The sequence below is a fragment of the Streptomyces sp. NPDC006739 genome (assembly GCF_042869815.1).
In the GTDB taxonomy this organism is placed as follows: Bacteria; Actinomycetota; Actinomycetes; order Streptomycetales; family Streptomycetaceae; genus Streptomyces.
The window spans coordinates 55,918-112,702 of the sequence record NZ_JBIAGM010000001.1 but is presented as its reverse complement, the minus strand read 5'-3'; the positions used below and the strand labels follow the sequence as shown (position 1 = coordinate 112,702).

The 56,785-nt window shown below is 72.0% G+C and carries 49 protein-coding genes (2 of these 49 running past the window's edge); 24 read left to right on the top strand and 25 right to left on the bottom strand.

Translation table 11 applies throughout. The features are described from left to right. From ACFYMM_RS00515 to ACFYMM_RS00500, 4 genes are all read left to right on the top strand, one after another. Window positions 1-629, top strand: partial view of an extracellular solute-binding protein gene (locus ACFYMM_RS00515; protein ID WP_388382312.1) — the 3' portion only. It extends 652 nt beyond the left edge of the window; only the last 629 of its 1,281 coding nucleotides appear in the window; its start codon lies beyond the left edge, outside the window; the stop codon is at window positions 627-629. A gap of 89 nt (window positions 630-718) precedes the next feature. Continuing rightward, window positions 719-1,705, top strand: a complete 987-nt coding sequence (locus ACFYMM_RS00510) for a carbohydrate ABC transporter permease (protein ID WP_388382310.1) — start codon at window positions 719-721, stop codon at window positions 1,703-1,705. Continuing rightward, window positions 1,702-2,544 carry a carbohydrate ABC transporter permease gene (locus ACFYMM_RS00505; protein WP_388382308.1) on the top strand — a complete coding sequence of 281 codons (843 nt, stop codon included), beginning with the start codon at window positions 1,702-1,704 and terminating at the stop codon, window positions 2,542-2,544. Before ACFYMM_RS00510 ends, ACFYMM_RS00505 begins: the two co-directional genes overlap by 4 nt. 9 nt (window positions 2,545-2,553) lie before the next feature. Continuing rightward, window positions 2,554-4,035 (top strand): glycoside hydrolase family 3 protein, encoded by a 1,482-nt coding sequence (locus ACFYMM_RS00500; protein WP_388382306.1) that lies wholly within the window; start codon window positions 2,554-2,556, stop codon window positions 4,033-4,035. Window positions 4,036-4,362: 327 nt separating this feature from the next. On the opposite strand, the gene nagB is transcribed toward ACFYMM_RS00500, so the two are convergent. After that, complete coding sequence (gene nagB, locus ACFYMM_RS00495; protein WP_388382304.1) at window positions 4,363-5,148, bottom strand: glucosamine-6-phosphate deaminase; 786 nt, start codon at window positions 5,146-5,148, stop codon at window positions 4,363-4,365. 444 nt (window positions 5,149-5,592) lie between these two features. Between nagB and ACFYMM_RS00490 the strand changes: the two genes are divergently transcribed. Then, the gene (locus ACFYMM_RS00490) at window positions 5,593-7,059 is read left to right on the top strand and encodes a sensor histidine kinase (RefSeq protein ID WP_388383275.1); all 1,467 of its coding nucleotides are present in this window, start codon (window positions 5,593-5,595) and stop codon (window positions 7,057-7,059) included. A gap of 200 nt (window positions 7,060-7,259) precedes the next feature. On the opposite strand, the gene ACFYMM_RS00485 is transcribed toward ACFYMM_RS00490, so the two are convergent. Together ACFYMM_RS00485 and ACFYMM_RS00480 are read right to left on the bottom strand one after the other, a co-directional pair. After that, window positions 7,260-7,517, bottom strand: a complete 258-nt coding sequence (locus ACFYMM_RS00485) for a WhiB family transcriptional regulator (RefSeq protein ID WP_006142322.1) — start codon at window positions 7,515-7,517, stop codon at window positions 7,260-7,262. 318 nt (window positions 7,518-7,835) lie between these two features. After that, complete coding sequence (locus tag ACFYMM_RS00480; RefSeq protein WP_388382301.1) at window positions 7,836-8,804, bottom strand: diacylglycerol/lipid kinase family protein; 969 nt, start codon at window positions 8,802-8,804, stop codon at window positions 7,836-7,838. Window positions 8,805-8,988: 184 nt separating this feature from the next. Between ACFYMM_RS00480 and ACFYMM_RS00475 the strand changes: the two genes are divergently transcribed. Continuing rightward, window positions 8,989-9,444 (top strand): hypothetical protein, encoded by a 456-nt coding sequence (locus tag ACFYMM_RS00475; protein WP_388382299.1) that lies wholly within the window; start codon window positions 8,989-8,991, stop codon window positions 9,442-9,444. A gap of 52 nt (window positions 9,445-9,496) precedes the next feature. Here ACFYMM_RS00475 and ACFYMM_RS00470 read toward each other — a convergent pair whose 3' ends face one another. The 3 genes from ACFYMM_RS00470 to ACFYMM_RS00460 all read right to left on the bottom strand — a co-directional run bounded on the left by ACFYMM_RS00470 (window position 9,497) and on the right by ACFYMM_RS00460 (window position 11,548). Next, on the bottom strand, window positions 9,497-10,594 hold the full coding sequence (locus tag ACFYMM_RS00470; RefSeq protein WP_388383273.1) for an RNA polymerase sigma factor SigF: 1,098 nt from the start codon (window positions 10,592-10,594) through the stop codon (window positions 9,497-9,499). A 17-nt stretch (window positions 10,595-10,611) separates the two neighbouring features. Next, window positions 10,612-11,025: an anti-sigma regulatory factor gene (locus tag ACFYMM_RS00465; protein WP_004925829.1), complete on the bottom strand. Its 414-nt coding sequence runs from the start codon at window positions 11,023-11,025 to the stop codon at window positions 10,612-10,614. Between the two features lie 262 nt (window positions 11,026-11,287). Further along, a complete protein-coding gene (locus tag ACFYMM_RS00460; protein WP_388382297.1) occupies window positions 11,288-11,548 on the bottom strand; it encodes a UBP-type zinc finger domain-containing protein in 261 nt (86 codons plus the stop codon). A gap of 61 nt (window positions 11,549-11,609) precedes the next feature. Between ACFYMM_RS00460 and ACFYMM_RS00455 the strand changes: the two genes are divergently transcribed. Then, complete coding sequence (locus ACFYMM_RS00455; protein ID WP_388382296.1) at window positions 11,610-13,205, top strand: Na+/H+ antiporter; 1,596 nt, start codon at window positions 11,610-11,612, stop codon at window positions 13,203-13,205. Between the two features lie 220 nt (window positions 13,206-13,425). Here the strand turns inward: ACFYMM_RS00455 and ACFYMM_RS00450 are convergent, their stop codons facing one another. After that, a complete protein-coding gene (locus tag ACFYMM_RS00450) occupies window positions 13,426-14,337 on the bottom strand; it encodes a 1-aminocyclopropane-1-carboxylate deaminase/D-cysteine desulfhydrase (protein WP_388382294.1) in 912 nt (303 codons plus the stop codon). A 14-nt stretch (window positions 14,338-14,351) separates the two neighbouring features. After that, a complete protein-coding gene (locus ACFYMM_RS00445) occupies window positions 14,352-14,945 on the bottom strand; it encodes an N-acetylmuramoyl-L-alanine amidase (RefSeq protein WP_388382292.1) in 594 nt (197 codons plus the stop codon). Between the two features lie 294 nt (window positions 14,946-15,239). Here ACFYMM_RS00445 and ACFYMM_RS00440 point away from each other — a divergent pair, with 294 nt between their 5' ends. After that, complete coding sequence (locus ACFYMM_RS00440; RefSeq protein ID WP_388382290.1) at window positions 15,240-16,646, top strand: family 2B encapsulin nanocompartment shell protein; 1,407 nt, start codon at window positions 15,240-15,242, stop codon at window positions 16,644-16,646. Between the two features lie 112 nt (window positions 16,647-16,758). Further along, entirely contained in the window at window positions 16,759-17,865 is a 1,107-nt protein-coding gene (locus ACFYMM_RS00435; RefSeq protein ID WP_388382289.1) for a family 2 encapsulin nanocompartment cargo protein polyprenyl transferase, read from the top strand. Between the two features lie 140 nt (window positions 17,866-18,005). Here the strand turns inward: ACFYMM_RS00435 and ACFYMM_RS00430 are convergent, their stop codons facing one another. From ACFYMM_RS00430 to ACFYMM_RS00410, 5 genes are all read right to left on the bottom strand, one after another. Further along, complete coding sequence (locus ACFYMM_RS00430) at window positions 18,006-18,419, bottom strand: VOC family protein (protein ID WP_388382287.1); 414 nt, start codon at window positions 18,417-18,419, stop codon at window positions 18,006-18,008. 277 nt (window positions 18,420-18,696) lie between these two features. Beyond that, a complete protein-coding gene (locus tag ACFYMM_RS00425) occupies window positions 18,697-20,031 on the bottom strand; it encodes a Clp protease N-terminal domain-containing protein (RefSeq protein WP_388382285.1) in 1,335 nt (444 codons plus the stop codon). Beyond that, entirely contained in the window at window positions 20,012-21,328 is a 1,317-nt protein-coding gene (locus tag ACFYMM_RS00420; RefSeq protein ID WP_388382283.1) for a tetratricopeptide repeat protein, read from the bottom strand. The genes ACFYMM_RS00425 and ACFYMM_RS00420 overlap by 20 nt, the downstream gene beginning before the upstream one ends. Window position 21,329: 1 nt before the next feature. After that, window positions 21,330-21,707 (bottom strand): hypothetical protein, encoded by a 378-nt coding sequence (locus ACFYMM_RS00415; protein WP_388382281.1) that lies wholly within the window; start codon window positions 21,705-21,707, stop codon window positions 21,330-21,332. Between the two features lie 85 nt (window positions 21,708-21,792). Then, window positions 21,793-22,191 (bottom strand): helix-turn-helix domain-containing protein, encoded by a 399-nt coding sequence (locus ACFYMM_RS00410; RefSeq protein ID WP_388382279.1) that lies wholly within the window; start codon window positions 22,189-22,191, stop codon window positions 21,793-21,795. A gap of 176 nt (window positions 22,192-22,367) precedes the next feature. Between ACFYMM_RS00410 and ACFYMM_RS00405 the strand changes: the two genes are divergently transcribed. Further along, the gene (locus ACFYMM_RS00405) at window positions 22,368-23,186 is read left to right on the top strand and encodes a class I SAM-dependent methyltransferase (protein WP_388382277.1); all 819 of its coding nucleotides are present in this window, start codon (window positions 22,368-22,370) and stop codon (window positions 23,184-23,186) included. Window positions 23,187-23,412: 226 nt separating this feature from the next. Here ACFYMM_RS00405 and sodN read toward each other — a convergent pair whose 3' ends face one another. After that, window positions 23,413-23,808: a superoxide dismutase, Ni gene (gene sodN / locus ACFYMM_RS00400; RefSeq protein WP_388382275.1), complete on the bottom strand. Its 396-nt coding sequence runs from the start codon at window positions 23,806-23,808 to the stop codon at window positions 23,413-23,415. Between the two features lie 145 nt (window positions 23,809-23,953). Between sodN and sodX the strand changes: the two genes are divergently transcribed. Then, window positions 23,954-24,388 (top strand): nickel-type superoxide dismutase maturation protease, encoded by a 435-nt coding sequence (gene sodX, locus ACFYMM_RS00395; RefSeq protein WP_388383272.1) that lies wholly within the window; start codon window positions 23,954-23,956, stop codon window positions 24,386-24,388. On the opposite strand, the gene ACFYMM_RS00390 is transcribed toward sodX, so the two are convergent. Then, complete coding sequence (locus ACFYMM_RS00390) at window positions 24,292-24,921, bottom strand: CGNR zinc finger domain-containing protein (RefSeq protein ID WP_388382273.1); 630 nt, start codon at window positions 24,919-24,921, stop codon at window positions 24,292-24,294. The two genes, sodX and ACFYMM_RS00390, sit on opposite strands and share 97 nt — an antisense overlap. Before the next feature lie 100 nt (window positions 24,922-25,021). On the opposite strand from ACFYMM_RS00390, the gene ACFYMM_RS00385 reads away from it, so the two are divergent. Next, on the top strand, window positions 25,022-25,831 hold the full coding sequence (locus ACFYMM_RS00385; protein ID WP_388382271.1) for a class I SAM-dependent methyltransferase: 810 nt from the start codon (window positions 25,022-25,024) through the stop codon (window positions 25,829-25,831). A gap of 88 nt (window positions 25,832-25,919) precedes the next feature. On the opposite strand, the gene ACFYMM_RS00380 is transcribed toward ACFYMM_RS00385, so the two are convergent. From ACFYMM_RS00380 to ACFYMM_RS00370, 3 genes are read right to left on the bottom strand one after another with little or no spacing between them, the layout of a single operon-like run. Continuing rightward, window positions 25,920-26,723 (bottom strand): amino acid ABC transporter ATP-binding protein, encoded by an 804-nt coding sequence (locus tag ACFYMM_RS00380; RefSeq protein WP_388382268.1) that lies wholly within the window; start codon window positions 26,721-26,723, stop codon window positions 25,920-25,922. Next, window positions 26,720-27,658 carry an amino acid ABC transporter permease gene (locus ACFYMM_RS00375; protein WP_388382266.1) on the bottom strand — a complete coding sequence of 313 codons (939 nt, stop codon included), beginning with the start codon at window positions 27,656-27,658 and terminating at the stop codon, window positions 26,720-26,722. Before ACFYMM_RS00375 ends, ACFYMM_RS00380 begins: the two co-directional genes overlap by 4 nt. Before the next feature lie 36 nt (window positions 27,659-27,694). After that, window positions 27,695-28,651: an ABC transporter substrate-binding protein gene (locus ACFYMM_RS00370; RefSeq protein WP_388382263.1), complete on the bottom strand. Its 957-nt coding sequence runs from the start codon at window positions 28,649-28,651 to the stop codon at window positions 27,695-27,697. A gap of 498 nt (window positions 28,652-29,149) precedes the next feature. On the opposite strand from ACFYMM_RS00370, the gene ACFYMM_RS00365 reads away from it, so the two are divergent. Continuing rightward, window positions 29,150-30,373, top strand: coding sequence for an NADP-dependent malic enzyme (locus ACFYMM_RS00365; protein WP_388382261.1), 1,224 nt, complete (start codon window positions 29,150-29,152; stop codon window positions 30,371-30,373). Between the two features lie 172 nt (window positions 30,374-30,545). Then, window positions 30,546-31,517: a zinc-binding dehydrogenase gene (locus ACFYMM_RS00360; RefSeq protein WP_388382259.1), complete on the top strand. Its 972-nt coding sequence runs from the start codon at window positions 30,546-30,548 to the stop codon at window positions 31,515-31,517. 1 nt (window position 31,518) lies between these two features. Here the strand turns inward: ACFYMM_RS00360 and ACFYMM_RS00355 are convergent, their stop codons facing one another. Beyond that, a complete protein-coding gene (locus ACFYMM_RS00355) occupies window positions 31,519-32,601 on the bottom strand; it encodes a PadR family transcriptional regulator (RefSeq protein WP_388382257.1) in 1,083 nt (360 codons plus the stop codon). Window position 32,602: 1 nt separating this feature from the next. Further along, the gene (locus ACFYMM_RS00350; protein ID WP_388382255.1) at window positions 32,603-33,550 is read right to left on the bottom strand and encodes a DUF4097 domain-containing protein; all 948 of its coding nucleotides are present in this window, start codon (window positions 33,548-33,550) and stop codon (window positions 32,603-32,605) included. Between the two features lie 199 nt (window positions 33,551-33,749). On the opposite strand from ACFYMM_RS00350, the gene ACFYMM_RS00345 reads away from it, so the two are divergent. From ACFYMM_RS00345 to fxsT, 8 genes are all read left to right on the top strand, one after another. Next, complete coding sequence (locus tag ACFYMM_RS00345; RefSeq protein WP_003992906.1) at window positions 33,750-33,929, top strand: DUF6104 family protein; 180 nt, start codon at window positions 33,750-33,752, stop codon at window positions 33,927-33,929. A 102-nt stretch (window positions 33,930-34,031) separates the two neighbouring features. Continuing rightward, window positions 34,032-34,442 (top strand): CU044_2847 family protein, encoded by a 411-nt coding sequence (locus tag ACFYMM_RS00340; protein WP_388382252.1) that lies wholly within the window; start codon window positions 34,032-34,034, stop codon window positions 34,440-34,442. After that, window positions 34,439-36,970 (top strand): trypsin-like peptidase domain-containing protein, encoded by a 2,532-nt coding sequence (locus ACFYMM_RS00335; protein ID WP_388382250.1) that lies wholly within the window; start codon window positions 34,439-34,441, stop codon window positions 36,968-36,970. The genes ACFYMM_RS00340 and ACFYMM_RS00335 overlap by 4 nt, the downstream gene beginning before the upstream one ends. Window positions 36,971-37,146: 176 nt before the next feature. Next, window positions 37,147-38,166, top strand: coding sequence for an AAA family ATPase (locus tag ACFYMM_RS00330; protein ID WP_388382247.1), 1,020 nt, complete (start codon window positions 37,147-37,149; stop codon window positions 38,164-38,166). 7 nt (window positions 38,167-38,173) lie between these two features. Beyond that, window positions 38,174-41,425 (top strand): SAV_2336 N-terminal domain-related protein, encoded by a 3,252-nt coding sequence (locus ACFYMM_RS00325; RefSeq protein WP_388382246.1) that lies wholly within the window; start codon window positions 38,174-38,176, stop codon window positions 41,423-41,425. Window positions 41,426-41,516: 91 nt separating this feature from the next. Next, a complete protein-coding gene (locus ACFYMM_RS00320; RefSeq protein ID WP_388382244.1) occupies window positions 41,517-41,795 on the top strand; it encodes a hypothetical protein in 279 nt (92 codons plus the stop codon). Continuing rightward, window positions 41,792-43,069 (top strand): aKG-HExxH-type peptide beta-hydroxylase, encoded by a 1,278-nt coding sequence (locus ACFYMM_RS00315; RefSeq protein ID WP_388382243.1) that lies wholly within the window; start codon window positions 41,792-41,794, stop codon window positions 43,067-43,069. The genes ACFYMM_RS00320 and ACFYMM_RS00315 overlap by 4 nt, the downstream gene beginning before the upstream one ends. A gap of 77 nt (window positions 43,070-43,146) precedes the next feature. Further along, window positions 43,147-46,149: an FxSxx-COOH system tetratricopeptide repeat protein gene (gene fxsT, locus ACFYMM_RS00310; RefSeq protein WP_388382241.1), complete on the top strand. Its 3,003-nt coding sequence runs from the start codon at window positions 43,147-43,149 to the stop codon at window positions 46,147-46,149. A gap of 106 nt (window positions 46,150-46,255) precedes the next feature. On the opposite strand, the gene ACFYMM_RS00305 is transcribed toward fxsT, so the two are convergent. The 4 genes from ACFYMM_RS00305 to ACFYMM_RS00290 all read right to left on the bottom strand — a co-directional run bounded on the left by ACFYMM_RS00305 (window position 46,256) and on the right by ACFYMM_RS00290 (window position 53,013). Continuing rightward, window positions 46,256-50,071 carry a multifunctional oxoglutarate decarboxylase/oxoglutarate dehydrogenase thiamine pyrophosphate-binding subunit/dihydrolipoyllysine-residue succinyltransferase subunit gene (locus ACFYMM_RS00305; protein ID WP_388382239.1) on the bottom strand — a complete coding sequence of 1,272 codons (3,816 nt, stop codon included), beginning with the start codon at window positions 50,069-50,071 and terminating at the stop codon, window positions 46,256-46,258. Between the two features lie 291 nt (window positions 50,072-50,362). Next, on the bottom strand, window positions 50,363-51,475 hold the full coding sequence (locus ACFYMM_RS00300) for an ATP-binding protein (RefSeq protein WP_388382237.1): 1,113 nt from the start codon (window positions 51,473-51,475) through the stop codon (window positions 50,363-50,365). Then, entirely contained in the window at window positions 51,472-52,212 is a 741-nt protein-coding gene (locus ACFYMM_RS00295) for a response regulator transcription factor (RefSeq protein WP_388382235.1), read from the bottom strand. Before ACFYMM_RS00295 ends, ACFYMM_RS00300 begins: the two co-directional genes overlap by 4 nt. Before the next feature lie 123 nt (window positions 52,213-52,335). Next, entirely contained in the window at window positions 52,336-53,013 is a 678-nt protein-coding gene (locus ACFYMM_RS00290) for a spermidine synthase (RefSeq protein WP_388382233.1), read from the bottom strand. 197 nt (window positions 53,014-53,210) lie between these two features. Here ACFYMM_RS00290 and ACFYMM_RS00285 point away from each other — a divergent pair, with 197 nt between their 5' ends. After that, entirely contained in the window at window positions 53,211-54,014 is an 804-nt protein-coding gene (locus ACFYMM_RS00285; RefSeq protein ID WP_388382231.1) for a rhomboid-like protein, read from the top strand. 6 nt (window positions 54,015-54,020) lie between these two features. Here the strand turns inward: ACFYMM_RS00285 and ACFYMM_RS00280 are convergent, their stop codons facing one another. Beyond that, the gene (locus ACFYMM_RS00280) at window positions 54,021-54,818 is read right to left on the bottom strand and encodes a GNAT family N-acetyltransferase (RefSeq protein WP_388383270.1); all 798 of its coding nucleotides are present in this window, start codon (window positions 54,816-54,818) and stop codon (window positions 54,021-54,023) included. 233 nt (window positions 54,819-55,051) lie between these two features. Here ACFYMM_RS00280 and lon point away from each other — a divergent pair, with 233 nt between their 5' ends. Beyond that, window positions 55,052-56,785, top strand: the 5' portion of a protein-coding gene (gene lon / locus ACFYMM_RS00275) for an endopeptidase La (protein WP_388382229.1). 693 nt of this gene lie beyond the right edge of the window; 1,734 of the gene's 2,427 nt are visible here — the first part of the coding sequence; it begins with the start codon at window positions 55,052-55,054; the stop codon falls past the right edge of the window.

Sequence of the window (56,785 nt, the reverse complement as noted above, 5' to 3'; positions counted from 1 at the left end):
AGGGCGGCCAGTGGAAGGCCAACCTCTCCTCGCCCGAGTCGATCAAGGGCCTGACCGAGTTCAAGGACATCGTCGACAAGTACATGCACGGCGACAAGACCAAGGACGAGTCGGACCGTTACATCGTCTACGGCCAGGGCAAGTCCGCCATGATCTTCGGCGCCGCCTGGGAGGGCGCGACCGCCGCCGACCCGAAGAACGACAAGACCGGCAAGCTGAAGGACAACCTCGAGAACTTCGTGATGCCCGGCCCCTCCGGCAAGAACATGCCGGTCTTCCTGGGCGGTTCCGACCTCGCCGTCCCGGTCAAGTCCAAGGCGCAGGCGCTCGCCGCCGAGTGGATCAACGCCTTCACCGGTCCGTCCGGGCAGAAGGGGCTGATCGCCAAGGGCAACCTGCCCAACAACAAGACCGACCTCGCCACTCTGAAGAACGACCCGGCGACCGCCGTGCCGGCCACCGCCGCCGAGTCCAACTGGTTCGTCCCGATGGCCCCCGGCTGGGGCCAGGTCGAGAAGGCCCAGGTCCTGCAGACCATGCTGCAGAACATCGGCACCGGCAAGCAGTCGGTCCAGGCCGCCGCGAAGGACGCGGACGCCGCGATCGACAAGGTCATCAACACCAAGTGACCTGAGAGCGGGGTCCCGCCGGCCCAGGGGGGTCCCGGCGGCGGGGCCCTGCTTCTCGTACCACCCGAGGGACCGCTGAGGAGCGCGCGATGAGTGCCGCAGACACGACCACCCCCGCCAAGGTGCCGCCGGTGCGGCCCGCACCCCCACCCCGGGCCACCCTGAGAAAGCCACCGGGCCGGCGTACGTCCTCTTCCGCCACCCCCTGGCTGCTGCTGGCCCCCTGCCTGCTGGTGCTCCTGCTGGTCATGGGCTATCCGCTGGTCCGTCTGGTCACGCTGTCCTTCCAGAAGTTCGGGCAGTCCCAGCTGTGGGGCTTCCAGCCGGCCGAGTCGGTCGGCTTCGGCAACTTCTCCCAGGTGCTCGGCGACAGCGAGTTCTGGCAGGTCACTCTGCGCACGGTGCTCTTCGCGGCCGGCGCGGTGATCTTCACGATGGTCGCCGGCATGCTGATCGCCCTGCTGCTCCAGCGGGTCTCCGGCTGGGTGAAGACCCTGGTCAACATCGCGCTGGTGGCCAGCTGGGGCATGCCGGTCGTGGTCGCCACCACCCTCTTCAAATGGCTCTTCGACGCCGACTACGGCATCCTCAACGCCCTGCTGAGCAAGCTGCCCGGCGTCGACCTGATCGGCCACAACTGGTTCGCCAGCGGCCCGCAGGGCCTGACGGTGATCATGCTGCTGGTGGTCTGGGGAGCGGTCCCCTTCGTGGTCATCACCCTCAGTGCCGGTCTCACCCAGGTCCCCCAGGAGCTGGAGGAGGCGGCCCGGCTGGACGGGGCGGGCTCCTGGAGCGTCTTCCGGTACGTCACCCTGCCCATCCTCAAGCCGGTCCTGGTGATGCTCACGACCCTGTCGGTCATCTGGGACATGGGCGTCTTCCCGCAGGTCTTCGTCATGCGCGGCGGCCACCCGGAGCCCGAGTTCCAGCTGCTGACCACCTACTCCTACGACCGCGCGTTCGTGGTCAACGACTACGGCCAGGGCTCGGCGATCGCCCTCATCACCGTCGTACTGCTGCTCGGTGTGGTCGCCGTCTACATGCGCCAGATGCTGAAGATCGGAGAGGTCGAATGACCACGCTCGCTCCCGCGCGGCGCCGCTCGTCGCGGCTCGGCTGGAACCTCCTCGGCCTCCTCGTCTTCGTCACCGTCGGCTTCCCCGTCTACTGGATGCTCGACACGGCGATCAAGCCCGCCAAGGACGCCATCGACCCGGACCCGAGCCTGCTGCCCACCGGCCTGACCCTGTCCAACTTCCGCCGGGCGCTGGACATCGCCGACTTCTGGGGGCCGGTCGGCCGCAGCCTGATCGTGTCGCTGTCGGTCGTGGCGATCGGCGTCGTCGTCGGCATGCTGGCCGCGCTCGCCATCTCCCGGTTCGCCTTCCGCGGCCGCAAGATCGTGATCGTGGGCATCCTGGCGGTCCAGATGGTCCCGCTGGTCTCCATGATCATTCCGGTCTTCCTGCTGCTGAACGACCTGAACCAGTACGACAAGCTCTCCGGGCTGATCATCACCTATCTGACCTTCATCCTCCCCTTCACGGTGTGGACGCTGCGCGGCTTCATCGTCAACATCCCCCGGGAGCTGGAGGAGGCCGCGATGGTCGACGGCTGCTCCCGCACGGGCGCCTTCGTCCGCGTCGTCTTCCCCCTGCTCGCCCCCGGCATGGTCGCCACCTCGGTGTACGCCTTCATCCAGGCGTGGAACGAGTACCTGTACGCCCTGATGCTGCTGAGCCAGGAGCACCAGACCGCGACCGTGTGGCTCGGCAACTTCACCACCAAGCACGGCACCGAGTACGCCCCGATGATGGCCGGATCCACCATGATGGCCGTGCCGATCGTCGTCCTCTTCCTCCTCGTCCAGCGCAAGATGGCCGCGGGACTGACCGCGGGCGCCGTGAAGGGATAACGCCACCCGATGACGACCATCGCCAGCGGCACGGACACACTGACGCGCGACGCGCTCACCGTCCTCCAGCCCGGCTTTCCGGGCACCACGGCCCCCGACTGGCTGCTGCGCCGGCTCGGCGAGGGGCTGGCCTCCGTCGGCCTCTTCGGCCGCAACATCGCCTCTCCCGAGCAACTGTCGGCCCTGACCGCCCAGTTGCGCGCAGAGCGGGACGACGTCCTCGTGGCGATCGACGAGGAGGGCGGTGACGTGACCCGCCTGGAGGTGCGCACCGGCTCCTCCTTCCCCGGCAACCACGCCCTCGGCGCGGTGGACGACGTGGAACTGACCAGGGAGGTGGCCGCCGAACTGGGCCGCCGCCTCGCGGCCTGCGGGGTGAACCTGAACTGGGCCCCCTCGGCCGACGTGAACTCGAACCCGGCGAACCCCGTGATCGGCGTGCGCTCCTTCGGCGCCGACCCCGATCTGGTGGCCCGGCACACCGCGGCCTACGTCACCGGCCTGCAGTCCGCCGCGGTGGCGGCCTGTACGAAGCACTTCCCGGGCCACGGTGACACGGCGGTCGACTCCCACCACGCGCTCCCGCGCATCGACGTGCCGGCCGAAGTGCTGTCGGAGCGCGAACTGGCGCCCTTCCGCGCGGCCATCGCCGCCGGCACCCGCGCCGTGATGAGCGCCCACATCCTGGTCCCGGCCCTGGACCCGGACCGCCCGGCGACGCTCTCGCCCGGCGCGTTGACGAAGCTGCTGCGCGGCGAACTCGGCTACGACGGCCTCATCGTCACCGACGGCATGGAGATGCAGGCCATCGCGGGCACGTACGGCATCGAGCGGGGCAGCGTCCTCGCGATCGCCGCCGGCGCCGACGCCATCTGCGTGGGCGGCGGCCTCGCCGACGACGAGACGGTACGGCGCCTGCGGGACGCCCTGGTCACGGCGGTGCGCTCCGGTGAACTGCCCGAGGAACGGCTCGCGGACGCGGCCCACCGGGTACGCCGGCTGGCCGGCTGGACCAGCACCGCGGCCACCGCCGAGACCGCACCCGACCCCGAGGTGGGCCTGCGCGCGGCCCGGCGCGCCCTGCGGGTGACGGGGGGAGCGTCCTTCACCCCGCTCGCCGAGGCGCCGTACGTCGCCGCGTTCACGCCGGTCGCGAACATCGCCGTCGGCGACGAGACGCCGTGGGGCGTGGCCGCGGAACTCTCCCGGCTCCTGCCCGGGACGGAGACCGGCGGCTTCGCCGGGGAGCGGGCCGGGCAGGAGGCGCTGGCCGCGGCGGGGGAGCGCCGCATCGTCGCCGTGGTCCGCGACGAGCACCGCCATCCCTGGATGACGGCGGCCCTCGACACCCTGCTCACGGCCCGCCCCGACACGGTCGTGGTCGAGATGGGCGTCCCCCGGGCCCCCGCCCGGGGTGCCCTGCACCTGGCCACCCACGGCGCGGCCCGAGTGTGCGGCCGCGCGGCGGCCGAGGTGATCGCGCGGGGGTAGGGGGTGCCGCGCGGAAAGGCGCCGGTCGCTCTTCGGCGAGCGGCCGGCCCTTCGCCGCCCGGTCCCGGCCCGGCCGTGAAGCAGGGGCTCCGGGACGAGGAAGGCGCCGGCCCCTGTTCCGGGGTGACCGGCGCCTCGCTGCTCGGGCGCCGGCCCGGTCGCATGCGGTGGCGGTGGTGCTGGAGACGGGTGTCCGGCCGACGCTTCACCGCCCGCTCGCCGGCTCGGTGGCGGTGGAGGCGGGCGTGCGTTCGTCCCGGGACGGCGGAGGTGCCGGACACCCGTTCCGGGTGGCCGGCACCTCGCTGCTGGGGGTGGGGGCGGGGGTCAGATGCCCTGCCAGTCCGGCTTGCTGGCGTAGGTGTACCGGAAGTAGTCCGCCAGCTTCAGCTTGGACGCGGCGGGCTCGTCGACGACGACCGTGGCGTGCGGGTGCAGTTGCAGCGCCGAGGCCGGGCACACGGCCGCGACCGGTCCCTCCACCGTCGCGGCGACCGCGTCCGCCTTGCCCTCGCCCGTCGCGAGCAGCACCAGGTGCCGGGCCTCCAGGATCGTGCCGATGCCCTGGGTGATGACATGGTGCGGCACCCGCGTGATGTCGCCGTCGAAGAACCGGGCGTTGTCGATCCGGGTCTGCTCGGTCAGGGTCTTGATCCGGGTGCGCGAGGCGAGCGAGGAGCACGGCTCGTTGAACCCGATGTGCCCGTCGGTCCCTATGCCCAGCAACTGCAGGTCCACCCCGCCGGCCTCGGTGAGCGCGCGGTCGTAGGCCCGGCAGGCCGCCGGTACGTCCTCGGCCGTGCCGTCCGGCCCCATGAACGCCTCCATCCCGAGTCCGAGCGGCTCCAGCACCTCCCGCCGCAGCACCGACCGGTAGGACTCGGGATGCTCGGCCGGCAGCCCCACGTATTCGTCGAGCTGCGCGATCCGCGCCCGGGAGGCGTCCACGGCACCGGCGCGCACCTTGGCCGTCAGCGCCTGGTAGACGGGCAGTGGGGTCGAGCCGGTGGCCACGCCGAGCAGCGCGTCGGGCCTGCGCCGCAGCAGCCGGGCCATGGCCTCGGCGATCAGCTCGCCGCCCGCGTCGGCGTCCGGAACGATGACAACTTCCACGCTGGGCCTGCCGTTCTGAAGAGGGCCGGGGAGGCTGGAGGGGGAGAGGAACAGAGCAAGATATGTGGTTTAGACCAATCTAGCATCCAGGCCGGAAATTGCCATGACCATCTGGCCCCGTACATGGCCCGGGCGGGCTAGGCTTCGAAGCGCCAAGTTGCTGCAACTTCGCACGCATGGACACAACTCGTGGTCCAGTCCACAATGCGTACGAACACAGTCCTCCGTCTTCCCCGCACAGGAAGGCGGACCGAGGAACCGGTGCTCTCTGCCCTGACTGCCCCGGCTCCTCGACCTTCGGCCGACTGGGACCGCACACCCCACGGCCGATTCTGCTCCGGGCTGCGGTGCCGGGAGGGTTGAGGGTCCCTCCCAGGCGCCGCGGCCCGCGGGTGTTTTTCAGCCACCCACAGCCGCCCGGGTACGCTCGCACATGTGCCCTCCATGAACGAACTCGTCCGCCAGCACACCGCCCTCGGGGACTCCGACCTCGAGTGGCTCCACCTGCTGGTCTCGGAGTGGCAGCTGCTCTCCGACCTCTCCTTCGCCGACCTGGTCCTGTGGGTCCCCACCCGCGACGGCACCCGGTACGTCTCGGTCGCCCAGATGCGTCCGAACACCGGCCCCACCTCCTACCAGGACGACATGGTCGGCCACCTCGTCCCGCGCGGCCGGCGCCCCATGCTGGACGCGGCGCTGGACGAGGGCCGGATCGTGCGCGAGGGCGACCCGGAGTGGCGCGAAGAGGTCCCCGTACGGGTCGAGTCGATCCCCGTACGACGTGAGGGCCGCGTCCTCGGCGTCATCGCCCGCAACACCAACCTGCTGACCGTGCGCACCCCGAGCCGCCTGGAGCTGACGTACCTCCAGAGCGCCTCCGACCTGGCGCAGATGATCGCGGCCGGTTCCTTCCCCTTCCCGGACCAGCAGGTCGACATGGACGCCTCGCCGCGCGTCGGCGACGGCCTGATCCGGCTGGACGCCGACGGCACCGTCCAGTACGCCTCCCCGAACGCCCTGTCCGCCTACCACCGCCTCGGTCTCGCCGCCGACCTGGTCGGCCACCACCTGGGCCGGACCACCGCCGAACTCGCCCCGACCCGGGGGCCGGTCGACGAGGCGCTGGCCAAGGTCGCCAGCGGGTGGGCGCCGCGCGAGTTCGAGATCGAGTCCGGCGACGGAGTGATCCAGTTCCGGGCGATCCCGCTCAAGCCCAAGGGCACCCGCATCGGCTCGCTGGTGCTGCTGCGGGACGTCACGGAACTGCGGCGCCGCGAACGCGAGTTGATCACCAAGGACGCGACCATCCGGGAGATCCACCACCGGGTGAAGAACAACCTCCAGACGGTCGCCGCCCTGTTGCGGCTGCAGGCCCGCCGTATCGAGTCCGACCGTGGCCGGGAGGCGCTGGAGGAGGCCGTCCGGAGGGTCGGCTCGATCGCCATCGTGCACGAGACGCTGTCCCAGAACCTGGACGAGCGGGTGGAGTTCGACGAGATCGCCGACCGCGTGCTCGCGATGGTCGCCGAGATCTCGCCGGGCAAGGTCACCGGCCGGCGCAGCGGACGCTTCGGCATACTCGACGCCGAGGTCGCCACCCCGCTGTCCATGGTGCTCACCGAGATCCTGCAGAACGCCCTCGAACACGGCTTCCGCGAGGGCGACACCGGCACCGTCGAGGTCTCGGCGGTGCGCGGCGGCACCGCCAAGGAGGCCCGGCTGCTGGTCACCGTCCAGGACGACGGTGTGGGCCTGCCCCCCGGCTTCGACCCGCACCGCTCGGGCAACCTCGGTCTGCAGATCGTGCGGACACTGGTGGAGGGCGAGTTGGGCGGCACCTTCGACATGGTCCCTGCACCCGGCCGGGGGACCCGGGTGATCCTGGACGTTCCGGTGCGGGCGCAGAAGTAGCCCTGATCCGGAGGCAGGGAGCCCCGGAAGGCGAAGAGCACGAGAAAGCAAAGAGCCCCGGACCTGAAGTGGTCCGGGGCTAGTCGCTCGTTGCTGCTTTGCTAAGCGCATCGGGGTACTGCGCGCTGCGGCTCGGGGGCGGGAGATGTGTACGTGCTGTACACGCCGCCAAGCTCAGGCTGTTCGCAGGGGTGGGAGTGTCAGGCGGATGCCTGACGGGCCCGGTTGCGGGCGGCGCGGCGCTTCATGGCGCGGCGCTCGTCCTCGCTGAGACCACCCCAGACGCCGGAGTCCTGGCCGGACTCGAGCGCCCACTGCAGACACTGATCCATAACGGGGCAGCGACGGCAGACGGCCTTGGCTTCCTCGATCTGCAGCAGCGCAGGACCGGTGTTGCCGATGGGGAAGAAGAGCTCGGGGTCTTCCTCGCGGCAAACGGCGTTGTGACGCCAGTCCATGGCTGCTACCTCTCCTTGGTATTACGTGCAAGTTGCTTGTGAATGTGAACGCTTTCACGAATCCCTCAACAAGTGAAGGGCCGACCACCGAGTCTCCCCGGCGTGGTCCTTGTGTGAAGAGGGGTTCTGGTGATCAGTGGAGGCTGGTGTTGCGGGCCGTCCCGATCGCCACGTAGAGACTCGCAAACCTCAGCGGCGGATACAACCCCTTCCGGAAAGTTTTTTTTGATTCCTCGGTGTCGACTGGGTCACAGCCGTACTTCCATGGGGTGGATCCTGGCCTAAACGTTCGAGTGAAAGGACTTTAGCCCGTTCCGCTCACACAATCACACGCAGTGCGCGGCGTACGCCTGTGAACGTCACGCTGGTACGCAGTCCGAGGTGGTCGCCGTCCATCTGGAGGGGCAGTGGGACCTTCGAATGCAAGGTGAACCGGTCCAGGTCGTGCAGGGACACCGCGTGCTTCCCCTGGGGTCCCCGCTCGGGGGACGAAGTGAGCAACTGCGTGCCATACCGGGCAGCGGTGACCGTCGACAGGCGGCTGAGACCGAGCACGTCGATGCCTTTATCGAACGAGGCCTTAGGTGACGTGTACATCGGGCGATTGCCGAGATAGGTCCAGGGCGACGTGTTCGAGATTATGGCGATGACGAGATCGGTGACCGGGTCCGCGTCCGGACGCTCCAGTGTGATCGGGCCGTGCCGGCGGTGCCGCTCGCCCAGGAACTGCCGGACCACCTGACGGACGTACAGCGCGTGGGTCGACTTCTTGCCGAGTTCACGCTGCTGCTCGACCCGGCCGACCACCCCGGCGTCGAAGCCGAGCCCCGCGTTGAAGGTGAACCAGCGGGCCGGGACCGCTTCGTCCTCCGTGCCCGGCGTGCCCGCGGTCAGGCCGAGGCCGACGACGCGCTCGCTGCCCTCGCGCAGGGCGTCCAGCAGGGCGCCGGTGGCCTCGACCGGGTCGTTGGGCAGGCCCAGGGCGCGGGCGAAGACGTTCGTGGAGCCACCGGGGACCACCGCGAGACCGGGCAGCCGTTCCGGGTCGGGCCCGGCGTGCAGCAGGCCGTTGACGACCTCGTTGACGGTGCCGTCGCCACCGAGGGCCACCACCAGGTCGATGTCGTCGCTCTCCGCCGCCTGCCGGCCCAGGTCGCGGGCGTGACCGCGGTACTCGGTGGTGACCGCCTCCAGCTTCATCTCGCTCGCCAGCGCGTGGATCAGGACATCGCGCCCACGTGCGCTTGTGGTGGTTGCCGCCGGATTGACCACGAGAAGTGCACGCATGGATTGCAGCGTACCTACTGGGTGGTACTCGTCCTACACCGAGTTAGGGATCCGGTAAGAGAGGGGGGCGTGAGCCCCGACACTCGGGGCCACTCGGGGCCACCCGGGGCCACTCGGGGCCACTCGGGGCCGGGCGGCGGGGACGGGCCCCGGGGCCACGGGGGCCGAGGGCTACCCTTTTGGGGTGAGCAGCGAGCAGAACCCCGCCCCGGACACCGCCGAAGCCGCCGGACCGCGCCCGCGCCGGCTGACGTACGCCGCCGCGCTGGCCGGGCTGGAGGGCCTGGCGCTGCTGGTCGGCGGCGTGTGGATGCTCGTCCTCGGGCTGACCGGGGACTCGGACCACCGTCAGCAGGCCGCGACCACGGCCGTCACCCTGATCGTCCTCGCCCTGCTGCCGCTGCTCGCCGCGCGTGGGCTCCTGCTCATGCGCGGCTGGAGCCGCGGGCCCGCCGTGATCACGCAGATCATGGCGCTTCCGGTCGCCTACAACCTGCTCAAGGCCGACAGCGTGGCCATCCCGGCCGGGATCGTCCTCGCCGCGGTCGCGCTGACCTCGCTCGTCCTGCTGGTGAACTCCGCGACGACCCGGGCCCTCGGTATCAGGGGTCCGGGCCGTGCGCAGGACGGGAAGTCCTAGGCGGTAGCCAGGACCGGGGGACACCGGGGGCCTTCCCGGGAAGGCCCTGGGGCTACTCCTCCACCAGCAGCTTCTCCCGCAGCTGGGCCAGGGTCCTGGCGAGCAGCCGGGAGACGTGCATCTGGGAGATGCCGACCTCCTGGGCGATCTGCGACTGGGTCATGTTGCCGAAGAAGCGCAGCAGCAGGATCCGCTTCTCCCGGGGCGGAAGATCCTCCAGCAGGGGCTTGAGGGACTCGCGGTACTCCACCCCCTCCAGCGCCTCGTCCTCCGCGCCGAGCGTGTCGGCGACCGCCGGGGACTCGTCGTCGGTGTCGGGGACGTCCAGGGACAGCGTGGAGTACGCGTTGGCGGACTCCAGGCCCTCCAGGACCTCCTCCTCCGAGATGGCGAGCTTCTCGGCCAGCTCATGGACGGTCGGGGAGCGGCCGTGCTGCTGGGACAGCTCGGCCGTGGCCGTGGTCAGCGACAGGCGCAGCTCCTGGAGGCGGCGCGGCACGCGGACCGCCCAGCCCTTGTCCCGGAAGTGCCGCTTGATCTCGCCGACGACCGTCGGGGTGGCGTACGTGGAGAACTCCACGCCGCGCTCCGGGTCGAAGCGGTCGACGGACTTGATCAGACCGATGGTGGCGACCTGGGTGAGGTCGTCCAGCGGCTCGCCGCGGTTGCGGAAGCGGCGCGCGAGGTGCTCGACGAGCGGCAGGTGCATGCGGACCAGCTGGTTGCGCAGCTCCGCGTACTCCGGGCTGCCGTCCCTCAGCTTGCGCAGCTCGACGAACATCGCCCGCGCCCCGCTGCGGTCGTGAGGATCATGCTGTTTCGTCTGCACGGGGTCGTGCTGTGTGGCCTGCACGTCCTCCGCGCCCAGCGTGTCGTCCTCGGCGTTCCGCTCGTGCTCGCTCATCGTCCCGCCCGTCGCCCTCCCCCGGGCCTTCGCCTCCGCGTGGCCTGGGGATGCGATCCCGTTCCGTCCCTTGGCGGGCGTGCTCCGCGCGGCATCGTCCCGGCCGGCCCGCGCGGAGTCGTCCTCCGGGTGCGGCCTGGCCTGGTCGGGGATGCCGTTGACACCGTCCGCCATGCGTCGGGAGCCGTCCGCGGGCTCCACGCCCCCGGTCGGCAGCTCCCGTGTGCCGAGTTCTTCGTCCCGCACCGGCCCGTCCCCGTTCCTCACGCCGGCCCGGGTCCCGCGCCGCGCTGTTTGTAGAGGCTGATCGACACGGTCTTGTCCTCGTCGACGGCGGACGAGACCTTGCCCGCGAGGGCCGACAGCACGGTCCAGGCGAAGGTGTCCCGCGAGGGGGCGTGGCCGTCCGTCGTCGGCGCTGACACCGTGACCTCCAGCGAGTCGTCGACGAGCCGGAAGACACAGCTGAGCACGGAGCCGGGCACGGCCTGCTGAAGCAGGATCGCGCAGGCCTCGTCCACCGCGATCCGCAGGTCCTCGATCTCGTCCAGGGTGAAGTCCAAGCGGGCCGCGAGACCGGCCGTGGCCGTCCGCAGCACCGACAGGTAGGCACCCGCAGCCGGCAGCCGGACTTCCACGAAGTCCTGGGTCGCGGGCTCGCCTGCGATCTGGGACACCCTCACCTCCATGGTGGTACAAGCTTTACGGGGCCGAGGGTCGCCCCTCGGGGTAACGCGATGAGTGGTTCAGCGGTGACGCTATCGCGCTCCGAACATTCCTGTCCCCGGGACCCCAACCCCCTGGCGTCACTCACAGTAAAGCTGTGGATACGCTCCGTGTCTAGAGGGTCCGGGGGCCCAATTGGGAAGAGCGCGCGCCGGGTTGACGTACCCACACGTCAGACGGTCGAACCGTCGGCTCCGGCGGTCCCTTGAAGTGTCACACGAGAACGTGGTCGACGAAGCACCAACGCCAGTCCTCGCCCGGTTCGAAGGTCCGCATCACGGGATGGCCCGACTTCTCATGATGCTCCGTCGCGTGCCGTCCCGGCGAGGAGTCGCAGCAGCCGACGTGGCCACAGGTCAGACAGATCCGCAGCTGCACCGGGTGCGTGCCGCGCGCGAGACACTCCGGGCAGGTCTCGTTCAGCGGCTCGGGTTCGGGGTGCGGCAGCGCGTCGGCATGCGTGCACTGTTTCATGATTGCCAGATTACGACGGTCGTGCGGGTGACCGCGCGGAAAAAGAGGGCGGGCGAGGACGATGGACGTGATGCCACTGCTTCTGCTGGTGGCGGGGAGCGCCGCGATCGCGGGGGCGGCCCGGCGCACCCCGGTGCCGGCGCCGCTGCTGCTGGTGGCCGCCGGCCTGGCCGTCTCGTACGTCCCCGGCGTCCCGGACTACACCCTCGACCCCGAGGTCGTCCTGCCGCTGCTCCTGCCCCCGCTGCTGTACACCTCGGCGAGCGACAGCTCCTACCTCGACCTGCGGGCGCAACTGCGACCGGTGGCGCTGCTCTCGGTCGGGTACGTGCTCTTCGCGACCTTCGTCGTCGGCTGGGCGGTCTACGGGATCGTGCCCGGGATGCCGCTGCCCGCCGCGCTGGTGCTGGGCGCGGTGGTGGCGCCGCCGGACGCGGTGGCCGCGACGGCGGTCGCGCGCCGGGTGGGCCTGCCCTCCAGGATCACCACGATCCTCCAGGGCGAGTCTCTGCTGAACGACGCCACCGCGATCACCGCCTACAAGGTCGCCCTCGCCGCCGCCGTCGGGGAGGGCGCCACCTGGGCCGGGGGGATCGGCGAGTTCCTGCTGGCGGCGGTCGGCGGGGTCGGCGTCGGACTCGTCCTGATGGCCCCCCTGCACTGGCTGCGCACGCGCCTGACGGAACCCCTCCTGCAGAACACGCTCTCCCTCCTCATCCCGTTCGTCGCCTACTCGGTCGCCGAGCAGGTGCACGCCTCCGGGGTCCTCGCGGTCGTGGTCGTCGCCCTGTACCTCGGCCACCGCGCGTGGGAGGTCGATTTCGCCACCCGCCTCCAGGAGGAGGCGGTGTGGAAGATGGTCGCCTTCGTCCTGGAGTCGGCCGTCTTCGCGCTGATCGGCCTGCAGCTGCCGGTCGTCCTCAAGGGCCTCGGCGCGTACAAGGGCATCGAGGCCGCCTGGTACGCGGTCGCCGTCTTCCTGGTGGTCGTCGCGGCCCGCTTCGTCTGGGTCTATCCGGCGACCTTCGTACCGCGCCGGTTCTCGGCGCGCATCAGGGAACGTGAGGACAATCCCACCTGGAGGGGCGCGATGGTGACGGGCTGGGCCGGGATGAGGGGCGTGGTGTCGCTGGCCATCGCCTTCTCGATCCCGTTGACCGTGCACGGCGGTGCCCCCTTCCCGCAGCGCAACCTGATCCTCTTCCTGACCTTCACGACGGTCATCGGGACACTGGTGGTGCAGGGGCTGACGCTGCCGCCGCTGATCCGCTTCCTGCGGTTTCCCGGCCGGGACGCCCAGACCGAGACGCTCGCCGAGGCCAACGCCCAGGCGCAGGCCTCCCGCGCCGCCGAGAGCCGCCTCGACGAACTCCTCTCCGACGAGCGCAACGCCCTGCCCCCACCGCTCGCCGACCGCCTGCGCAGCGTCCTGGAGCGCCGCCGCAACGCCGTCTGGGAGCGGCTGGGCCAGGTCAACCCGGTCAGCGGCGAGTCCGTCGACGACACCTACCGCAGGCTGTCCCGGGAGATGATCAGCGCCGAGCGCGAGGTCTTCGTCAAGCTCCGCGACCACCGCTACATCGACGACGAGATGCTCCGCGCGCTGCTGCGCCGACTGGACCTGGAGGAGGCGGCGGCCTACCGGGAGGCGGCCTAGTGCTGCGACCGGAAGGGGTCACCGGCTCGCGGCGTCCGGCACGGCACTCCCCCAGCCTTCGGCCGGGGTACCCCCACGCCGCGTTGTCGCATCACCCGAGTACATCCGGTACGCGGGCGACGCTCCGCCTTGCGAGGCTCCCCCACTGCCTGAACGGCGTGGGAGGTGCCCCCAGCACCGGACGCCGCGAGCTTCTCGGCAAACCTTTCCGGCCACAGCACTAGCGGTCGGCTCGGCCCCGGGGGAAGGGGCGGCCGGTGACGACCGCGGCCACGGTGGTCCCGCGCGCGAAGGCGCCCTCGTTCGCGAGGGTGAGGAGCCCGTGCAGCAACTTGGCGACATAGAGACGCTCGACGGGCAGGCCGTGCCGGTCCTCGAAGTCCTGTGCGAAGGCGTCGAGTTCGGGGGTGGTGCGGGCGTAGCCGCCGAAGTGGAAGCGGTCGTCCAGGGACCAGGTGCCGCGCCGGCCGCCGAAGGCCCGCTCCTGGAGGGCTGCCGTGTCGGCGGCCAGGAAACCGCCCTTGACGACGGGTATGCCGAGCGCGCGCTGACCGGGGGCCAGGCCCGCGGCGGTCCCGGCCAGCGTGCCACCGGTGCCGCAGGCGAGCGCGACGACGTCGGCGTGCCCGCGCAGTTCCTCGCCGAGGGCCCGGCAGCCGCGTACGGCTTCGGCGTTGCTGCCGCCCTCCGGGATCACGTAGGCGTCCCCGGCGCCGATGTCGCGCAGGATGCCGGCCAGCGTCCCGGGCTCGGCCTTCGCGCGGTACGTCGACCGGTCGACGAAGTGCAGTCGCATGCCGTCGGCCGCGCAGCGGGCCAGGGAGGCGTTGAGCGGGCGGTCGGCCAGTTCCTGGCCCCGGACCACGCCGACGGTGGTCCGGCCCAGGATGCGTCCCGCGGCGGCGGTGGCCCGCAGATGGTTGGAGTAGGCCCCGCCGAAGGTGACCAGCGCCCGGTCGCCCGCCGCCGCCAGGTTGGGCACCAGCTTGCGCCACTTGTTCCCGATCAGCTCCGGGTGGATCAGGTCGTCGCGCTTGAGGAGAAGCCGCACCCCGTGACGGGCGAACCGGTCGTCGGCCACTTCCCGCAGTGGGGAGGGCAGGCGCGGGGCGAGGGGGTCGGCGCTGGGCACGGCTTCATTGTCGGCTACGCCTTCAGACGTTCGCGCACGCGTTCGCGCAGCCAGTCCATAGTGAAGCCGCGGGGGTCCACCTTGCCGGGCTGCCACTCCAGGTGGCCGATCACCGAGCGTTCCGTCCAGCCGTGGTGCCGGCAGACGGCCGCCGAGGCCCTCTCGACCGCCTCCAGCTGGGCATCGGGCCACGGGTCCTCGCCGTCGCCCAGGTTCTCGCACTCGAAGCCGTAGAAGTACCGGTTGCCGTCGGTGTCGGCCTCGTCGTCCGGCGGCAGCCCCTTCTCGGCGATGACCGCGCGCAGGACGTCGCCGTCGCCCAGCCCGGCGTGGTTGGCGCGGCCGTAGCCGACCAGGTGGACCGTGCCGTCCTTGGTGATCACCCCGTGGCACAGCGGGCCGGGCAGCCCCGGGCGGCCGTCCCGGCAGAGGGCCACCGTGAGCGCGCTGCCCCGGGTCACCGTGTGATGGATCATCACCCCGTGCACGGGACCCCACGGGCCCTTGTGGTCACGGTTGTGGTGGGCCCAGTCGCCGACCTCGACGACCCTGACGCCCTCCGCTCTGAGAGCGTCCAGAAACCCGCTCGCGGACATGGGTGGGGCCATGACCGCCTCCTTCGCACTGTGCCGTACAGGCCGCCGGTCGCGGCCGTCTCGTGCCGACACTTCTACCGAAACCGGGCGTCCAGGACTACGTCGTTCGCACGCCGTGCGAGCCGATCCGGACAAGCCGCACGGCCGGGGCGCCCTGGACAGGGCCGCTCTTTCTGCCCAGCGAGGCGGTGATCCATTCCCGCTCTTTCGGGTAATGGCGGCAGCGCGCCCCGTGCTGGAACGCTGGTCGTGAGACCGGTGCCGGGCACGATTCCGAGCCGGGCATACATGGGAGGGCATTTCCTTATGTCGGTAGGCGATGAGGTCCGCACGGAACAGGGCAAGCCGCAGCAGTCCCTGGCCACAGCGGCCGCGCGGAACCTGGCCACCACGACCAAGTCCGCGCCCCAGATGCAGGAGATCAGCTCCCGCTGGCTGCTGCGGACCCTGCCCTGGGTGGACGTACAGGGCGGCACGTACCGGGTCAACCGGCGGTTGACGTACGCGCTCGGCGACGGCCGCATCACCTTCGTGAAGACCGGTGACCGCGTCGAGGTCGTCCCCGGCGAGCTGGGCGAGCTGCCGGCCCTGCGGTCCTTCGACGACGAGGAGGTGCTCGCCGAGCTGGCGCAGCGCTGCCGGCAGCGGGACTTCGCGCCGGGCGAGGTGATCGCCTCCTTCGGAAGCCAGACGGACGAGGTGTACCTGCTGGCCCACGGCCGCGTCGAGAAGGTCGGCACGGGACCCTACGGCGACGACGCCGTCCTCGGAGTCCTCGCCGACGGCGCCTACTTCGGCGAGCAGTCGCTGGTGGACCCGGACGCCATCTGGGAGTACACCGCCCGTGCGGACACCGCGTGCACGGTGCTGATCCTGTCCCGCCAGGACTTCGAGCAGGTCGCCGAGCGGGCCGACTCGCTGCGGGGCCACGTCCAGCAGCAGCGCTCGGTCCCCGAGCAGCGCACCAACAAGTACGGCGAGAAGGCCGTCGACCTGGCCGCGGGCCACACCGGCGAGCCGGACATCCCGCACACCTTCGTCGACTACGAGGCCAGCCCGCGCGAGTACGAGCTGAGCATCGCCCAGACCGTGCTGCGCATCCACACACGCGTGGCCGACCTCTACAACCAGCCGATGAACCAGACCGAGCACCAGCTCAGGCTCACGGTCGAGGCACTGAAGGAGCGCCAGGAACACGAACTGATCAACAACCGCGAGTTCGGCCTGCTCAACAACTGCCAGTACGAGCAGCGCCTCCAGCCGCACGACGGCGTGCCCAGCCCGGACGACATGGACGAGCTGCTCAGCCGCCGGCGCGGCACCAAGCTCTTCCTGGCCCACCCGCGCGCGATCTCCGCGTTCGGCCGTGAACTCAACAAGCGCGGACTGGTCCCGGAGACCGTGGAGATCGCGGGCAACCGGATCCCGACCTGGCGCGGAGTGCCGATCTACCCGTGCAACAAGATCCCGGTCACCGAGGCCCGCACCAGCTCGATCATCGCCCTGCGTACGGGCGAGGCGGAGCAGGGCGTCATCGGTCTGCGGCAGTCCGGTATCCCGGACGAGATCGAGCCGAGCCTGTCCGTCCGGTTCATGGGCATCAACGAGCAGTCCATCATCAAGTACCTGGTGACGGCCTACTACTCGGCGGCCGTCCTGGTGCCCGACGCGCTCGGCGTGCTGGAGAACGTCGAGATCGGCCGCTGGAGGTGATGTTTCCGCACTTCGCGGCCGTGTTCCCGCCCGCCGGGGAGGGTAGATCCTCGGGGTATGCGCCCAGTCGGGGTGGAAACGCCACCGTCCGTGCACGCCGCGAGGGGGACCCATGGCCGAGTTCATGACGGAGACGAAACAGCGTTCCAGGGAGGTGTCCGCCGGCGACGGCGGTGCCGGTCCGCCCGACGGACAGGAGGCCTCGGCGATCCTGGAGCGCTCCCGCGCCTTCGTCGACCCACAGCTGCGGTCGGCCGTCGAGTCGCTGCCGGGCTCGATGCGCCGGATCGCCGGCTACCACCTCGGCTGGGAACACGCTGACGGCACCCCGGCGACGGACAACGCGGGCAAGGCGATCCGGCCCGCGCTGGTGCTCGCCGCGGCCGCCGCGCTGGGCGGGCCGGGGGCGCGGGCGGCCGCCGTACGGGCGGCCGCGGCGGTGGAACTGGTCCACAACTTCACCCTGCTCCACGACGACGTGATGGACCGGGACACCTCCCGCAGGCACCGGCCCACCGCCTGGACGGTGTTCGGCGACACCGACGCCATCCTCGCCGGGGACGCCCTGCAGGCGCTCGCTCTCCAACTGCTCGCCGAGGATCCGCATCCGGCGTCCGGCCCGGCCGCCGCCCGCCTCGCGGCGTGCGTGGTCGAGCTGTGCGCCGGACAGCATGCCGACACCTCCTTGGAGGGCCGCGCCCCGGACGACGTCACCCTGGACGAGGTGCTCGTGATGGCAGAGGCGAAGACCGGCGCGCTGATCGGCTGCGCCTGTGCGCTCGGGGCGCTGTACGCGGGCGGCACCGATGAGGAGGTCGCGGCCCTCGACGGCTTCGGCCGGCAGGCCGGGCTCGCCTTCCAGCTGATCGACGACGTCATCGGGATATGGGGTGACCCGCAGCGCACCGGCAAGCCGGTCGGCGCCGACCTCGTGGCCCGCAAGAAGTCGCTGCCGGTGGTGGCGGCCCTCGTCTCCGGCACCCCGGCCTCGGCCGAACTGGCCGAGCTGTACGGGAAGCCGTACGTGGACGGGGACACCGCGGAGATCGCGCGGACGGCGCTGGCCGTGGAGCGGGCGGGCGGCCGTGACTGGGCGCAGGCCGAGGCGGCCGACCGGATGGCCCGGGCGATGCAGGAGCTGGCCCGCGTGGTCCCGGACCCCGATGGGGCGGGCGGTCTGCTCGCGCTGGCCGAGTTCGTGACCCGGCGCAGCGGCTGAGGCCGCCGGCGCCGGCCACCCGAGAACCCCGGAGCCACCGGGACCGTGCGGCTCCTGACCCCGCACGGCCACCGGCGGCTCCGGCCCGGCGGGTCCCGCGCATCCCCACGGTGAGCGGGGCCCGCCGCACAGCGGTCCGCTCACTCGGCCCGCTGGAGGAACCGCAGCATGTTGCCGGCCGGGTCCCGGAAGGCGCAGTCGCGGACCCCGTACGGCTGGTCGGTCGGCTCCTGGAGGACATCGGCGCCCGACTCCCGCACCCGCTCGTACAGCGCGTCGCAGTCGGTGGTGGTGAAGATGACCCCGCGCAGCATGCCCTTGGCGAGCAGTTCGGCCATGGCCTGCCGGTCGGCGGGGGAGGCGTCCGGATTCGCGCCGGGCGGCTCCAGCACGATCTCCACGTCCGGCTGGAGCGGTGACCCCACGGTCACCCATCGCATGCCCTCGAAACCGACGTCGTTGCGGACCTCCATACCGAGGACGTCCCGGTAGAAGGAGAGGGCCTTGTCGTGGTCGTCCACGGCGATGAAGCACTGTGCGAGTTTCAGGTCCATGCCTCAACGCTAGTGCTGTGGCCGGAAAGGTTTGCGGAGAAGCTCGCGGCGTCCGGTGCTGGGGGCACCTCCCACGCCGTTCAGGCAGTGGGGGGAACATCGCAAGGCGGAGCGTCGCCCGCGTACTGGATGTACTCGGGTGATGCGACAACGCGGCGTGGGGGTACCCCCGGCCGAAGGCTGGGGGAGTGCCGTGCCGGGCGTCGCGAGCCGGTGAACCTTTCCGGTCGCAGCACTAGCTAGCTAGAGCCGGCCGGGCGCGCGTGCCTCCGTCCGGTCAGCTCAGGGCCCAGACGGACGGGTCGTGCCCGACGGGTCCGATGATCCGGGGAGCCGTGGCCGGCCGGGACTCCGGGGGCCGGATCCCCGAGTAGGCGGCCAGGGCCCGTGCGACGTCCGGCTCGGTGACCTCCAGCGGCTGGTCGGACGGCGGGTCCGAGCGTGCCGCGCGCATCCGGGCCAGGGCCGCGGCCTCGTCGAGCAGACCGATCGCCGCACCCGGCAGGGCCTGGTCGGGGACGTGCTCGCGGGCCAGGGAGGCGGCTGCCGTCAACGCCTCTTCGGTGAGGGTGACGGTGTGGTGTCGCTCCAGGCGGTCCCGGACGGTGCCGAGGATGCGCAGTACGTCGGCGGCGGAGGGCTCCTCGACGGGCACCGGCTGCAGGAGGCGGTCGAGGCCGGGATCCGGGTCCCGGCGGTCGTACTCGGCCCGGCCGCAGTCGCCGAGGACGTAGACCTCCGGCGCTTCGAGCAGGGGGCGGAACAGCGCGAGCGGGGTGGTGGTGCCGCCCTCGGGCAGGTGGAGGGGGGTGAGGGCGCCGTCGAGGCAGAGGACCAGGCGGGCGTCCGCCTCGACGTCGCTCAGGAGGTCGGCGAGCAGCGCGGTGCCACGGGCCCGGTGCTGCGGGTCGGTGAGGACGGCGCCGAGGTCGAGGGCGCGGACGGTCCGGCCGCGCAGCGGCGCCGGTACCCGGCCCTCGGCGATCGCCAGGGCCACCCCCCTGACCACCGCCTCCTTGCCCACGCCGGGTTCGCCGACGAGCAGAGGGGTGTTGCGGTGGTGACGGGTGAGGACCTGGAGCACGCGGTCGATCTCGGACGCGCGGCCGACGACCGGGGTGCCGGAAGCGGAGAGGTCACGGGTGACGGTGGCGAGGAGGGCGGCCGGGGCGGCGGGTGGGGTCAGGCCCGTGATCAGGTGCAGGGTGTGGGCGAGATCCACTCCGCTCTCCCGCAGGGCACCGGCGGCGGTGGCGCTGTCCTGGGAGATCAGGCCGAGGACGATGTGCCAGCGATGCACCCACGCGTCACCGAGCGCCTGGGCTTCGCGCTCCGCGAGATCCAGCACGGCCGATGTCTCCGCGGTGAGGGGGGTTCCGCTGCCCGGTACGGCCGTCCCCCTGCCCAGAGCGCCCGTCACCGCCGCGCGGACCCGCGCGGCCGGAACGCCGAGGACGCCTTCCATCTCTTCGAGACCGCCGTTCACCTCGGCGTCCTCCAGCAGCCCCAGCAGGAGATGGCCCGGAGCGATGTGGTCGTGGCGGAGCTTCCGCGCCTGCTCGCCCGCCGCGTCGACCACGTGCCGCGCCCGCTCACCGAACCGCTCGGACATCCGCCACCCCCTCCAGGTCCTCCCGCGCCCGCCGGGTCAGCGCGTGCTCGCCGCCCAGCACCCTGTCCCGCTCCGCCACCAGCTGCCGCAGCAGCGCCACCGCCTCGTCCCGGGCACCGGTCAGGGCGAGGTTGCGGGCCAGCATGTGCCGGGTGCGCGAGGTGTCCTCGTGCTCGCCGCCCAGCACCCGGCCCCGGTCCGCGAGCAGCACCCGCAGCATCCCCACCGCCTCCTCCCGGTGCCCGGCCTCGCCGAGGTTCACCGCGAGGTACTGCCGGGTGCGCAGGGTGTCCTCGTGGTCGGGGCCGAGCAGCCGTATCTGCTCGGCGAGAAGGTGCCGGAGCAGCCCCGCGGCCTCCACCGGGGTGCCCGCCCCGCCCAGGCTGTGCGCGTAGGACTGCCGGGTGCGCAGGGTGTCGGTGTGCTCGGCGCCGAGGAGGCGGGTCTGCTCGTCGAGGATCTTCTGGAGCTGCCCGGCCGCGCCCTTCCAGTCCCCGGCCCTGCCCTGCTCCAGCGCGGCCAGGTGCCGCCGGCCCAGCTCGGGGCCGGCGGTCGCGGCGAAGGCGCGGTTGAGGCCCAGGGCGATCCGGTGGGCGCCACCGGCGCCCCGGTTGAGCGGGACCGGCAGCCCCTCGGCCCCCATCATGGTCCGCAGCCGCTGGTAGAGGTCGTCGACGGTGAGGAGTTCGGGTCCGCCGACCACACCCTCGCGCAGCAGCCGCATCAGCCGCCCGGTGAACGCGGTGTGGTCCTCGCCGGGCAGGGCGAGGGACACCTGGTCGCGCTGCGCCGAGGTCAGCACGTAGGTGCCGGCCACCTCCAGTTGGCCGATCCGCTCGCCCTCGCCCGCCAGCGAGTCGGCCACCGCCCGGCCGGAGAAGCAGCAGTCGAGCACGACCACCTTGGTCTCGGCGGGGGAGTCCAGCACCGCGCCGCGCAGCTTGTCGTACTCCAGGGAGTTGAACTCCGGTGCGTCCCACTCGCTGTCGGGCAGCGCCAGGTACAGATCGTGGCGCCGGCCGCCGACCAGGCCGTGGCCGGCGTAGTGGACGAGGAGCAGGTCCTCCGCCTCGGCGAGGGCGCTCCGCAGCCGTCCGCCGACGGTGCGCAGGTCGCCGTCGTCGAGCAGTACCGTGCAGTGGCTTTCGGGGACCAGCCCGTAGTACCGGTCGGTGAGGAGTCCGGCCAGGTCGGTGACGGTGCGGTGGACGGCCGGCAGGTCCGGCAGGTTCGGATCGGAGTACCGGCCGGCGCCGATCAGTACGATCCGCGAGCGATGGGGGTCGGGGAGGCGCACGTCACTCCCGTACGTCCTGCTCCGGCCGTTCCTCCTCCAGGGCCCGGCGCAGCAGCCCGGTGAGGTCGTCGCCGCGCACCCGCTTGGCGTCGATCTCCACGCCCGAGCCGTCGGCCCGGCGGATCTCCAGGCGTACGTCGCTGCGGCGCGGCTGGGTCAGCCAGGCGCGCAGACAGGAGGCGAGCACGGTGAGCGGGCCGCCCGCGCCGAGCAGCACGGTCACCGTGTCCAGTGCGCCGCCCAGGTGGCCGGGGGCGGGAGGGCCGCCGGTCAGGCGGACCTTGCCGGCCAGGGAGGGCTCGCCTCTGAGCCAGTCGGTGAGGGACTCGGCGTCGGCGACCGGTTCCTCGCTCAGGACGGAGATGAGTGCGGTGGTCACGGCTCCCCCGGTTTCCTCAATGACCCTGTCCGGCAACGGTGTTGAGAACTGCCAGTGTAGGGCCGCGGAGTGGGGAGTGACCTGGTCAGTACGGGCGGCGACGCGGACGGGTGAACGTACGGGCCACACAGGACGGGATCGGGGCGCTCGCCTCGTGCGAACTCGCCCGGTAGGCGCTCGGCGTCTGGCCGACCAGCTCGGTGAACCGGGAGCTGAAGGAGCCCAGCGACGTACACCCGACGGCCAGGCAGACCTCGGTGACGGTGAGGTCGCCCCGGCGCAGCAGGGCCTTGGCGCGTTCGACGCGGCGGGTCATGAGGTAGCTGTACGGCGTCTCGCCGAACGCCTTGCGGAAGCTGCGCTGGAAGTGGCCGGGGGACATCAGGGCGGTGCGGGCCAGCTCGGTCATGTCGAGCGGCTCGGCGTACTCGCGGTCCATACGGTCGCGGGCCCGCCGCAGTCGTACCAGGTCCTCAAGGGTCACCGGACCAGCATGGCACGGACCGGAACAGCGCCTCCACGGCCGCTCACCTGATCACGTCTCAGTTCCACGGGAAAGGGGGCGACGGGAGGGAACCGTTGGGGCCGAAGCCGCACACGCCGGCGGGTGCCCGCCGTACGGTGGAGGCCCATCGCCGCCCAGCCACCGGAGCTGCCGACGTGACCGAGTTATCCGCCGCACACGACGCCGCCCTCACCGACCGGGAGCGTCTCGCCGGGAGTGCCTACCACAGCGACCGGGACCTGGCCGTCCGCCAGTCGCTCTACCAGTGGCAGACGCCGCGTCACGACATCCAGGGAATCGTCGCCGAGAAGCTGGCCGACGTGCGCGGGCGCGTCGTCGACGTCGGCTGCGGCAACGGCACGTACCTCCGGCGGCTGCGCGCGGAGCGGCCCGATCTGACCGTGCTGGGCCTTGACCTGTCCCCGGGCATCCTGGCCGCCCTTCCCGGTCCGGTCGCCGTCGCGGACGCCGCCCGTCTGCCGCTGGCCACGGGGAGCGTCGACGCCGCCCTGGCCATGCACATGCTGTACCACGTGCCCGACATCGCCCGCGCCGTCGCGGAGTTGAGCCGCGTGGTCACCCGGGACGGCGTGGTGGTCGTCTCCAGCAACAGGGCCCGCGACAAGGCCGAACTCGACGATCTGTGGCAGCGGGCCGCGGGCGACGTCCTCGGCACCGGACGCGGGCCGGCCCGTATCGCGCTCAGCGCCCGCTTCACCCTGGAGCAGGCCCAGGACCGTCTGGGCGAGGAGTTCGGCCGGATCGAGACGATCGAACTGCCCGGCACCATCACGGTCCGCGACCCCGAGCCGGTCATCGCCTACATGGCCTCCTACCAGGCCTGGGCGGACCAGCACGACGTCCCCTTCGAAGCGACCGTCGACCGGGCCCGCGCCCTCCTCACCGACCACCTCGCACGCCACGGCGCGTTCGAGATCACGCCCAAGGGCGGCATTCTGGTCTGCCGCCGGTGAAGGCCTGGGCGAGGGGCGCCCCGTAGCCCTCGCGGGCCACGATGCCGAGCACCGCGCGCCGTTGTGGATTCCGCGGCGTGGATTCCGCGGCGTGGATTGCGCGGCGGGAGAGCAAAGACCGCACCCGGACCGCCATGGACACCGTGCTCGGCGTCCTGCGGACCGGGTGCGGACAGGGAGACGCTGCAATGAAAAGAAACCGCAGGTCAGAAGGCGCAGGAAAAAATCAGGCCTTCTTGGTCTCCCAGAAGATCTTGTCGATCTGGGCGATGTAGTCAAGGGCCTTCTGGCCGGTCTCCGGGTCCTTCGACGCCTTGGCGGCCGAGAGGGCCTTCAGGGCGTCGTTGACCAGCTGGTGCAGCTCCGGGTACTTCTCGAAGTGCGGGGGCTTGAAGTAGTCGCTCCACAGCACGGAGACGTGGTGCTTCGCCAGCTCGGCGCGCTGCTCCTTGATGACGGTGGCACGCGCCTGGAAGTGCGGGTCGTCGTTGGCGGCCATCTTTTCCTGGACGGCCTTCACCGACTCCGCCTCGATGCGGGCCTGGGCCGGGTCGTACACGCCGCAGGGCAGGTCGCAGTGCGCGCTGACCTTGACCTTGGGGGCAAACAGGCGGGAAAGCATGGAGCATTCCTTCCTCGTGATCGTCTTCTCAGGTGGGACATTACTCCCTGAGGGACGGGTTTTCGCGAGTGCCCCCTAGGGCTTAGGACAAAAGTACGGGGTCAGACTCAGACTGGTGGATGAACGGACCGGGGAGGTGCCGGGGATGCCGGAGCTGTCGCAGGAGACCGAGCGGGGGAGGGCCGTCCCGCCTTTCGGGCTGGCAGAGGTGACCGGGCCGTCCATGGTCCCCACCCTCCATCACGGGGACCAGCTCCTGGTGCAGTACGGGACCAGGATCCGGCCGGGTGACGTCGTCGTCCTGCGCCACCCCTTCCAGCAGGACCTGCTGGTCGTCAAGCGTGCCGTGGAGCGGCGCGAGGGCGGCTGGTGGGTGCTCGGCGACAACGCCTACGCCGGCGGGGACAGCACCGACTACGGGACCGTGCCGGAGGACCTGATCCTCGGCCGGGTCCGCTTCCGCTACCGGCCGCTCAAGCCCGCTCAGCGCTCGCCGCTCGCGCTGCTGCGCTGGGCGCTGTCGGCGGCGCGGCCGGTGTTCTCCGGGCGGTCGGCCTCCAGGCGCTTGCGGGCCCGGTAGGCGGCCACGTTGGCGCGGGTCGCGCAGCGGTCGGAGCAGTAGCGCCGGGAGCGGTTGGTGGACGTGTCCAGGTAGGCGTTGCGACAGGGGGGCGCCTCGCACAGGCCGAGACGGTCGACGCCGTACTCGGTCAGGTGGAATGCCAGACCCATGGCCGCGATCGCCGTGTAGCCGGTCGTCGCGTTCGACGGATGGTCCGCCAGGTGCATGTGCCACAGCGGACGGCCGTCCTCGTCGCGGTGGTCGTGCCCCGAGATCTGCGGGCTCACCGGGAACTCCAGCAGCAGTGAGTTGAGCAGGTCGACCGCGAGCGTCTCGTCCCCCTTGTCGGCCGCCTCGAAGACCGCGCGCAGCCGGGCCCGGACCGAGCGGAAGCGGGTGACGTCGGCGTCGGTGGCACGGCGGGCGGCCTGGGCGTTCGCGCCGAAGAGTTCGCGGACGGCCTCGACGGAGGTCAGGGAGTCCTTGTCCCGGGCCGGTTCCTCGCTGTTGACGAGACGTACGGCGTAATCCGAGTAATAGGCCAGTTCCACTTGTAGTCCTTACGGAGGGGCTCTATGGTCGTGAATGCGCGGTCGGTAACAGCTGATCGTGCATTCAGGGTATTACGTGGCGACTGAAGAGGGGGATCTCATGTCCGCGAACGCGGGAAGTGGCACCGGAAACAGCACCGGAAGCAGCAGCACGGGAAGCGCCACCGGAACCGACTGGGCGGCCTGGCAGACCAGCTGGGACCGCCAGCAGGAGTGGTACATGCCGGACCGGGAGGAGCGCTTCCGCGTCATGCTCGACATGGTGGAGGCCCTCGTCGGTACGACCCCGCGCGTGCTCGACCTGGCCTGCGGCACCGGCACCATCACCGCCCGGCTGCTCGCCCGCCTCCCGGGCGCCACCAGCACCGGCGTCGACCTCGACCCGGCCCTCCTCGCCATCGCCGAGGGCTCCTTCGCGGACGACGAACGGGTCACCCTCGTCACCGCCGACCTCAAGGACCCCGACTGGACGGCGCGACTGCCCCACGACTCCTACGACGCGGTCCTCACCGCCACCGCCCTGCACTGGCTGCACAGCGAACCCCTCGCGGCCCTCTACGGTCAGGTCGCGGGACTCGTCCGCGACGGCGGTGTCTTCATGAACGCGGACCACATGATCGACGACACCACGCCCCGGATCAACGCCGCCGAGCGCGCCCAGCGGCACGCCCGCATGGATCAGGCCAAGGGGACGGGCGCGCTGGACTGGGCCGAGTGGTGGCAGCTCGCCGCCCAGGACCCGGTCCTGGCCGAGCCGACCGCCCGCCGCTTCGAGATCTACGGCGAACACGCCGACGGCGACATGCCGTCCGCGGCGTGGCACGCGCGCGTGCTGCGCGAGAAGGGCTTCGCGGAGGCCCGGCCGGTGTGGTGCTCGCCCTCGGACACCTTGCTGCTCGCCCTGAAGTGACGTGACCGTAGCGACCGCGGCCGTAGCGACGCGCAAGGGGCGGTACGGGATGCCGTACCGCCCCTTGCGCGTCGTGGAACCGTGGTGTCTACAGCACCTTGGACAGGAACGACTGCGTCCGCTCGTGCCGCGGGTTCGTCAGGACGTCCCTCGGGTGGCCGGACTCGACGACCACCCCGCCGTCCATGAACACCAGGCTGTCGCCCACCTCACGGGCGAAGCCCATCTCATGGGTGACGACGATCATGGTCATGCCCGACTCGGCGAGGTCGCGCATGACGTCGAGGACGTCGCCGACCAGCTCCGGGTCGAGAGCCGAGGTCGGCTCGTCGAACAGCATCAGCTTCGGGTCCATCGCCAGCGCGCGGGCGATGGCGACGCGCTGCTGCTGGCCGCCGGAGAGCTGCGAGGGGTAGGTCCCGGACTTGTCGGCCAGGCCCACGCGCTCCAGCAGGCTCATCGCGCGGTGGTGCGCGTCGGCCTTGCCGGCGCCCTTGACCTGGATCGGGGCCTCCATGACGTTCTCCACGGCCGTCATGTGCGGGAACAGGTTGAAGCGCTGGAAGACCATGCCGATGTCCCGGCGCTTCAGGGCGACCTCACGGTCGCGCAGCTCGTAGAGCTTGTCGCCCTGCTGCCGGTAGCCGACCAGCTCGCCGTCGACGTACAGCCGGCCGGCGTTGATCTTCTCCAGATGGTTGATGCAGCGCAGGAACGTGCTCTTGCCGGAACCGGAGGGGCCGATGAGACAGAACACCTCGCCCGCCCTCACCTCAAGGTCGATGCCCTTGAGGACCTCGACCGCGCCGAACGACTTGTGGACGTTCTCGGCCCTGACCATCGGGACCGTGCGCGGCGCGACGGAGTCCGCCTTGCTCAGCGGCTCGCTCATACGCCCACCGCTCCCTTCGGCCGGCCCAGCGACAGCATGTTGGCCCTCACCTTCTGCCACGGGGTCGCCGGCAGGCTGCGGCTGGAGCCGCGGGCGTAGTACCGCTCGATGTAGTACTGGCCCACGCTCAGCACCGAGGTCATGATCAGGTACCAGGCGGCGGCGAGGAAGTACATCTCCACCGGGGCGCCGGAGTTCTGGCCGATGTCCTGGGCGTAGCGGAACAGCTCGGGATACTGGACGGCCGCCACCAGCGAGGTCGTCTTCAGCATGTTGATCACTTCGTTGCCGGTCGGCGGCACGATCACCCGCATCGCCTGCGGGATGATGATCCGCCGCAGCGTCTTGCCGTGGCTCATGCCCAGCGCGTGCGCCGCCTCGGTCTGGCCCTCGTCGACCGCGAGCAGACCGGCCCGGCAGATCTCGGCCATGTACGCGGCCTCGTTCAGACCCAGCCCGAGCAACGCCGTCAGCAGCGGCGTCATGAAGTTCGACCAGTAGTCCTTGTAGAGCGGCATCAGGTTGATGTACTCGAAGACCAGGCCCAGGTTGAACCAGAGGAACAGCTGCACCAGGACCGGGGTGCCGCGGAAGAACCAGATGTAGAACCAGGCGATGGACGAGGTCACCGGGTTCTTCGACAGCCGCATCACCGCGAGGAGGATGCCGCCGACGATGCCGATCAGCATCGACAGGACCGTCAGCAGGAGGGTCTTGCCGACGCCGGTCGTGATCCGGTCGTCGAAGAAGTAGTCCGGCACGGCATGCCAGTTGATCTTGCCCTGGCCGAACGCGTAGATGATCGCCGCGAGGATCGCGAGCGCGATGACGGCGGAGACGTACCGCCCGTAGTGCCGGACCGGGATCGCCCTGATGGCCTCCGGGCCGGCCGCGGGCGTGTCCCTGGGCTCCGCCGTCTTCTCTGTGTCAGTCACGGATGTTGCCTCTCGGTGGCCGCTCGGGGTGCGCGGTCACTTGCCGCCGTTGACGACGGACTCCTTGACCGCGCCGTCCTGGGCGCCCCACTTCTGGAGGATCTTCTGGTACTCGCCGCTCTTGATGATCGCGTTCATGGCGGCCTGCAGCGCGTCACGCAGCTGGGTCTCGCTCTTGGAGACGGCGATGCCGTACGGCGCCGCCTCGACCTGGGCGCCGACGATCTCGAAGTCCTTGCCGCCGCCGGAGGTCTTCGCGGCGTAGGCGGCGACCGGGAAGTCCGAGGAGGCCGCGTCCGCGCCGCCGGAGCGCAGCCGGGTCTGGGACTGCTGGTCGTCGTCGAAGGCCTCGATGGTGATCTGCTTGCCGCTCGGACACTTCTTCGTCTCGGCCTTCGCCAGGTCCTCCGAGACGGTGGAGCGCTCCACGGCGATCTTCTTGCCGCACAGGTCGGACCACGAGGTGATGCCCTTGGTGTCGCCCTTGCGGGTGTAGATCGACACACCGGCGGTCAGGTAGTCGACGAAGTCGACGCCCTCGCCGACCTTCTTCCCGGTCTGCGGGTCGACGCCGTCCTGACGGTTCTTGTTGTCCGTCATCGCGGACATCGCTATCTGGTAGCGGCCCGAGCGCAGGCCCGTGAGCAGGGCGTCGAAGGTGCCGTTGTCGAACTCGAACCGCACCCCGAGCTGCTTGCCCATGGCCGCGGCCAGGTCCGGGTCGAGACCGACGACCTTGCCGGAGGAGTCCTTGAACTCCACCGGGGCGTACGCGATGTCCGAACCGACCTTGATGACGCCCTTGCTCCGGATGTCCTGGGGGAGCTTGCCGGCCAGCGGGGCGGAGCCGGCGGACGCGCTGGAGGAGCTGTCGCTGTTCTTGGTCTGGTCACCGCAGCCGGTGAGCAGCAGGGTGCCCGCGACCGCGATCGCACCTACCGCCGCCAGACGGGGGCGCGTGGCGGTCGTACGACGGATGGAGCTTGCGGTCATCGTGGGTTCCTCCGGCGAATGGGTGGAGATGCCGACGGGTCGACGGGAACACACACCTTCGGGTGTCGCGACCTCGGGGGTTTACCGCATCTTGCCATTCGCATGAGACGGATCAGAGGGGCGGAGATGTCAAAATCGGATAACAGGGATGTCTCACTCCGCACCATCTGCGCGAACCCCTGTTTCCGGCCGGAAGATCTCCGGTCTGTCTCACGATGTGGTCGGCCGCTTCGGTCATCCGCAGGTCATGCGCGAGTCATCCGCCGGTGACCTTCGAGACTCGCGATGTGACCTTGCCCGTATTCGACTCGTCCTGGGCACCGTCCGTCGGGTAAGAAGGGTCTTTACACCCCTCATCCGGGGCTCAGGGCGCGTGTGCGGCGCGCCCGTCGCGTCTGTGCTCGTACGTATCAGCAACCGGGCCTTACGCGGTGCCCGCCCACCCCTCACCAGGAGTGGTCGACCCTCAAACCATGCATAGCTAAGGGGTAAAACGAAGTGGCAGCGGAGATCGTCAATCCTCGCAGCGACGGCAGTACGGATCGGGACGGCGGGGCCGAGCCCCTCGATTCCTTCGATCCGGTGTTCGCGCTGCACCGCGGCGGCAAGATGGCCGTGCAGGCCACCGTGCCGGTCCGTGACAAGGACGACCTTTCCCTCGCGTACACGCCCGGCGTCGCGCGCGTGTGCACCGCGATCGCGGAGCAGCCGGAGCTGGTCAACGACTACACATGGAAGTCCTCCGTGGTCGCCGTCGTCACCGACGGCACGGCCGTGCTGGGACTCGGGGACATCGGTCCCCAGGCCTCCCTCCCCGTGATGGAGGGCAAGGCGATTCTGTTCAAGCAGTTCGGTGGAGTGGACGCGGTGCCGATCGCGCTCGACTGCACCGGCGTCGACGAGATCGTGGAGACCGTCGTCCGGCTCGCCCCGTCCTTCGGCGGAGTGAACCTGGAGGACATCTCGGCACCGCGGTGCTTCGAGATCGAACGCAAGCTGCAGGAGCGCCTGGACATCCCGGTCTTCCACGACGACCAGCACGGTACGGCGGTCGTCACGCTGGCGGCCCTGCGCAACGCCGCGCGGCTGAGCAGGCGTTCGATCGCGGACCTGCGGGCCGTCATCTCGGGAGCCGGCGCGGCCGGTGTCGCCATCGCGAAGATGCTGGTCGAGGCCGGTATCGGGGATGTGGCGGTGGCCGACCGCAAGGGCGTCGTGTCGGCCGACCGGGAGGACCTGACCCCGGTCAAGCGGGAACTCGCCGGGTTCACCAACAAGGCGGGCGTCACCGGCTCCCTGGAGGACGCGCTGGCCGGCGCCGACGTCTTCATCGGCGTCTCCGGCGGTACGGTCCCGGAGGCGGCCGTGGCCTCCATGGCCGAGGGTGCCTTCGTGTTCGCGATGGCCAACCCGACCCCCGAGGTGCACCCCGAGGTGGCGCACAAGTACGCGGCGGTCGTCGCGACGGGGCGGTCCGACTTCCCGAACCAGATCAACAACGTGCTGGCCTTCCCGGGCATCTTCGCGGGTGCACTGCAGGTGCGGGCCACTCGGATCACGGAGGGGATGAAGATCGCCGCCGCCGAGGCCCTGGCCGGAGTGGTCGGGGATGATCTCGCCGCCGACTATGTGATTCCGTCTCCTTTCGACGAGCGGGTCGCTCCGGCGGTCACCGCGGCGGTCGCGGCCGCCGCGCGAGCCGAGGGCGTCGCCCGCCGGTGACCCGATGGCCCCGCCCGCCCGGGCGGGGCCATCGCCCTTCCCTTCGGGTGAGGCCCGGGGGTGTGGCGGGCGTGCCGGCCGGCTGGGCCGTGTGGGTGGCCGGGTGCAAGAGGGCATGTGTCACAGCCCCTCGTGGTTCCGTCGGCTGCACGGCGCACCTATCGTCGGCTGCATGTTCGCTGCCTACGCCGCCCGCATCGACCGTGACCAGCCGCTCAACGGCCTTGAGTTGGGGGAGCGTCCGGCCCCCGAGGCCCGACCGGGCTGGAGCACCGTCGACGTCCGGGCCGCCTCCCTCAATCACCACGACCTCTGGTCCCTGCGGGGCGTCGGCCTCCCGGAGGACCGGCTGCCGATGATCCTCGGCTGTGACGCCGCCGGTGTGGACGAGGACGGCAACGAGGTGGTCCTGCACTCCGTCATCGGCCAGACCGGCCACGGCGTCGGACCGGACGAACCCCGCTCCATCCTCACCGAGCGGTATCAGGGCACCTTCGCCGAGCAGGTCGCCGTACCCACCTGGAACGTCCTGCCCAAGCCCAGGGAGCTCTCCTTCGCCGAGGCCGCCTGTCTGCCGACGGCCTGGCTGACGGCGTACCGGATGCTGTTCACCAACGCCGGTGTCCGGCCCGGTGACTCGGTGCTCGTGCAGGGCGCGGGCGGCGGTGTCGCCACCGCCGCGATCGTGCTCGGCAAGGCGGCCGGTCTGCGGGTCTTCGCCACCAGCCGGGACGAGGCGAAGCGCAAGCGGGCGCTGGAACTGGGCGCCGTCGAGGCGGTGGAGTCCGGGGCCCGGCTGCCGCAGCGCGTGGACGCCGTCATCGAGACCGTCGGCGCCGCCACCTGGTCCCACTCGGTGAAGTCGCTGCGGCCCGGCGGCACGCTGGTCATCTCCGGTGCGACGAGCGGCGACCGGCCCTCCCACGCCGAGCTGACCCGGATCTTCTTCCTCGAACTCAAGGTCGTCGGCTCGACCATGGGAACGAAGGACGAGCTGGAGGACCTGCTCTCCTTCTGCGCCACCACCGGTGTACGTCCCGTCATCGACGAGGAACTGCCGCTCGACCGCGCCCGTGAGGGCTTCGAACGGCTCGCCTCCGGTGAACAGTTCGGAAAGATCGTGCTGACCAGCACGGGCGGCTGAGTCAGACCTTCGGGCGGCGCAGTATCGCGCCGAGGTGGGCCGCCGCCGTCGACAGATGGCGGCGGGCGTCGCGGAGCTGTTCCGGGGTGACACCGTGGTCGCGGGCCGCGTCCCGCACGTCGTCCCGGAACCGGTCGAGGAGCCGGTCGAGGTCGCGGGACGGGTCGCCGGTACTGTCCTCGTGGGCCCAGGACGGCTCGTACTCGGCGGGGAAGTCCTGCGGGGTGTGCGTGTACTCCGGCTGCTCCCGCGGCTCGGGCCGGCCGGTGCCGGCCGCCTCCGAGGGGCGGCCGAACCCCAAGTCCTTACCGAGCCCCTTCCCGTAGTCCTTGCCGAACTCGCCGAACTCCTTGGCGAGTTCGGTCAGCCCCTCCCGCACTCCCGTCGGCCAGTCGCCCCGGGCGAAGTGGTCCTGCACCTGCTCCTGGACCCGGCGGGCGATGCGCTGCACCTCCTCCTGGGCCTGCGCCCGTGCCCGGGCCTGCGCCTCCTGGGCCTGACGACGGGCCCGCTGGGCCTCCTCACGGGCCCGACGGCTCTCGTCCTTGGCGCGCCGGGCCTGCTCCTTCCATTCCTGCTTGACGCGGCGCATCTCCTCCTTGGCGGCCCGCCAGGACTCCTTGTCGCCGAGGTCACCGAGGCCGCCGTACTCCCCGTACTCCCCGTGGGTCTCGCCCGGGGCGTCCTTGGTGCCGCGCCTGGCCTCGGAGGCCGCCGCGCGCACCTCGCGCCGCAGATCACCGGCCGCGCCGCGCACATCGGCCCTTATCTCGGCGGCGAGTTCCGCGACCGACTCGCGGATCTCCAGTTCGAGGTCGGCCAGTTCGCCGCTGCGGTCGGCCAGTTCGGCCCGGCCCGCGTCCGTGATCGCGTACACCTTGCGGCCGCCCTCCGTGGTGTGCGTGACCAGGCCCTCGGCCTCCAGTTTGGCCAGCCGGGGGTAGACCGTGCCCGCGGAGGGCGCGTACAGGCCCTGGAAGCGCTCTTCGAGGAGCCTGATCACCTCGTAGCCGTGGCGGGGTGCCTCGTCGAGCAGCTTGAGCAGATAGAGGCGGAGGCGGCCGTGGGCGAAGACGGGGGGCATGTCAGAGCACCTTCTTGTCGGTCGTGCCGTCGGCCTGGGCGCTGGTGGCATCGGCGCCCGGGCCGGAAACGGAATTGTCCCCTGTCATGTCCTGTGGCCCCGCCGGGGGTGCGGCTTCCCACCCCGTTTCGTCGTCCTCGTCCTCCCTGGGCGGGCGACGCAGCAGGGCTATCGAGCCGGAGACCGTGGTGGCGCGGAGTTTGCCGGTGCCCGCGCCGAGGCGGCCGGTGATCTTGTGGGCCCCCCACTGGCCGTGCACCCGCAGGCCGTCGAAGGCGTTGGAGACCGTGCCGCTCGCCGTGTTGGCCTCCACGTCCGCGTCCGCGGGGTGCGGCAGGCGGATGGCGATCTCACCGGAGACGCTGGTCAGCCTGACGTCGGTGGGGCCGCCCGGATCGAGGTCGACGATCATCGAGCCGCTGACCGAGTCGGCGCGCACGGCGCAGCCGGCGGCGTCCACCACGGTGAGGTCGCCGGAGACCGAGTTGAAGCGCAGGTCGCCGGTGACGGCCTGGGCCTCCAGGTTCCCGGAGACCGTGTCCGCGCGGACCGGACCGGACAGCGCCACCAGGGTGGTGTCGCCGGTCACGCCCTTGACCGCCGTGGGCCCGCGCAGTCCGGAAAGGACCGCGCCGGCCCCGACCACGCCCACCTCGACCCGCGTGTCCGCCGGGACGGCGAGGGAGACGACCGCGCTGCGGCGCCAGCCCTTGCGGTCGAGCCACTTCAGGAAGCCCTTCCAGGGGAGGTCCTCGTAGGCCACGGTGAGTGTGCCGTCCCGCTGGGTGACCACGAGGGGCGGCCCCTCGATGTCGGAGACCTCCAGGCGGGCGGAACCCTCGTCGGTCCCCACGACGTTGACCGTTCCGTTGACGATGCGGACGTGCAGGTCGCTGACGGGGGTGTCGAAGGTGAGCTTCCTGGGCTCGGTGACCGACCACTCGGACATGGGACCTCCTCGGCGTCGACGTGCCACGACACGTCATATCGTGTCTTCCATAGAACACGATATATCGCGCCGAGGCAAGCACTCTTTCGTATGACTCGGGCGGCGCCGCCGCCGGTCCTCGGGCAGGCATAGGCTGTCTGCGAGCGCAACGAGAAGCCCGGCGCACGACGCGGACGTACCTTGCAGGAGAGGCAGACCCATGTACTTCACCGACCGCGGGATCGAGGAGTTGGAGAAGCGGCGCGGCGAGGAAGAGGTCACCTTCGAGTGGCTCGCCGAGCAGCTGCGGACGTTCGTGGACCTCAACCCGGACTTCGAGGTTCCGGTCGAGCGGCTGGCGACCTGGCTGGCCCGGCTCGACGACGAGGACGACGAGTAGGGAGGGGAAAACGGGCGGGGCGGGCAGCAGAGGCCGACAAGCCCCTCCCTCTCCCCTTCCTCCGGGGTTAGCCTTCTCCTCCCATCTGCGAACGGGGGCGACATGGGCGGAGGGGTCGAACGCATACGGTTCGACGACGGCACCGTCGTATGGGCGAGGATCGGCGCCGGCGACGAGGACGAGCCGGAAGCCGGGGGGTACTGGGACACCGCGCTGGGGGACCGGGTCATCGACATGGCCGGGGGGCTGGCCGGCACGGTCGGCGGCGTCGTGCGCTCCCTGCGCGCCGGTCTCGATGTCGCGGCCCCGGTCCAGGTGTCCGTCAGCTTCGGAATCGAACTGACGGCGCAGTCCGGCAAGATAGTGAGCGCCATCGCCGAGGGCGGCGGCAAATCCTCCCTCTCGGTGTCCCTGACCTGGACCGAACCGGCGGGCGCGGCCGGCGGGACCGGTCCCGCCGCGGCAGGCGGCGGTGACGCACCGCCCGGACCCCCGGCGTCCGGCGCCGAATGAGCGCCTTCGACGAGATGGTGCGCCCCTCCCTGGGACGCATCGGCCCCTCGGCCGACGGGTATGCAACGGACCGGGATGCGACGGGCCGTGACGCGTACTGGGGATCAGGCTTCTTCATAGCCCCGGGTTATCTGCTGACCTGCGCACATGTCGTGGGGAAGGGGGGAGCTGGGGTGTGCCGAGGGGAGAGCGCCATGGGCGTGACCTGGCAGGAGCGCACGGCCGACGGCTCCTGGCGGGAACGTACCGGCACCGGCACGGCCGTCCTCGTCGCGCCCGGGCCGGACGCGCCCGGCGCCGCCCGGGATGCCTGGCCGTTCCCCGATCTCGCGCTGGTGGAGGTGAGCGGCGCGGACGACGTGCGCTGCCTCTGGCTGAGCGACCGTGAGCCGGGCAGCGCGGCGCCCGTCGGGCTGTACGGCTGGTCGTTGCAGACCGGTGAGCTGGGCGTTCGGCACGGGATCGGCGACGTCACCGGCTCCGACGCGCGGGCGCTGCTGCTCGGTGGCAACCTGCCGATCGGCGGCCTGTCCGGCGGGCCCGTACTGGATCTGCGGTACGGCTCCGTCATCGGCGTGATCAAGGGGCGTCGCCGGGAGGAAGGGGTCGCCGTCCCGGTCACCGCGCTGCACGAGCTGCTCGACCTGCCGGGGGGCGCCCGGATCCTGCGCGCGGTGCGGCGCGGACACGACCTGCACCACGTCCGCCTCCTCGACGACCCGTCGCCGTACCCGAACTGGACCACGCTCCAGGCCACGCTGCCCGGCCAGGTGCCGTCGGCCTCCGGGATCACCGTCGAGTCGCGGGCGCGGCTCTACGGCCATCTCGCGCACCTGCCGCCGCCCGCCGGGCCCGGGGAGATCGTCCATCTCGTCGACGAGGTCAAGGAGCAGGTGCGCGGGGAACGGCTGCGGTCGCTGGTCCTGCAGAACGTGCGGACCTGGCGCGAGGGTGCCGGGCTGCTGCACGGGCTGCGCACGCTGGACCCCGGCGGTGGCGGCACGCTGGTCGACCTCGACGCGGTGCTGCTCTACGCGGCGAAGGTGGCCCGCAAGACCGTCCGGGAGCGGCCCGACGAGGTGAACCGGGAGCGGCTGCGGGCGTTTTCCGACTGGCTCACCGGGCAGGCCGACGGCCATCGGCACTGGGCGGTGGGCGAGGCGGTCCACTACCTGCTCGACGGTCTTTTCCCCTCCGGCGGTCGGTCCGGGAGCCCGGGGTCCGGGGACCTGCCCGGGGCGCCGCCGTCCGGCCTGCTGCCGGTGGGACCGCCCATGGGAGGCCTGTCCGACGTCGCGCGGGCCGGCGCGCCCTGCGGGGCCCAGCCGGCCGCGGACGCCGTCGGCTCCGCCGGGCCGCCGCCCCCCACACCCGCTTCCACGCTCACCGTGCCGTCGGCCCCGGCTCCTGTGCCGTCGGCCCCGGCTCCTGTGCCAACGCCCCCGGCTCCCGTGCCGTCGCCCCCGGCTCCCGGGTCGTCCGCCGCCGCGCCATCCGCCCCGGCGCCCGCGCCCGCCCTGGTGACCTCCGTCCCCGCCCCCACGCCGACCGCCCCCACGCCGACCGCCCCCACGCCGACCACCCCCACCCCGGCCGCTCCGCCGCCGTCGCCCCCCGCAGCACCCCCCGCCACCCGGACCGACGTCCTCGTCCGGGTCGGGGCCGCCATGTACGACGGGCGTTATCCGTGGAGTGTGCAGCTTCTCTACGACGGGCAGGACGTCACGCCCGTCGACGGAGACGACCGCGGGGTGCCGGCCGAGGAGTTGGGTGAGGTGCTGCGGGAGCCGCTGGCCTTGGCGTTGAGCCAGGGGGACCACGGGGAGCACCTGGCCGCTGTCGAGGTGTTCCTGCCGCGCACGCTGTTCGATCTGCCGGTCGACGACTGGCAGCTGGTTCCCGACGGCCCCGGCGGCGGCCCCGGCGCCGAGGACGACGACGCCGATCTGATCGACGAGCGGTCCATACCGCTCGGGCTGCGCCGCAGCGTCGTCATCCGGGACGTCCGGCGCAGCGACCGGCAGCCCTCGCCCGAGTGGCGCCGGCGCCGGCGGGGTGTCGCGCTCGGCCCGATGGCCCACGAGCCCCTGCACGGCCGGTCCCCGGCGGACGGCCACCCGCCGGGCGCCCGCCCCTCGGGCAAGTACCCGTACTACCGCGCCCTGTCGGCCATGGGCGACGCCTGCGTGCCGGTCTACTGCGGTCCGGTCGGCAGCGGAGAAGGCCTCGCGGCGTTGAAGGACGCGCTCATGGCCGGCCACTCCCTGGTGCTGTGGCGCCGGGACGCGCACGACCACGACGAGTGCAAGGCCTTCCACCAACAGGCGGCCGACCTGCTCGGACTGGCCCGGCACGCCGACGCGCTGCACGGCCCCGTCCGTGACCTCCGCATTCGGCTGGCCGACCCCGAGACCGCCCGCCCTCAAGGACTCAGGGGCAAACTCGCCGTACTGTTCGATCCGCCGGACCGGCCACCGTACGGAACGGAGATCATGCGGCCCCCGCCGCTGGCCGCCCCCGGCGGCTGACCCCGGCCGAACTCCCCGACCCCCCGTCAACTCTTCTGTTCCGCAAGGGCGTTCGCGTTCCGGGAAATGACACCGGGCGCCCTGAACCTCGTACCGGGCACGGCCGCCTGGCGGTAACGTCGTACGTCGAACGGCCGGACCCGCTGCATGATCACCAGAGCCGGGAGGAGCCCAAGGTGAACGACTGGCGGATCTACCGCGGAGTGGGCCAGCCGCACGACGGCGTACGGCGGTTGCCGGCGCCGCCGCCCTGGCGCGACTTCACGGCGTCGCGGGAGGACACGCGGTCCGGCCCCGAGGACCCCAGCAGCGCCCGCCGGCTCGGCGTACGCCGCCGCCTCGTCGAGAACTACGCGCCCCGGCCCGCCGAGGTCGACGCCGTCAACGCCGCCCTGTACCTGCGCCGGCCGCTGCTGGTCACGGGCAACCCGGGCACCGGAAAGTCGACCCTGGCCTATTCCATCGCCCATGAACTCGGGCTGGGCAAGGTGCTGCGCTGGCCGATCGTCAGCCGCACCGGCCTCCAGGACGGCCTGTACCGCTACGACGCGATAGGCCGCCTCCAGGACGTCCAGCTGGAGCGGGCCCGAAGCGGCAACGACCCGGCCGCGCCCGCCCCTTCCGGGATCGGGTCGTACATCCGGCTCGGCCCGCTCGGCACCGCCCTGCTCCCCGCCGAGCGGCCCCGCGTGCTGCTCATCGACGAACTCGACAAGAGCGACCTGGACCTGCCGAACGACCTCCTCAACACGCTGGAGGAGGGGGAGTTCTCGATCCACGAGCTGGAGCGGCTGGCCGACCGGGAACCCGTCGTCGAGGTGCTCACCCACGACGGTGACCGCGTCCCGGTGCACGGCGGCCGGGTCGCCTGCACGGCCTTCCCGGTGATCGTCCTGACCTCCAACGGCGAACGCGACTTCCCGGCCCCGCTGCTGCGCCGCTGCGTCCAGCTGGAGCTGGACCCGCCCGGCGAGGAGCAGCTGACCGCCATGGTCGAGGCGCACCTCGGCGAGCGGGGCGTCGCCGCCGGCGGCGATCTGATCAGGCGGTTCCTGGAACGCGAGCCGGGCGAGGTGCTCGCCGCCGACCAGCTCCTCAACGCCCTCTTCCTCACCCAGCACGATCCGCACGCGCAGAGCCTCACCCGGGAGCGGATCGCCGAGATGCTCATGCAGCCGCTCGACCGTACGAGGTGATGGCCGGATGCGCGGGATGCGTCTGGACGAGCTGATCGGCAAGCTGCGCCAAGGCGGTCTCGAACCCACCGCCGAGGACGTGGCGGACGCCGTCTGGCTGGCCCAGCGGCTCGGCGCGGGCGCGCCCCGCGACGCCCCGCCGGACCGCACCGCGCCCCCTCCGGCCCAGGGCTCCGGCGTGTCCCCGCCCGAGCCGACGGCACCGTACGAGGAACGGGCCGACGAGCGCCGGACGTCCGCCGCCGCTGCCTCCGCCGCCGTTCCCCTGCACACCCCGGGCGCAGCGCCCCGCCCCGCCGACGGCGGCACCCCGGCCGCCTTCCCGGTGCGCGCCCCCGCCGCGAGCGCCCTGCCCGGGCTGCTCGGCCTGGAGAAGGCGCTGCGCGCGCTCGGCCGCTACCGGGTGGCCTCCGCCGCCCTCGCGGACGAGCAGATCGACGAGACGGCCACCGCCGACCGCGCCGCCGCCAGCGGCATCCTGCTCCCCGTCACCCGGCCCGGTCGCCGCCACCGCTGTGACGTCCAGCTGCTGATGGACACCGGCCCCGCCATGGCCGTCTGGGGACAGCTGGTCGAGGAACTGCGCCAGGCCTGCCAGCAGTCCGGGGCCTTCGCCTCCGTCCGCGTCCACCACCTCTACGCCGACGGCTCCGGCGCCCCCCTGGTCGGTACGACGGCCGGGCCGGGCCGGCGCACCCGGCTGCGCTCGGCCGACGAGCTGCACGATCCCACGGGCCGGCGGCTGACCTTCGTCATCAGTGACTGCGTGGGCCCCCTGTGGCAGGACGGCAGCGCCCAGCGCCTCCTGCACGACTGGCCGCGCGCCGCGCCGCTGGCCGTCGTCCAGCCGCTGCCGCCCCGCCTGTGGGCCCGCACCGCGCTGCCCGCCGAACCCGGACTGCTCGTCCGACCGGCGGAGGTCGGCGGGCGGGTCCACTTCCTCCCCGACGACGAGCCCTGGGAGGTACCGGCCCCCGAGGCCCGGCCGGTCCCCGTGCTCCAGCCCACCCCGCAGGCCTTCGAGGCCTGGGCCAGGCTGCTGGCCGGCACCGGACCGACCAGCGAGCGCGCCTGGGCCGCCTTCACCAGCCCCGGAACCGGCCCGAGCACCGGCCCTGACACTGCTCCTGGCCCTGGCCCTGGCCCTGCTCCTGATACGGCCGCCCCAGCCCCGCTTCCCGAGCCGTCCCGCGCCCGGCCCGCCGCCCCGGCCCGCAGCGACGACGACCTGTTGCGCGCCTTCCGGGCTGGTGCCTCGCCCGGCGCCGTCCGGCTGGCCGTCTACCTCGCCGCCGCCCCGCTGACCCTGCCCGTCATGCAACTGGTCCAGCGGGCCATGCTCCCCGACACCGGACCCATGGAACTGGCCGAGGTGCTGCTCGGCGGACTGCTGCGGCAGCTGCCCGGCACCGAGGAGCAGCCCTGCTTCGCCTATCCCGGCCGGGTGCAGGACCTGCTGCTGGCCTCCCTCGACCAGGCCACCGCGGGGCTCGTCCTCAAGCACTGCTCGGCCTATGTGGAACGGCACTTCGGCCGGGGCACCCGCAACTTCGCCGCGCTCGCCGCCGCCCGGCTCGCCGACCACGACCCGGACGCCGCCGGGGCCGTCCCGGACGACACCGGCGCACCGGACGGCGGCGGCAGCGTCGAGGCCGAACTGTTCGCCCGGGTCCCCGCCCGCGTCCTGCGCTTCTACCTGCCCGAACTGGTCACCCCGGACCCGCTCACCGAGGCGGAACGCCTGCTCGACCAGTGGCGGCGGCTGCCCGACCCCGAGGTGCTGCGCCGGGCCCGGGAACAGGCCGAGGAGGCGGCCCACGGGCCCGCCACCCCGGCTCCGCCCGACGCCGGCGCGGGGGTGCGGGCCCGGCTGGTCCTCGGCCGGGTGCTGCGCGCGGAGGCCGGTACGGCGGCGGCCCGCGCCGCGGGCCACCGCGTACCGCTGCTGCGCGAGGCCGTGACCGAACTCGCGGCGGCGCACGCCGCGGCCCCCGCCGACGGCCCCGAACGCGCCGAGGCGGCGCTGGAGCTGGCCGCCTGCCGGCGTGAGCTGTGGCGGCTGACCGCGGAGGCCGGACAGCTGGCCGCCGCACTGGAGGTCCTGGACCCGGGCACACCGCCCTGGCCGGCGGTGGCGGGGCGGACCGGCACCCCGGACCCCGGCGAGCCCCCGGAGCGGCCGGGCGCGCCCTGGTTCGCCACGGCCCACCGCGCCCGGCTCCTGCTGCGCGGCCGGCTCCTGCTCGACCAGCGGCACCCGGGCGCCGCCGTACCCGAACTGCGGGAGGCCTGCGCGCTGCTGGAGGCCGAGGGTGCCGCCGACGCCGTACGCGGACCCGCGCTGCTCGATCTGGCCCGGGCCCTGCGCGGGGCCGGCGCCGAGGACGCCGAGACACGGGAGGCGCTGGTGAGGGCCGAACGGGCGGCCGGTGACGATCCCGGGCTGCTGCTGCCCACCCTGGCCGCGCTGGCCGCCTTCCACGACGCGGCGGGGGAGGCGCGGGAGGCCGACGCGGCCTACGAGCGCGCCGTGCCGCTGGCCCCCGCCGACAGCGCCCGGCGCTGCGAACTGCTCACCGCCTGGGGCGAGTCGCTGCTGCGGCGGGCCTCGACGCGGGACGGCGCCCAGGCCGTGGACCACGCCGAGAACGTCCTGCGCGAGGCGCTGAAGTCGCTGCCCGCCCGGTCCGCCCAGCGGGGAAGACTCCAGGCCCTGGTGGGCAGCGCCCTGGCCCAGCGCTTCCGGCACCTCGGCTTCCTGCCCGATCTGTTCGAGAGCCGGCACCTGCTCGGCCAGGCCGTCCGCGCGGCGGCCGACGCGGCCGTACGGGCGGAGACGTGGCTGCAGTTGGGGCGGGTACGGCTGGAGGGCTGGCACCACGCCGGGTCGCCGGTGCTCACGGACGCCCTGCAGGCGTACGAGAACGCCGAGCGCGAGGCCCGTGCGGCCCACGGCGGCGAACCCGGCTCGGCGACGGCGGCCCGCGCCCGGCACGGCAGCGCGGCGGTGCTCGCGCTGATGGGCCGCCCCGGAGCGGCCCGCGTGGCGTACCAGGCGGCCCAGGAGCAGTGGCAGCGGCTGGTCGGCTCGCTGCGGGAGGTCGACTGGGCGGACGTGGAGCTGACCCGGCTGAGGGCCCGGGACCTGGCCGAGGGCCGACCCCCGCGGCCGCCCGGGGCCGAGTGGGACGAGGTCGCCCCACCGTGGTGGGCCTGGTCCCAGGCCTTGGGCAACTGGGGTGAGCTTGACCGGAGTTGATCCGGGCAGTGTTTCTGCCTCCGGTCTGTCGGGAAGAACTGGGCAGCCGTTGCGGCTGTGCGGGGCGGGCGCGGGCAGGGAGGAGCCGACGGTGACGGAGCGTACGGGGAGGATGTTCGGCCCGGGTGACGACCCCGGGCGGACCGTGCTCCCGCCCGACCTCAGTGACGTCGACCTGCGGACCTTGCGTGCCCTGCGCCATCCAGAGCTGGACGCGGCGGTCGCCCGGCTGCTGGGCGGCTCACCCGGCCTGGAGGACACCTGGTACTCCAACAGCGACGACCCCGTCTGGGACGAGCCGGCCCCCGGTGAGCGCCTGTTTCCGGTCGGATCCGGTACGGCCGCCCGGGGCCGGGAGGGGCGGGGGTGACCTTGCCGGTCACCCCCGAGGTCCTCGCGGAACTCGCCGGTACCCGGCCGTCACCGGCCGGCACCGCGACCCTGCGTGCCGCGCTCCACGCGCGTCGACTCCTGCTCCTCAAGTCCCTCCTCGTCCGCGTCGAACAGCACTCCGCGGCCCTGCCGGCCACGGCCCGCGAGCGCTTCGAGCACCACTGGTCCCTGCTGGAACAGGCGGAACGCGCCGACCCCGCGGCGGTCCGGGAGGTGCTCGACTACCCGACGACCGGAGCCTGGCTGGCCGAGGCGATCGGCGCCCCCGACGGCCCGGCGTTCGAACACCGGCTGGCGCACACGGGAGCCGTCGCCGTGGCCGCGGCCGTGCGCGCGGGCTGCCGGTTCGAGGCCGCGCTCGCCCTGCCCTCGGGGGTTCTGGCCCTGCCCGGCCTCGGCACCCTGCGCTGCCCCTCGGGCCGGGTCCGGCTGAGCGGCCGGGCAGGTCTGGTCCGGATGGCGGAGCGCCCCGGCGGCCCCGGCGTCGTCCTGCTGCGGGCCCGCGGCCCGGCGGCGCGCACCGTGGGCGGCGGGCCGGGCTGGTCCGCCGTACGGCCGCTGCCCGGCGGCCGGGCCGTCCTGGACGATCTCGACCCCTACCGCGTGCCCGGGCGGGGGATAGGCCCGGACGCCCTCGCGCCGGCCGGCCGCCAGGAGGTCTCCCACCGGCTGTGGGCCCAGCGCTGGCGGGAGGCGCGGGCGCTACTCCGGACGACCGACCCGGACCGGGCGACGGAGGTCACCGCACTGCTGTTCGCCCTGGTGCCGCTCGCCTCACCCGGCCCGGCGGGCGGCACCACCGTGAGCGCCACCCTGCGCTCGGCGCCGGGCGCGGTGCTGACCCAGTTCCCCTCCGACGCCGGCGATCTGGCGGAGTCCCTGGTGCACGAGACGCACCACACCAAGCTGACCGTCCTCAACGACCTGCTGCCGCTGTGCCGCCAGAACGGCGGCACCCGGCACCGGGTGGGATGGCGGCCCGATCCGAGGCCGGTGCTGGGGGTGCTCCAGGGGGCGTACGCCCATCTTGCCCTCACCGACCTGTGGCGGCGGGCCCGCAACGAGCCCGCCGCGCCGGCGGTCTGGCGCCACCGGGCCGGGGGGCGTTTCGAGAAGTACCGGGAACAGGTGGGCGAGGCCTTGTCGGCCCTGCTTGGATCAGATGAACTGACCCATGCGGGAAGGGAGTTCGTCCGCGAGATGGGGCGGCGGCACGAAAGTCTCGGCACACCGGCCGGAAACTTGTCGTGACCCTTCGTCAAGGGGTGACTGCGTTGCGTTAGCGTGTGCTGCGACACTGCGGCAGACGCGGGAACAGGGAGCGTGCGATGGCGGAACAGCGGCGGTCGGACGGCGAGGGTGGATCGGCACCCGAGCGCGTCCTGGTGGTCTTTCCCGGCTACCACCGCTCGTGGGCGGCGTGGATCGCCCAGTGCCTGGAGAGTCACGGACACCGGGCCACTCTGCAGCGCTGGGACCCGCCGCGCGAGGTCCCGCTGGAGGACTCCCTCGGTGACCTGCTGCTCTCCTCGGGGCCGGTCCTGCTCGTCCTGGACGACTGGTTCTTCGAACTGGGACCGCGCCCGGCGTCCGAGTGGAACGACGTCCTGCGCGGGTTCGTCGCCGCGCACACCGAGCGCTTCGCCGCCGTCAACCTCACCAACCGGCCGTTGCTGCCCGCCACCGCCGTACTCGAACCGGCCAGCCTGTGGGGGCTGAACGAGGAGGCCGCCGAGGACCGACTGCTCGGCCGGCTGGGCCTGGAGCGCCGCCGAGTGCCCAGAGCGACGCGCACCCGCGCCCGCTACCCCGAGTCGCGCTGCGAGATCTGGGGCGAGGTCCCGCGCCGCAACCCGCGCTTCACCGGCCGCGACGACCTGCTCACCGCCCTGCACCAGCGCCTCGCCGACGCCGAGCGCGGGGCCGCCGTATGCACCCTGCTCGGCATGTCCGGCATCGGCAAGACACAGCTCGCCGCCGAGTACGCGCACCGGTTCAGCACCGACTACGACGTGGTCTGGTGGGTCAACTCCGACGACCGCAACATCCAGCGCGACCGTCTGGGAGAGCTGGCCGTGGAACTCGGCCTGCGCATCGGCAGCGAGCCGGGCGAGCGCATCCGGGCCGTCCGGGAGGCCCTGCGGCGCGGTGAACCGCAGGGCAACTGGCTGGTCATCTTCGACGGCTGGGACGACACCGACGGCGTCAACGCGCTGCTCCCGCAGGGCACCGGACACGTCCTCGTCACCTCCCGCAACCGCGGCTGGAGCGAGCACTCCGACGTCCTGGAAGTCCCCGCCTTCCTGCGCGCGGAATCCACCGCCTATCTGCTGCGCCGGGCCCCGCACATCACGGGCGCGGAGGCCGACGAGGTCGCCGCCGAGTTCGGCGACGTACCGCTGCCCCTGGTGCAGGCGGCCTCCTGGCTCGGCGAGTCGCGCATGGAGGTGCCCGAGTACCTGCGGATGGTGCGCGAACGCCGGCTGTCCACCGTCGACGAGCCGGCCACCGGCGACGGCTTCCCGCAGTCGTCGATGACCTCCTGGTCGATACTCCTGAACCGGCTGCGCCGCTCCGAGCCGCAGGCCATCGACATCCTGGGCCTGTGCACCTCGTTCGCCCCCGGACGCATCCCGCTCGGCTTCATCCGCGCCTACCCGCAGGCCGACCTGCCCGAGGAACTGCGCTGGATGGCCACCGACCTGCCGGCCTGGACCCGGGCCCTGGACACCCTGGTCAACTACTCCGTGCTCACCCGCGAGACCCGCGGGCCCGTCGTCGCCGAGATGGGTCCGCACCAGGAGTCCGTCCACATGCACCGCCTCGTGCACGACATCGTCTCCAAGCTCTCCAGCGAGGAGAGCCGCACCACCCACCGCCGGGCGGTGCGCACCCTGCTCGCCGAGGCCGACCCCGGCAACCCGCTGGACAGCAGGAACTGGCCCCGGTACGCCGAACTGCTGCCCCACCTGGAGCCCTCCGGTGCGCTGAGCAGCCGCCGGCCCAGGGTTCAGGCGACTGTGCTCAACTGCCTGCGGTACTGCTCGCGCAGCGGTGAGTACAACGCCGGAATGGACCTCGCGCACCGGATCCGGGAGAACTGGTCGAGGATCATGGACCCGCTGGCGCAGCCCATGCTCGACCTGACCACCCAGGAGAGCAACATCCTGCGGGCCGGCGGCAGGTTCCGCGAGGCGCACGACCTCGACCGGGGCGTCCTGGAACGGCTCCAGCAGGCACCGGAGAGCAAGCCGCTCGCCGAACTGACCATCAAGGGCACGCTGGCCATCAGCCTCAGACAGCTCGGCCGCTACGAGGAGGCGCTCGCGCTCCAGCAGGAGGTCCTGGAGGGCAACGCGGCACTGCTCGGACCGGACGAGATCCTCACCCTGATCGCCCGGCACAACCTCGGCGTGGGACTCAGGCTCCTCGGCCGCTACGCGGAGGCCTACGAACTCGACCTGGAGACCCTCGCCCGGCGCGAGAGCGTCCTGCGCGCCCGGCACATCAACACGCTCAGCTCGGGCAACGCGGTCACCCACAGCCTGCGCCTGCTCGGCCGCTACCGGGAAGCCCTGGCCCGCCAGGAACCGGTGCTGCGGCTGCACGTCCAGGTCCTCGGCCCGCAGCATCCGCAGACCCTGGAGGCCCACTCCCAGCTGGTGATGTGTCGCCGCCGGGAGGGCGGCCGGACCCAGGACGTGGGCTCCGCGATGGCCAGCCTCCTGGAGCAGCTCCAGCAGGTGCACGGCCGCGAGCACTACCGCACCCTGTCCTTCGTCACCAACTACGGCAACTACCTGCGCGAACACGGCGACCTGGGACACGCCCGGGAACTCATCGACGAGGCCGAGGCGGGCTACCGCGCGCTCCTCGGCCCGGCCCACCCCGTCGCCACCGGCATGCTCTCCAACACCGGTCTGATCATGCAGGCGGCCGGTCAGCGCGCCGAGGCCCTGTCGATGTTCGAGTCCGCCCTGGCCGGCCTCACCGCCACCCTCACCGCGGACCACCCCTGGGTGCTGGGCTGCGCCCTGAACGCGGCCGGCGCCCGCAACATCAACGGCCGTGTCCCCGACGCCGTGGAGCTGAGCCGGGAGACCCTGCGCCGGGCCCGGCGCTCGCTGGGCGACGAGCATCCGCTCACCCTGTCCTGCCAGGTCGCCCTCGCCGCCGATCTGCGCGGCGCCCGCGAGCAGGAGGAGGCCGGGAAGCTGGAGGAGGACGGCCTGCTCGGGCTGACCCGCACCCTGGGCGCCCAGCACCCGCACACCATCTCCGCCCGCCAACGCAACCGGCCCTACTGGGACTTCGAGCCCTACCTCAGCTGAGCGACGGGACGCTGGCGGCGGCACACCGGAGAGAAGGGCCCGGCCCCGAGTCGTGAACTCGGGGCCGGGCCCTTCTGTCGTGCCGTGCGGTCCGTGCGGCCGGGGCCTACGCCTCGAACACCTCACGCACCAGCTGCTCCTGCTCGGCCTGGTGCCGCTTCGCGGAACCCACCGCCGGGGACGAGCTGTGCGGCCGCGAGATACGGCGCAGGCGCTCGCCGTGCGGGACGTCCGCGCCGACGGCCAGGTCGAGGTGGTCGATCAGGTTCAGGGCGATGAACGGCCAGGCACCCTGGTTGGCCGGCTCCTCCTGGACCCACAGGTACTTCTCGGCGTTGGGGTACTTGTTGACCTCCGCCTGCAGCTCGGCACCCGGCAGCGGGTAGAGCCGCTCCACGCGGATGATCGCCGTGTCCGTGACGCCGCGCTTCTGCCGCTCGCCCTCCAGGTCGTAGTAGACCTTGCCGGCGCAGAAGACGACCTTCCGGACCGCCGCCGGGTCCACCGACGCGTCGCCGATGACCGGACGGAACTGACCCGACGTGAACTCCTCCGTCTTCGACGCGGCGGCCTTCAGACGCAGCATCGACTTCGGGGTGAAGACGACCAGCGGCTTGTGGTGCGGGTTGTGCACCTGCCACCGCAGCAGGTGGAAGTAGTTCGACGGCAGCGTCGGCATGGCGACCGTCATGTTGTTCTGGGCGCACAGCTGCAGGAAGCGCTCGACCCGGGCCGAGGAGTGGTCCGGGCCCTGGCCCTCGTAGCCGTGCGGGAGCAGCAGGGTGACGCCGGACGTCTGGCCCCACTTCTGCTCCGCCGCCGAGATGTACTCGTCGACGACCGACTGCGCGCCGTTGACGAAGTCGCCGAACTGCGCCTCCCACATCACGAGCGCGTCGGGACGGGCCAGCGAGTAGCCGTACTCGAAGCCCATGACCGCGTACTCGGACAGCAGCGAGTTGTAGACGTTGTAGCGGGCCTGGTCCTCGGACAGGTAGAGCAGCGGGGTGTAGTCCGCACCCGTCTCGCGGTCGATCAGCACCGCGTGGCGCTGGCCGAAGGTGCCGCGCTGGGAGTCCTGGCCGGACAGCCGGACCGGCGTGCCCTCCAGGAGCAGCGAGCCGATCGCGAGGGTCTCGCCCATGCCCCAGTCGATCGTGCCGTCCTCGACCATCGTCGCCCGGCGCTGCAGCTGCGGCAGCAGACGCGGGTGGACGGTGAAGTGGTCGGGGATGTTGACCTGGGACTCGGCGATGCGCTTGACGACCTCGGCGGAGATCGCCGTGGGCACCGCGATCGGGAACCCGTCCTGCGGCTGCTGGGTGTCGGCGGCGGCCGGCTGCGAGGTGGCCTCGCGGACCTCCGTGAAGACCTTCTCCAGCTGGCCCTGGTAGTCCTGCAGGGCCTGCTCGGCCTCTTCCAGGGTGATGTCGCCGCGACCGATCAGGGACTCGGTGTAGAGCTTGCGCACCGAGCGCTTCTTGTCGATCAGGTCGTACATCAGCGGCTGGGTGAAGGCCGGGTTGTCGGACTCGTTGTGACCGCGGCGGCGGTAGCAGATGAGGTCGATCACCACGTCCTTGTTGAACGCCTGGCGGAACTCGAAGGCCAGCCGCGCGACCCGGACGACGGCCTCGGGGTCGTCGCCGTTCACGTGGAAGATCGGGGCCTCGATCATCCGCGCCACGTCCGTCGCGTACATCGACGAGCGGGACGACTCCGGGGCGGCGGTGAAGCCGACCTGGTTGTTGATGACGATGTGGACCGTGCCGCCGGTGCGGTAGCCGCGCAGCTGCGACATGTTCAGGGTCTCGGCCACCACGCCCTGGCCCGCGAAGGCCGCGTCACCGTGCAGGGCGACCGGCAGGACGGTGAAGTCCGTGCCGCCCTTGTTGATGATGTCCTGCTTGGCGCGGGCGATGCCCTCGATGACCGGGTCGACGGTCTCCAGGTGGGAGGGGTTCGCGGCCAGCGAGACGGTGATCTGCTCGCCGTCCAGGCCGGTGAAGGTGCCCTGGGCGCCCAGGTGGTACTTCACGTCGCCGGAGCCGTGCATCGACTTCGGGTCGAGGTTGCCCTCGAACTCGCGGAAGATCTGCGCGTACGACTTGCCGACGATGTTCGCGAGCACGTTCAGCCGGCCGCGGTGGGCCATGCCGATGACGACCTCGTCGAGACGGGACTCGGCCGCGCTGTCGAGGACCGCGTCCAGCAGCGGGATGACGGACTCGCCGCCCTCCAGGGAGAAGCGCTTCTGGCCGACGTACTTCGTCTGCAGGAAGGTCTCGAAGGCCTCCGCCGCGTTCAGCCGGCGCAGGATGCGCAGCTGCTCCTCGCGCTCCGGCTTGGTGTGCGGGCGCTCGATGCGGTCCTGGATCCACTTGCGCTGCTTGGGGTCCTGGATGTGCATGAACTCGATGCCGGTGGTGCGGCAGTACGAGTCGCGCAGCACGCCGAGGATGTCGCGCAGCTTCATCATCGACTTGCCGGCGAAGCCGCCGACGGCGAACTCGCGCTCCAGGTCCCACAGGGTGAGGCCGTGCTCGGTGATGTCCAGGTCGGGGTGCTTGCGCTGCTGGTACTCCAGCGGGTCGGTGTCGGCCATGACGTGGCCGCGGACCCGGTAGGAGTGGATCAGCTCGAAGACCCGGGCGGCCTTGGTGACGTCGTCGTCGTGCGAGGCGTCGATGTCCTTGAGCCAGCGGACCGGCTCGTAGGGGATGCGCAGGGCCTCGAAGATGGCGTCGTAGAAGCCGTTCTCGCCGAGCAGCAGGTTCGCGACCTGGCGCAGGAACTCGCCGGAGGCGGCGCCCTGGATGACCCGGTGGTCGTAGGTCGACGTGAGCGTCATGACCTTGGAGATGCCGAGCTTGTTCAGGGTGTCCTGGCTGGTGCCCTGGAACTCCGCCGGGTAGTCCATGGAGCCGACGCCCATGATCACCGACTGGCCGGGCATCAGGCGCGGCACGGAGTGGACGGTGCCGAGGCCGCCGGGGTTGGTCAGGGAGACCGTGACGCCGGTGAAGTCGTCCATCGTCAGCTTGCCGTCGCGGGCGCGGCGGACGATGTCCTCGTAGGCCTGCCAGAACTCGAAGAAGTTCAGCGTCTCGGCCTTCTTGATGGCCGCGACGACCAGCTGGCGGTCACCGTTGGGCTTGACCAGGTCGATGGCGAGGCCGAGGTTGACGTGCGGCGGCTTGACGAGGGTCGGCTTGCCGTCCTTCTCGCCGAACGACCAGTTCATCGACGGCATGGCCTTGATGGCCTGCACCATCGCGAAGCCGATCAGGTGCGTGAAGGAGATCTTCCCGCCCCGGGCGCGCTTGAGGTGGTTGTTGATGACGATGCGGTTGTCGAACAGCAGCTTCACCGGGACCGCGCGGACCGAGGTGGCGGTCGGCAGCTCCAGCGAGGCGTTCATGTTCTTCACCACGGCGGCGGCCGGGCCGCGCAGCGTGATCAGCTCAGGGCCCTCCTTCGCCTCGCCGGCGGGCTCGGGCTTGGCCGGGGCCTTCGGCTGGGCGGCGGCCGGCTGCGCGGGCCTGGCGGGCGCGGCCTTCGCGGGCGCGGGAGCCGCGGGGGCGGCCGGAGCGGGCGCCGGGGCGGCGGCCTGGGGCGCCGCGGGGGCGGCCGGAGCCGCCGGGGCCGCGGGCGCGGCCGGCTGGGCCTGGGCGGCCGGGGTGGTGGTCCCTGCGGCCCCCGCGGCCGCAGTACCCGCCGGAGCCGACGGGGCGGCGGGCGCCCCGGGCTTGTAGTCGGCGAAGAAGTCCCACCAGGCTCGGTCTACCGAATTCGGGTCCTGGAGGTACTGCTGATAGATCTCGTCGACGAGCCACTCGTTGGGACCGAACGCGGCAGCGGGGTTCTTCCCGGCTTGGTCATCGGTCGAGATGCTCGAGTTACTGGGGGACTGTGGCGACACGGCGGCAACCGCCCTCTTCCGCTTCACAAGGTGATGGACAGCGGGAATAAAGGCTACGCCTCCAAGACCGCGAAGGTCAGGTCGGGCCCGTTCATCGTCGCGTAAGTCACATCGGAAAGTGTGTTTCGGGGCTTGATATGGCGGGAAACAAGCGTGGTTCCGCACATGAAGGCGAGTGAGAGGGTGCGCCGACCGGGGCCCGGCGCGACGGCGTCCCGGGCCTGTCCCTGATCACACGTGCCCGCCTGCGCGGACGGCCGTGGATCTTGTGGCTCCGGTTCGAACTTTACGTCAATTTGGCACGGAAGACAGTCCCGGGAGGGTGACGATGATCCTGCAACCCCGGTCGGATTCGGCCACACCGATCCGGCCGCCGTGCAGATCCACCGCCCACCGGGCGATCGCCAGACCCAGCCCCGTGCCGCCGTCGCTGCCGGGCCCGTGCGGCCGGCTGACCGCCCCCCGGTTGAAGCGCTCGAACACCCGGCGCCACTCCGACCTGGGAATACCGGGGCCCTCGTCCAGGACCTCCAGCTCCAGCGACTGAGGCAGCGGCCCGCGCCGCGCCTTCACGGTGACCCGCCCGTGCGGCGGGCTGTGCTTGACCGCGTTGTCGATGAGGTTCGCCATGACCTGGTGGATGCGCTCGGGGTCCGCGTGTGCGGTCAGCTCGGGCGGCGAGACGTCCAGGTGCAGATGGACGTCCGTACGGGTGTGGCTGCCGGAGCCCGAGGCGAGGCCCGCGCGCGCGGAGGACACCATCTGGGCCTCCTTGAGGACGCCCGAGAGGTACGGCCACACCTCGAAGCGACGCTGGCGCAGCGGTACGACGCCGTTGTCCAGGCGGGACAGGTCCAGCAGGGTCTCCACCAGCCGGCCGAGCCGCTCGGTCTGCTTCAGCGCCGTGCGCATGGTCTCGGTGTCCGGCTCGGCGATGCCGTCCACGACGTTCTCCAGCACCGCGCGCAGACCCGCGATGGGGGTGCGCAGCTCGTGCGAGACGTTCGCCACCAACTCCTTGCGCTGGCGGTCCTGGGCCTCCAGCTCGTCGGCCATGACATTGATCGTCTGGGCCAGGTTGCCCAGCTCGTCCCGGCGGTTCTCGTGCACCCGGCGGGTGTAGTCGCCGTGCGAGATGGACCGGGCCACCGTGTTCATCTCGTCGAGCGGCGCGGTGAGCGAATGGGCCACGAACTGCGTTATCAGCAGTGTGGCGATCATCGAGAAGACCGTGATGAAGCGCAGCTCCGTCTTGGTGTGCACCGCGATCATCGACAGACCGGTGGTGATCAGCACCGAGATGACGACCAGCGCACCCAGTTTGGTCTTGATCGAGAACGGGCGTACGCCACCCCAGGGCTCCTCCCCGGGGCTCCTCCGCGCGGCCGTCCGCCCCTCGCTCATGGCGTCGGTGTCTCCAGCGCGTAGCCCACACCGTGCACCGTGCGGATCCGCTCGGCGCCGATCTTCCGGCGCAGTGCCTTGATGTGGCTGTCGACGGTGCGGGTCCCGGAGGCGTCCGCCCAGTCCCACACCTCGGCCAGCAGCTGCTCCCGGGAGAGCACCGCGCGCGGGGTGTTCGCCAGGCAGACCAGCAGGTCGAACTCCGTCGGCGTCAGATGGACGTCCTCGGAGCGCACCCGCACCCGGCGCTGCGCGTGGTCGATCTCCAGCTCGCCCAGGCGCAGGATGCCCGAGCGCGGCGTGGACGCGGCGATCGCCGCCCGCTCCACGCGGCGCAGCAGCACATGCACCCGGGCCGCCAGCTCCCGCATGGAGAACGGCTTGGTCATGTAGTCGTCGGCGCCGACCCCGAGCCCGACCAGCATGTCGGTCTCGTCGTCCCGCGCCGTGAGCATCAGTACCGGCACCGGCCGCTGGGCCTGCACGCGACGGCAGACCTCCAGACCGTCGAAGCCCGGCAGCATGATGTCGAGGATCAGCAGGTCGGGCTGCCAGGCCTCGGCGGTGTCGACGGCGGCCGGGCCGTCGCCCGCGGTCTGCACGAGGAACCCTTCGGCGCGCAGCCGGGCCGCGATGGCGTCGACGATCGTCGGATCGTCCTCGACGACCAGGACCCGGCGCTGTGCGCCGGGCGTGGCCGTCGCCGCGCCGTTGTGGGAGGTGTGTGTCTGCTCCATCGCCCGCCCCTGAGTGTGCTTTCCGGAACCAGTGGGGTGGTTCCTCGGTCTGCGCATGGTTGCGATTGACGCTTGAATGATCTGCGTCAGGGAAGCACATTACGGGGAGGGGTGGCGCCCCCGCTATCCAGGTCGTACGGCGAGGTGCACGGCGTCCGGAACGCCCCGGGCAACGGGCACCTCTTCGGTACGCACCTGCCGGAACCCGGCATTCCGCAAGCTACCTTCAAATTCCGGAGAGGGCTCGGCGGACCACACGGCCAGTACACCTCCCGGTCTCAACACCCTTGCGCAGGCCGCCAGTCCGGCCGGCGAGTAGAGCCCGTCGTTGTCCTCGGTCACGGTCCAGCCCGGCCCGTTGTCGATGTCCAGGCACAGGGCGTCGTACGTGTCGGATGTCTCATGGACGTAGGCCACGAGGTCCGCTTCGACGATCCTCGTGCGCGGGTCGGCGAGGGCGCCGGCCGTCAGAGCCGCCAGCGGGCCGCCGCGGTGCCAGTCGACGACCGCCGGCTCCCGCTCGACCACCACGATCCGTCCCCAGCGGCCGTCCGCCGCCGCGTGCGCCAGCGAGAAGCCCACGCCCAGCCCGCCGATCAGCACCTCCGGCTCCGGCCGCCCGTCCAGCGCCGCCCGGGCCGCGTCCACCAGCAGCCGCTCCGAGCGTCCGTCGGAGGTGTCCATCAGGAAACAGCCGTTCGCGATGATCTGCAGCAGCTCGCCGTGCCTGCGCAGCACCACTTCACCGTACGGACCCTCGCGACGGTCCAGGACCTCAGGAATGTCGTACCCGGCAGTCATGGGGGTCATCCTGCTCGAACCGGGCAGCGCGGGCACGGGAATTACCGTCGTGGGGCGCATAGTTGGTCTCGACGGACCCGAGCGGGACGCAAGAGCCGTATGAGAGGTTGCTGTGAATCCGCTCTCGGGTGGCGTCGGTCATAGACAGCGGCGCCCGCGACCCGAAAGGTGGGGCCGAACGGAAGGAGCGCCTCACCGTGGAACGGACCGTGACGGGCCCCGCGACGGCCACGTCCCCGCCCCCGGGCGTCCCCCTGGAGCCGGCCCGCCTGCTGGACGGCATGCCGCGCCAGCGCGAGGCCACGGCACCGGCTCCGGCACCGGGCTGCCCGGCGGCGAGCGAGACGGCCGGACCCCGGCGCTCCTCCGTCCGGCCGCGGCCCTGGCGGCTGCTGCCCAGCCCCACCGGTACCCCGTTCACCTTCGCCTACGCGGCCCTCCTCGCCGTCACCTCGCTGTTCTCCAGCTACGCCGACCCGGCCCTGGTGAACGCCCTGTACCAGGACTCCAGCACCGATGTCGCCCATCTGCTGCGCACACCGGTCCTGGTGCTGCTGGCGAGCGCGCTGTGGATCGCGGGCGGAATCCTTTCGCCTTACGCCATCGGGTTCGTGCTCGTCCTGACCGCCCTGGAGCGGCGGATAGGCGGGGCCCGCGCGGCCTGCGTCTTCCTCTCCGGGCACGTCGTGGCCACCCTCGCGACCGAGGGGCCGGTCGGTCTCGCGGTGCTCGTCGGCGGCCTTCCCGAAACCTCCCTGCACCGCCTCGACTACGGCATCAGCTTCGGCGTGGCCGCCAGTACCGGGGCGCTGGCCGGACTGCTCACCCCGTGGCTGCGCTGGCCCCTGCTCGCCCTGGTCGCCGGCACCCTCGTCGAGGACCTGGTCACGCTCGAGGACCCGCTGACCAACTGGGGACACGTGATCTCCCTGACGATCGGCATCGCCGCCTGGCCGGTGATCCGCCGCTGGCACCGCACCATGAATCCGACGCCGGCGTAGTCCCGCTCAGCCATTCCCCCGCCGGTCTTCCTTCCGGTCTCCCTCCCGGCCGCCCTCGCCCGGGGGTGACCACACGTACGGCGTGGTCGTGGTGATCGCGCGAAAGCCCATCCGGCGCAGGATCGGCGCGCTGTCCGCCGAGGCGTCGACGTGCAGGTACCGGACACCCCGGGCGGCGGCCAGGGCGGCGCGGGTGGCGACCAGGGCGCGGTAGAGGCCCTTGCCGCGCCATGCGGGCAGCGTCGAGCCGCCCAGCAGACCGGCGAACTCGGTGGTCGGCCGGAAGGACAGCCAGGCCGCGCAGACGACCTCGCCGTCTGCCTCGGCGACATGCACGGAGAGGTCGTCCGGGGCCGCCGTCCGGCGCCCGACGAGATGCTCGCCGATCCAGCTCATGTCCTCGCCCCAGACGGCCGTCTCCAGGGCGGCGATCCGGTGCATGTCCGCGTCGGCGGTGACCCGGCGCAGCGTGACCCCGCCGGGCAGTTCGGGCTGCCGTACGGCCAGTTCCGCGACGGGAGCGACCAGTACCGTCTCCTGCGGTTCGGGTACGAAGCCCGCCGCGCGCAGCCGGTCGGTGAGGTCGCCCGGTAGGTCGTGGCCGCGCGTCTTCCACTCCACCGCCTCCCCGCGCGCCGCGAAGTAGTCGCGCTGACGGGCGATCAGCGCGTCCAACTCGGCCCCGCGCAGCCCCGTGTCGCGGGGCGTCGTCACCAGCCCGCGGAACTCCCCGACGATCCGGCGCAGCGAGCCGTCGTGTTCGAGCCTGACCCCGGCCGCCAGGGACGGCGCCACACCGCGCATCTGGCGGTCGTAGGCGGCGAGCAGCGCGGCGGTGTCGGTGTCGGTGCCTGTGTCTGTCACGCGCGAAGGCTTCCGGAATGCATCCGTGCCGCTCAACTGTTTTTCCGGCCGGGTGACGGCATCGGGCCGCCGCCCACCCACTGATCGCTCACAGCGAACACCCCTTGGGGAACAATCAATGGCTCATCAGCATTGAGTCGGCATAGCTCAAGTTGACTGCCTAAGGGGAGATCATGGCTGCTGAGTCCACGGCGTTCACGCTCGTACTGCCCGTGCTGCCGCTCGACGACGAGGTCGTGCTGCCCGGCATGGTGGTTCCGCTGGACCTGAACGATGCCGAGGTACGGGCCGCGGTGGAGGCCGCGCAGGCCGCCGCCCGCTCGGAACCCGGCAAGCCCAAGGTGCTGCTGGTGCCACGCGTCGACGGCACGTACGCCAAGACCGGTGTGCTGGGCACGGTCGAGCAGGTCGGCCGTCTGGCCGACGGCGACCCGGGTGCCCTGATCCGCGGCCGGAGCCGGGTGCGGATCGGCGCCGGCACCACCGGCCCGGGCGCCGCGCTGTGGGTCGAGGGCACGCGGATCGACGAGAGCGTGCCCGAGCCGCTGCCCGGTCACGTCACCGAACTGGTCAAGGAGTACAAGGCCCTCGCCACCGCCTGGCTGCGCAAGCGCGGAGCCTGGCAGGTCGTCGACCGGGTGCAGGCCATCGACGAGGTGTCCGCCCTGGCCGACAACTCCGGTTACTCGCCGTTCCTGACCACCGACCAGAAGGTCGAACTGCTGGAGACCGCCGACCCGGTCGCGCGCCTCAAGACGGCCACCCAGCACCTGCGCGACCACCTCGCCGAGCAGGACGTCGCCGAGACCATCGCCAAGGACGTCCAGGAGGGCGTCGACAAGCAGCAGCGCGAGTTCCTGCTGCGCCGTCAGCTGGAGGCCGTCCGCAAGGAGCTGCGCGAGCTGAACGGCGACTCCAAGGACTCGGCCGAGGAGTCCGACGACTACCGCGCCCGCGTCGAGGCCGCCGACCTGCCGGAGCACGTGCGGGAGGCGGCGCTCAAGGAGGTCGACAAGCTCGAACGCTCCAGCGACCAGTCGCCCGAGGGTTCCTGGATCCGCACCTGGCTGGACACGGTGCTCGAACTCCCGTGGAACACCCGCACCGAGGACGCCTACGACATCCAGGGCGCCAAGTCGGTCCTCGACGCGGAGCACGCCGGGCTGGAGGACGTGAAGGAGCGGATCACCGAGTACCTGGCGGTGCGCAAGCGCCGCAGCGACCGCGGCCTCGGTGTCGTGGGCGGCCGTCGCGGCGGTGCCGTCCTGGCCCTCGTCGGCCCGCCCGGCGTCGGCAAGACCTCGCTCGGCGAGTCCGTCGCCCACGCCATGGGCCGCAAGTTCGTCCGCGTCGCCCTCGGCGGCGTACGGGACGAGGCCGAGATCCGCGGCCACCGGCGCACCTACGTCGGCGCGCTGCCCGGCCGTATCGTGCGCGCCGTCAAGGAAGCCGGGTCGATGAACCCGGTGGTCCTGCTCGACGAGATCGACAAGGTGGGCTCCGACTTCCGCGGCGACCCGGCCGCCGCCCTGCTGGAGGTCCTGGACCCGGCCCAGAACCACACCTTCCGGGACCACTACCTGGAGGTGGAGCTGGACCTGTCGGACGTCGTCTTCCTGGCGACCGCCAACGTCCTGGAGGCCATCCCGGAGGCCCTGCTCGACCGCATGGAACTGGTCCGCCTGGACGGCTACACCGAGGACGAGAAGATCGTCATCGCCCGCGACCACCTGCTGCCGCGCCAGCTGGAGCGCGCGGGACTGCGGGCGGACGAGGTCGCGATCGACGAGGGCGCGCTGCGCAAGCTCGCCGGCGAGTACACGCGCGAGGCCGGCGTCCGCAACCTGGAGCGGTCCGTCGCCCGGCTGCTGCGCAAGGTCGCGGCCGAGCACGAACTGGGCGAGCGG

What these genes read in the sequence shown, in the direction of transcription:
- ACFYMM_RS00510 (WP_388382310.1), top strand. Translation starts at nt 719, where the DNA reads ATGAGTGCCGCAGACACGACCACCCCCGCCAAGGTGCCGCCGGTGCGG.
- ACFYMM_RS00505 (WP_388382308.1), top strand. Translation starts at nt 1,702, where the DNA reads ATGACCACGCTCGCTCCCGCGCGGCGCCGCTCGTCGCGGCTCGGCTGG.
- ACFYMM_RS00500 (WP_388382306.1), top strand. Translation starts at nt 2,554, where the DNA reads ATGACGACCATCGCCAGCGGCACGGACACACTGACGCGCGACGCGCTC.
- ACFYMM_RS00490 (WP_388383275.1), top strand. Translation starts at nt 5,593, where the DNA reads ATGAACGAACTCGTCCGCCAGCACACCGCCCTCGGGGACTCCGACCTC.
- ACFYMM_RS00485 (WP_006142322.1), bottom strand. Translation starts at nt 7,517, where the DNA reads ATGGACTGGCGTCACAACGCCGTTTGCCGCGAGGAAGACCCCGAGCTC.
- ACFYMM_RS00480 (WP_388382301.1), bottom strand. Translation starts at nt 8,804, where the DNA reads ATGCGTGCACTTCTCGTGGTCAATCCGGCGGCAACCACCACAAGCGCA.
- ACFYMM_RS00460 (WP_388382297.1), bottom strand. Translation starts at nt 11,548, where the DNA reads ATGAAACAGTGCACGCATGCCGACGCGCTGCCGCACCCCGAACCCGAG.
- ACFYMM_RS00455 (WP_388382296.1), top strand. Translation starts at nt 11,610, where the DNA reads ATGGACGTGATGCCACTGCTTCTGCTGGTGGCGGGGAGCGCCGCGATC.
- ACFYMM_RS00445 (WP_388382292.1), bottom strand. Translation starts at nt 14,945, where the DNA reads ATGGCCCCACCCATGTCCGCGAGCGGGTTTCTGGACGCTCTCAGAGCG.
- ACFYMM_RS00440 (WP_388382290.1), top strand. Translation starts at nt 15,240, where the DNA reads ATGTCGGTAGGCGATGAGGTCCGCACGGAACAGGGCAAGCCGCAGCAG.
- ACFYMM_RS00435 (WP_388382289.1), top strand. Translation starts at nt 16,759, where the DNA reads ATGGCCGAGTTCATGACGGAGACGAAACAGCGTTCCAGGGAGGTGTCC.
- ACFYMM_RS00430 (WP_388382287.1), bottom strand. Translation starts at nt 18,419, where the DNA reads ATGGACCTGAAACTCGCACAGTGCTTCATCGCCGTGGACGACCACGAC.
- ACFYMM_RS00425 (WP_388382285.1), bottom strand. Translation starts at nt 20,031, where the DNA reads ATGTCCGAGCGGTTCGGTGAGCGGGCGCGGCACGTGGTCGACGCGGCG.
- sodN (WP_388382275.1), bottom strand. Translation starts at nt 23,808, where the DNA reads ATGCTTTCCCGCCTGTTTGCCCCCAAGGTCAAGGTCAGCGCGCACTGC.
- sodX (WP_388383272.1), top strand. Translation starts at nt 23,954, where the DNA reads ATGCCGGAGCTGTCGCAGGAGACCGAGCGGGGGAGGGCCGTCCCGCCT.
- ACFYMM_RS00385 (WP_388382271.1), top strand. Translation starts at nt 25,022, where the DNA reads ATGTCCGCGAACGCGGGAAGTGGCACCGGAAACAGCACCGGAAGCAGC.
- ACFYMM_RS00380 (WP_388382268.1), bottom strand. Translation starts at nt 26,723, where the DNA reads ATGAGCGAGCCGCTGAGCAAGGCGGACTCCGTCGCGCCGCGCACGGTC.
- ACFYMM_RS00370 (WP_388382263.1), bottom strand. Translation starts at nt 28,651, where the DNA reads ATGACCGCAAGCTCCATCCGTCGTACGACCGCCACGCGCCCCCGTCTG.
- ACFYMM_RS00360 (WP_388382259.1), top strand. Translation starts at nt 30,546, where the DNA reads ATGTTCGCTGCCTACGCCGCCCGCATCGACCGTGACCAGCCGCTCAAC.
- ACFYMM_RS00355 (WP_388382257.1), bottom strand. Translation starts at nt 32,601, where the DNA reads ATGCCCCCCGTCTTCGCCCACGGCCGCCTCCGCCTCTATCTGCTCAAG.
- ACFYMM_RS00350 (WP_388382255.1), bottom strand. Translation starts at nt 33,550, where the DNA reads ATGTCCGAGTGGTCGGTCACCGAGCCCAGGAAGCTCACCTTCGACACC.
- ACFYMM_RS00345 (WP_003992906.1), top strand. Translation starts at nt 33,750, where the DNA reads ATGTACTTCACCGACCGCGGGATCGAGGAGTTGGAGAAGCGGCGCGGC.
- ACFYMM_RS00340 (WP_388382252.1), top strand. Translation starts at nt 34,032, where the DNA reads ATGGGCGGAGGGGTCGAACGCATACGGTTCGACGACGGCACCGTCGTA.
- ACFYMM_RS00335 (WP_388382250.1), top strand. Translation starts at nt 34,439, where the DNA reads ATGAGCGCCTTCGACGAGATGGTGCGCCCCTCCCTGGGACGCATCGGC.
- ACFYMM_RS00325 (WP_388382246.1), top strand. Translation starts at nt 38,174, where the DNA reads ATGCGCGGGATGCGTCTGGACGAGCTGATCGGCAAGCTGCGCCAAGGC.
- fxsT (WP_388382241.1), top strand. Translation starts at nt 43,147, where the DNA reads ATGGCGGAACAGCGGCGGTCGGACGGCGAGGGTGGATCGGCACCCGAG.
- ACFYMM_RS00300 (WP_388382237.1), bottom strand. Translation starts at nt 51,475, where the DNA reads ATGAGCGAGGGGCGGACGGCCGCGCGGAGGAGCCCCGGGGAGGAGCCC.
- ACFYMM_RS00295 (WP_388382235.1), bottom strand. Translation starts at nt 52,212, where the DNA reads ATGGAGCAGACACACACCTCCCACAACGGCGCGGCGACGGCCACGCCC.
- ACFYMM_RS00290 (WP_388382233.1), bottom strand. Translation starts at nt 53,013, where the DNA reads ATGACTGCCGGGTACGACATTCCTGAGGTCCTGGACCGTCGCGAGGGT.
- ACFYMM_RS00280 (WP_388383270.1), bottom strand. Translation starts at nt 54,818, where the DNA reads ATGCGCGGTGTGGCGCCGTCCCTGGCGGCCGGGGTCAGGCTCGAACAC.